Origin of the sequence: Nostoc sp. UIC 10607, assembly GCF_047228265.1 — a bacterium.
Lineage (GTDB): Bacteria > Cyanobacteriota > Cyanobacteriia > Cyanobacteriales > Nostocaceae > Nostoc > Nostoc foliaceum_A.
In genome coordinates this window covers 1-57,671 of the sequence record NZ_JBIQNW010000040.1, presented here as the reverse complement: position 1 = coordinate 57,671, position 57,671 = coordinate 1, and the positions used below count along the sequence as shown (strand labels likewise).

The window sequence follows — 57,671 nt, the reverse complement described above, 5'->3', positions numbered from 1 at the left end:
CTTTGGCAGATGTGTTAGAAAACGCCACTTTCCCTGCCGAACAGTTAGAACTGAGTCGCCAACGGGCGTTGACAAATCTTAAAGTCCAGCTAGATGACCCCAGAGGATTGGGACGACAAGTATTCCAGCAAGTAATTTACCCTGAGAATCATCCATTCCATAGCTTTCCCACGGCTGAGAGTTTAAAGAGTATTACTCGTGATGATTTGCTTGCTTTCTATCAGACACACTACCGACCAGATAGCACGACGATCGCAATAGTTGGAGACTTTGATCCAGTTAAGGTAAAAGATTTGCTGAATCAGGCGTTTGGCAAATGGGAAGCCACAGGTAAGCCACCTGTGCTTAAAATACCAACCGTGCCATTACCGCAAAATTTGACACGTGTAAACAAAGTAATTCCTGGTAAAGCAGAGGCTGTTACCTACATTGGCTACAACGGCATCTCTCGCAAAGACCCACGTTATTATGCAGCACTGGTACTGAATCAAATTTTGGGTGGTGATACCTTATCGAGTCGCTTGGGTACGGAAGTGCGCGATCGCCTTGGTCTAACCTACGGTATCTATAGTGCCTTTGCCGCCGGAATCAATCCCGGCCCGTTCTTGATTCAGATGCAGACTGCTCCTCTTGATACCCAAAAAGCGATCGCCAGTACTCTCGCTTTACTCAAACAGTTGCGCGAGCAAGGAGTGACTGAGGCTGAATTCAACACGGCAAAGCGCTCAATTACTAATAGCTACCCTGTGGATTTAGCTAATCCCAGTAATGTATCAAGCATCATTTTGAATAATGCTGTCTTAGGACTTTCACGATCAGAAATCCGAGAGTTTTCCCAGCGGATTCAAGCAGTCACTATGCCTCAGATGCAACAGGCAATTGAGGATTTAATTAAGCCAGAAAATATGGTAATTGTCACCGCTGGGCCTGGAGATACTGTACCCAAGGGAGGTTAATTACTAGTTGAGGCGGTAATTTTTCGATTACTAACGAAGATGCTTATTTCTTGCTTATGGTTTTAACAAAATCCGTTCCTTCTCGAATGAAATAGCCCTGTTTTAAAAAGGCTTACTCTAGTTCTCTCTTTTTTAAGGAGTGTTAGGAAGGATCAATTGTTAACCTAAGCTTATTGTCAGATATAGCGGTTTTCAGTTGCAAGAAATAACAGGTTTTTATTAGGGGTGTACACCTAGCTGTGCGCCCCTAATACATCTCTATTATTCTTAAAATTATCCTTATAGTGCTAAGAGATACATACCTGAACATATTAATAGAATATTTATCTATCTAGCGGAGGAATTGAGAAAGATGGTATCAAGACAAAATAAACAGATATTCCGATCACCTGACGAACTTTAACTCATATTTCCCCATTTCTAGATAGCAATGGGGATTTTTTTTAAGCTACCAACATATAATTCCAATGATATATTTATATGTCTTAAGGAGGAATCAGATAAAGTCCATAAATAATAAAAACATAAGTAGCCCGATTACCCTACCGGACTTTGGTTTTAGCTCTCCTCATGTTTTTATCTAACGGGGGAGAGTTTATTTAAAAATGTGATCGTTTCTATCTCCTAGCTATGCCTGCGGTGGGCTGCGCCAACGCAGATGAGAATGGTTTTAAATCAATACGTTTGGATTAATTCTTTATCCTCCCTAACCCATCCTTAAAAACGAGGTAACTAGAGCAAATTTTGCTCCAAACTCTAAACTCTTGCTATATATTGGTTTCTTGATTTTATTCTTCTTCTTTCTTTTCTTCCAAATTGGTTATCTTTGTATTTGGCATCAGAAAATAGTTTTCCTGACTCTGTTGTTCTTCTTTCTTTTCTTGTACAACTTGAGTGGCATATATTTCCACATCTCGTTGGATAATATCTTCTACATGACCTGCAAAAACATTAAACGCCTGTTCATGGGTTGTATAATTACGATAAGGCCCTGTCAATTGTGAGAATTGCCACCCTTGGGTTTTCAAAGATTCGACTGTCCGGCGATAGTGTCGCCAACGTTCTCCATAGTGAAAAAACTCTTCAATGGCAGCACTAATAGCAACTATTTGGCTTAGACCAAAAGTTGACCAGAGAATGAGATCCCTGGCTCTATTATTGTTAACTTGTAGAGTACTATTAATGTTTAAGCTTACTAACGCTGGGAGAATTACACCACCAATAATAGTTGTTATCCGCCAAAAATAATGGCGATCGCGTGAGAAATTTGCCTTACCTTCCATCCAGAGTACTTGGTCTAACCAGCGCGATCGCAGAAAATGTCTTTGCACATCGCCTAACTTCATACCTTCAAATAACTTGTTAAAATCTTCCTTTAAAAATTCCTGATAACTATCTTTTTTTGCCATTATTAACTCCTAATTAGAAAGCAAATTTTGAATTGTTTTGCTTAAGTTTTCAACTCCCTTCTCTATATCGATTAAGTCGATGTATTGTAATGTACCAGATTTCGCTAATTTTTTAGCTCGTTCATCGGTAGCCTGTCCACGCAAAGCATCTGCAAGTATATCTGCGGTTCTACCACTACCAGCAATCACAACAACTAACCTTCCAGTATTAACGCTAGAAAACGCATCCTCAAAGGTAATCTCACCACCGTTTAAAAGTACAGTTACCGAAGGTGCCTTATTGGCCAGTACAGTTGCAACGCCAGATATCCAAGGAGACTCATCGCCCCAATTATTGCCAGGAACTAGTACAAAATGAGTATGGTTTGGCTCTAACGGTGTCAAATCAGCAGCAGGTTCTTGTTGATTAGGTAAAACCACTTTGCTTTCGGGAGTCACACCAATCAAAGCAAACTTAGCACCTATGTGGGTACGAGCCTGACCCATCAATTGCATGACTCCCGCATCCGTACCTCCATCCACAACATAAGCCCCCAAACTTTCGGCGATGGGGGCTAAAACTTCCGTAAACAACCGTTGAATGCGGAGAAAGTCAGCTTCACTGATGTTACTTGCACCCCCCACCACTACTAAAACAGGACGCGAACCGCCAAGCCCTATTCGCTCAAGAGCATCTGGTAATTCAGTTTGTTGATCAACTCGAATAGCTAATGCTGTTTGTTCGTTGTTAAAGGTAAGTTTCAAAAAATTTTTCATTTGTCAAGAATCCCGACTGCTTAAGTTTTCCAGGGTAGAACTTCACAGTCATGTTCCGCAAGCGTCGTATTACGCACAGTCAATTGCCGAAACGTCCTACAGAGGAGCGATGTCTCCGACGGGCTACGCCTACGCAAGACGCTTTATTTAGCACAGCTTCAAAAACCAACGTTATGATAATTAATGCATTAATCGAGCTTGCGTCTAATAATAAATAAGTTGGCACAAATAAACTTCCAGAGTACGGAGACGATTAATCGCCTCTGTAGAGCAGTCAAAAATCATTGAACTATAGACTTTGGGCTATGGACTCTTGAAAGTGGACTGTTAAGTGCTGCACCCAACCAAAATCAGCCGTTGTACAAATTTCCACAAGGATAATTAAAGTGACTAAGACTAACTCAGACTTTCTTACCTCCACCGATCCAGCGATCGCGGAGTTAATCAACGACGAACTACAGCGTCAGCGAGACCACTTAGAGTTGATTGCTAGTGAAAACTTTACTTCCGCCGCTGTACTGGCGGCTCAAGGTTCGGTACTGACAAATAAATATGCTGAGGGATTACCTGGTAAACGCTATTATGGCGGTTGTGAGTTTATCGACAAAATCGAGCAACTAGCGATCAATCGCGCTAAACAGATATTTGGTGCTGCTCATGCGAATGTGCAACCCCATTCTGGCGCACAAGCCAATTTTGCAGTGTTCCTGTCGCTGTTAGAACCAGGAGACAAAATTATGGGGATGGATTTGTCTCATGGGGGACATCTCACCCACGGTTCACCTGTAAATGTCTCAGGTAAGTGGTTCCAAGTTAGCCACTACGGTGTCAGTCAACAAACAGAACAACTTGACTACGATCAAATTCGGGAGCTGGCGCTGAGGGAGCGTCCTAAGCTACTGATTTGTGGTTATTCGGCTTATCCCCGTATAATTGACTTTGAAAAGTTCCGTAGCATTGCTGATGAAATCGGCGCTTACTTACTTGCTGATATTGCTCATATTGCTGGTTTAGTTGCTACTGGTCTTCATCCCGATCCCATTCCTCATTGTCATGTAGTAACAACAACTACCCATAAGACTCTACGCGGCCCTAGAGGTGGTTTAATCTTGACTAGCGACGCAGAACTAGGTAAAAAGCTAGATAAATCTGTTTTTCCTGGCACCCAAGGCGGGCCATTGGAACACGTTATTGCTGGTAAAGCAGTAGCTTTTGGAGAAGCCCTAAAGCCTGAATTTAAAACCTATTCTGCCCAAGTGATTGACAATGCTCGTGCTTTGGCAGAACAACTACAAAATCGAGGTTTAAAGTTAGTGTCAAATGGCACTGACAATCATTTAATTCTCGTGGATTTACGCTCTGTCGGTCTAACTGGTAAGCAGGCAGATCAGCTAGTCAGTACTGTGAATATTACTGCTAACAAAAATACTATTCCCTTTGATCCGCAATCGCCATTTGTTACCAGTGGACTAAGGTTAGGTTCGCCTGCAATGACCACACGGGGCTTAGGAGTAGCAGAATTTACCGAGATTGGAAATATTATTAGCGATCGCCTGCTTTCTCCAGATTCCGACGTAGTAACCCAAGATTGTCGGCAACGAGTAGCAGCATTGTGCGATCGCTTCCCCTTATATCCTCACCTGGAAATTCCTGTACCAGCCCTAGCCTGAGATCATAGTTAAGAGTTAATAGTTAGGAGTGATGAGTTTTAAGTTTTGAACTCCTAACTTCTAACTTCTAACTCCTAACTTCTAACTCCTAACTCCTAACTCCTAACTCCTAACTATTCCTAATGAGTGCAGAAATTATTTGTGTTGGTACTGAACTGTTGCTAGGAGATATTCTCAACGGCAATGCTCAATTTTTGGCGCAACAATTAGCGCAGCTAGGTATCCCCCACTACTATCAAACAGTGGTTGGGGATAATCCAGAACGGTTGAAGCAAGTTATAGAAATTGCTATTTCTAGAGCGCAAATTCTCATTTTTACTGGTGGACTCGGCCCGACACCAGATGATCTCACCTGCGAAACAATCGCCGATTTTTTTAAAGTTCCGTTGGTAGAACACCCACAAATTATCGAAGACATAACCCAAAAATTCGCCCAACGAGGCCGGGTTATGTCACCAAGTAACCGCAAGCAAGCTTTGATTCCCCAAGGTGCAGAAATTCTACCCAACCCCAGTGGAACAGCACCCGGTATTATTTGGCAGCCTCGCCCTGAAATCACGATTTTTACCTTTCCCGGTGTTCCTAGTGAAATGCACCTGATGTGGGAAGAAACAGCTGTGCCATTTCTCAAAAGTCAAGGTTGGGGTAAGGAAACTATTTACAGCCGGAGTTTAAAGTTTTGGGGTATTGGTGAATCTGCTTTGGCAGAAAAAGTTGCTTCTTATTTGAAGTTACCAAATCCGACAGTAGCCCCTTATGCAGGTAAGGGGGAAGTAAGATTGCGAGTCTCAGCTAAAGCCACTTCAGAGGCAGCCGCAGAAGACCTAATTGCGCCCATTGAAAAACAACTTACAGAAATTGCCGGACTAGATTTCTACGGCGTTAATAATGATACTCTTGCTTCCGTGGTTGGCCAGTTATTGCGGGCATCAAAAGAAACGCTTTCGGTGGCAGAATCTTGCACTGGTGGCGGTTTAGGGCAAATGTTGACTGAGATTTCTGGGAGTTCTGATTACTTTTGGGGTGGAGTAATTTCTTATGACAATTCGGTGAAGGTTGGGCTGCTGGGGGTTAACCAGGAAGATTTAGATAAATTTGGGGCGGTAAGCGCGATCGTTGCAGAGCAAATGGCAGTTGGGGTAAAAACCCGCCTTGCAACCACTTGGGGATTGAGTATCACTGGTATTGCTGGCCCAACTGGAGGGACAGATACTAAGCCGGTGGGTTTAGTTTACATTGGTTTAGCTGGGCCAAAGGATGAAGTGACAAGTTTTGAGTATCAATTTGGTACAGTGCGAGGACGCGCTCTAATTCGTCATGTGAGTGCAAATGCAGCGTTGGATAATCTGCGACGAAAGTTGTTGACGAGGTAGGAAAGGGTGCGATGCCTACAGCGGGCTGCGTCTACGCACTTTGTGTAGAGGTTGCAATGTTTAACAACAAGTCACTCCACATCTACGTACTTCTAGTTTGACGAAGATAGGGTGTAAAAATGTCGAAAAAGCGTAAATTGCTAGAGAAAGTTCTTTCTGGTTCCAAGAATATTCAATTTAATGAACTGGTTACTCTGGTTGAGGCATTTGGATTTTCTCTATCACGCGTTAATGGCAGTCATCACATCTTTACTCACCAGGATATTCCTGAGCTTGTTAACTTGCAAAATCGAAAGGGCGAAGCTGTTCCGTATCAAATTCGTCAATTTCTGATTTTGATTGAAAAATATGCACTTACTTTGGAGGATGAAGGATGAAGCATTATCACATTAATATCTTCTACAGTGAAGAAGATGATGGCTACATTGCTGATATTCCTGATCTGAAATATTGTTCAGCATTTGGTCTAACTGAAGAAGAAGCACTTCGTGAAGTCTTGCAAGCAAAAGCAGCATGGTTAGATGCTGCCAAAGTTGAGGGTAAACCAACTCCTGAACCAAGATATCGACCTGCAATTTACCAAGTAGCCTCATGATTAATGGATGTGCTGCGATGGCGTACCCGCCCGCCGTAGGCGATCGCACTTTTATGTGGAGATTGCGATCGCCTTTGGTAAAAAATATTAACACCAATGTTCAGGTTATTTGATTGCAGTCAAATCAAAGTTTAACTTTTTCTTAATAGAATCTATTACCTTAGCTTCTGCCGGTGTAATTATCCCATCTAGATGATCAACTTTTTGACATTGAGCTAGTAAAGGTACGGCAAAATCACTATTAATTTGCTCAAGTAAAGTTTCTAAAGATGGTGGAGATTTGATATGAGAAGCGATCGCATCGATTGAGGCAGGGCTAAGGTTGGCAGCTTGTAATTCTGGTAAAATATCTTCCCAAGAGTTATCTGGATTACCTGCTAAAACAATATGAACCAAAATCTGATCCATAATTTTTTCTTGGGAAATAGCAGCTTCAATAAATTTTTCACTCTCTACCTGAGCATCTACTAATGTTGCCTCTAAAGTTAATGGATTCTGCTTTGCTTCATAAAACTGACAAGCCGCATAACCTAATGTGTAGATCATTACTGCATTTGAACTAGCACCAATGACGGCTCCCGCTACTGGCAAGTTTCGTAGTAAACCCAAACCTGCTTTGATTGCTGTTTTTCCACCCAGCCCTAAACCAAAAATTGCTACTGCCTCTCCTCTGCGCTCGGAATCATTTAAATTCATTCCATAGGCAGCAGCGATTTGATAGACTAACTCCACTGATAATGCAGATGTAGCAGCCCAATCCACCATAAACATTGCAGCCGCTTGTCCTGGTGCAAAACTACTAGCAAGCCCTGTTCCTCCTGCTAAAACAGCTTTTTCCAGCATAAGATGATGGGCAATTTGTGCTGGTTCTTCATTTGGGTGTTCTTGCTGTAGCTTTCTAACGGCAGCCTCGGCTTTAACTAAATCAACCTGTTGAATTAAAGGATTTAACCAATCTTGATTGAGAGATTTTATTGCTACTTGCAATTGAGGATTATTCCCAACAATTGCTAGTGCCTGTCCTACTATTTGCGTTGCTTGTAAAGCTGCACCCCCAACTGCACCGCCAATACCTACAGCCGCCCCTGCAACAGCTTGTCCAACTTGAACAGCAGCACTCCCTACTGCTCCTGCTGTTCCTGACACTGCTCCAAAAAATGACCCGAAAAAAGATGGTTTTTGTAGTGATGATTGACCATCTGTTGTTGTAATGACATTGGAGGATACAATGTCAACTTTTGCTTGAGCTATGGATGAAGGTGTAATTAGCTGTACTTTTAACTCAAACTCTTGTTGCCAATCTGGAAAATCCTCGCCTGTTACTCTACCGTATATTTTGACATTATTAAAAGATTGGATGCCTAAATTAATTAATCGATCACAAATAAGTGGAACTACTAACTGTTGTACTGGAACTTCAAATGATTCCAGCATTATCTGTAGACAATTTTGTTTGAAACTAGTTTTTGGCGTAATGCTGGGTAAATTTAACCACTGACTTACCAAAGTGTTAATCGCATTTATATCACCCTGCTTGGCAAGTTCTAGAATATTTAGCTGTATCATACTTAGTAGTGGTGAGAATCTTAGCAATAACTTAGTTCAATTATTCCCACTCACTAGATCAAAAGTAATATTTAACACATTTAACTTCTAACCATCAGCTATCCAACTCCTATCCATCAGCACAATTAATCACGGGATCGCTTGCTGTATTCTTCACGATTTGTTACAAAAGTATAAAGAACTTCTAGAGACCCAAAACCACATGTTCGGCGGACTTACTGGTTTAACAGATCCTAAAGGCACTGATTGGGGAGAGCGGATGCTCAATACGGTCGCCAGCCAAACGATTCGCCACCTGTTTACCCAAAGCGAGTCAGTAGAAGTCTTTGTGCGCTGCTATCCCTCCAGCAAACTGTTGCAAGGCAGCATTGATAGCTTCAAAATGAGCGGTCGTGGCTTGGTGATTCGGAGAGATTTTGCGGTTGAGGAGATGTCTTTTGAAACCGATGCAGTTGCTATTGACTTCGGCTCGGTTTTAAGTGGCAAACTCAGTCTTAAGCAACCCACTCAAGCGATCGCTCAAGTAATTTTATCAGAAGAGGGCATAAACCAAGCCTTTAATGCGGAACTGGTGAAAAAGCGCCTGCTTAACCTCACCGTACCATCACTGACGGCATTATCTGGCGGTGAACCAGTCTCCTTTACGGAAGTCCAGGTACAGCTATTGCCAGAAAATCGCTTACAGCTTGTAGCAAAAGCGGATTTAAATAATGGCGAACTTGTACCCCTGAGCATGATCCTAACTATAGGCATTGAAAGGCGGCGGCGGGTTTCTTTCAAAGATCCAAAAATCGAACTTGATCAAGTACCAGAAGCACAACGGGAAATCTCGCAAACCTTAAGCGTGGCACTGGTAGAAATTTTAGATAATATGGTCGATTTGGATCGTTTTGACCTTGATGGAGTGAAAATGCGGCTCAACCGATTAGAAACTGAAGGTCAAAAACTTATTTTCAGTGGATATGCTGAAATCGAACGTATTCCACATAGCGCTTGATATATTGTCACGCAAAAAAGCAAGGTAAAGTTAAAACAAATTAAATACCGCCTAGATCACTCTGGACGGTACTGTAAATCTTTAAGTTTTGAACGGAGTTAGGAGTTATTGATTATTCCTAACTCCTAACTCCTAACTCCTAAATATCTATCTTCCCACGCCTACATATTGGAATCCAGCCCGGATCATTGCTTCGGGATCGAGGAAGTTACGACCGTCAATGATAACGGGGTGGGCCATCAATTTTGCCATCTTCACATAGTCGAGAGTGCTGAACTGCTTCCATTCGGTCACGAGTACTAAAGCATCGCAGCCATCAGCTAGTCTTTCAGCATCGGTTTCTACTAACACTCCAGAAAGACCATGACGCATACCTGTTTGGGAAATAATGGGGTCGTAGGCTTTGACTTTGGCTCCCAGTCGGTTTAGTTGCTCAATTAGGATGAGTGCTGGGGCATCGCGCAAGTCGTCGGTATCTGGCTTGAAGGTCAGTCCGAGTAGTCCGACTGTTTTGCCTTTGAGAATTTTCAAAACTTGTTGGAGTTTCTCCAAAGCAATCAACCGCTGACGTTCGTTGACACTGACAGCAGCTTTCATTAGCTGGGCTTCATAGCCATAATCATCAGCAGTGTGAATCAGGGCGGAGACATCTTTGGGGAAGCAAGAACCACCCCAACCAATACCAGCTTGTAAAAACTTGTTACCAATGCGGGAGTCTAGACCAATACCTCTGGCTACTTGGGTGACATCAGCACCGACGCGATCGCAAATATTAGCAACTTCGTTAATAAAACTAATCTTAGTGGCTAAAAAGGCATTAGCGGCATATTTGATCATCTCCGCCGAACTCAGGTCTGTCGCCAGAATTGGCACAGGAGGTAAAGATTGATCATCAGCGTACTTGCGTTCCACAATTGGGGCATACAGTTGTTGCATTAAGGCTACTGCTTTTTGACTATTGCCTCCTAGTACAATGCGATCGGGGTTGAAGGTATCGTGAACTGCCGAACCTTCGCGCAAAAACTCTGGATTGCTCACCACATCAAACTCGGCTACAAACTCAGGTAATTTATCATCACTCGACACGCCACCTGCGGGTACCAATGTTTTCTGACGTTCAGCAACACCATCTAGAACAAGCATCCGCACCCAGTCACCTGAGCCAATGGGTACGGTAGATTTATTCACTATGACTTTATAACCACCGTTGAGATTTTCGCCAATCCCACGAGCTACAGCTTCAACATAACGAGTATCACTTTCACCAGTGGGTAAAGGTGGCGTTCCCACAGCAATAAACAGAATTTCTCCGTGGGAAACTCCAGCAGCGAGATCACTAGTAAAATGAATCTTCTCTGTTTGAATGGCAGACTGCATAATTTCTGAGAGTCCCGGTTCAAAAATTGGGGACTGCCCAGACTTCATTAACTTAACTTTTTCTTCGTTGTTGTCTACGCAAATGACATCATGCCCAATATGAGCCAAGCAAGCACCTGTAACTAAACCAACGTAACCAGTACCAATCACGCAAACACGCATTTTTTAACTCCTCACTTTTTTAGGGGTTAGTCTTCAAAAAGAAGTCTGAATATGACACTTAGACACTGACATAAAACTCAGCCACCAAGCATACTAGCTACCGATAGGGTAAAGCCTGCATGAAAATTCAGAGCGACGCTAGGTGCCACTCAGGTGGTTGAATTATTGACATCGCTTTGAATGCGATCGCGAAAATCTTCTATTGTTAGTTTTAACCCCTCTTGCAGAGGAATGGTTGGTTCCCAATTTAACCAAGTTTTTGCCTTTGTGATATCAGGCTGGCGACGCCGGGGGTCGTCCGAAGGTAGTGCCTCGAACTTAATCTGCGCGTCTGGGTTGATCATATTTTGCACAGCTTGTGCCAATTGTAAAATCGTGTATTCACCAGGATTGCCCAAATTTACTGGGCCAATGTAGTCGCCATTCATTAGACGGATGAATCCTTCTACCAAATCGGAAACGTAGCAGAAACTACGAGTTTGCGAACCATCCCCATACACAGTTAAAGGATTACCCCGTAAGGCTTGAACAATAAAGTTGCTCACCACCCGACCATCGTTTTCTAACATTCTTGGACCGTAGGTGTTAAATATCCGAACAACTCGAATATCAACTTTATTTTGCCTGTAATAATCGAATGCTAGAGTCTCAGCAATTCTTTTTCCTTCGTCGTAACATGAACGTATCCCAATGGGATTAACGCTACCCCTATACTCTTCAGTTTGGGGATGAACTTCTGGATCACCGTATACTTCACTAGTTGAAGCCAAGAAAAACCTAGCTTTTACCCGTTTAGCCAGCCCCAACATATTCAGTGTTCCCATCACGTTGGTTTTAACGGTTTTAACTGGGTTGTACTGGTAATGTACTGGTGAGGCAGGACAAGCTAAATGATAAATTTGATCAACTTCCAACCGAATTGGTTCGGTAATATCGTGGCGGATCAGTTCAAAGTACGGATTATCTAACCATTTAAGGATGTTCCGTTTGTGACCAGTGTAAAAATTATCCAAGCATATTACTTCATGCCCATCGGTCATTAGTCGGTCGATGAGATGGGAACCAATAAACCCAGCACCGCCCGTCACCAAAATTCTCATAGTTTCCCAGTTAGTTACAGATATTTTCAGTAGCTATTGCACTTATCTTTTAGATTACCCAGCTTGGGGACAAAAATACAGAACGAAAAACTAACAAGGCTTAATCAAAAAGTGTTCTTGAACTTACCTATTATTCTACGGTTGTACTTTTGTGATATTTTTACCTACTTTCCTTAACAATTTAACTAGCAAAGTAACAAACATTGTCTAAAAATTGTCAGTCTTCCATCTAAGTTCATCAAATCTTCAACAATATAAAGTGTTTTTACAGTTACGACTGTTTTCAGCACCTACGCTGATTCATTTGTTGCAAAGTTTATTGCCAGTGCTATGGCTACGCCAAGGCAGCCTAAGCTCAGGTGAGTGGACTAAAGTATGCCTCATATCATACAGCAGATGTAATGCCAGTAACCGTGTTAGACATAACTACATTTGTGGTTTGAGTCCGTTGCGGTTCTCCAAGCATGACAATAGAGCAGGTAAGTTGTCTGGCTAACTGGGTTGTGACATCGCTAATGGCTAACCCTCCAGGACTGGTACGATTACGTATAAAAGGTAAAACTACTAAATCATATAATCGTGCTGCTTGCAAAATTGCTTGAGCAACATTTTCATGAGCGATAATTTGAATTTCTGGGGCATTGTTCAAAGCTAATTTAGATACTAGTAGGGAAAGATGCGATCGCCTCCAAGCAATTTTACTGGAACTAGTGCGGCGATCGCATACATTCAGCACAGTAATGTGGCTCTGATTTGCCTCTGCCAACATCTGGGCAAATTGCACAGGCTGTAATGTAGGAGCTGTTAAATTTTCTATTGGTACTAAGATACGCTGAATTTTTTTCGGTGATTCTACTAGACGTGTCACCGCTACTGGACAATGGGATGCCCAAAGCACACCATCAATCACATTCCCAAATAAACGCGCTCGCAACCCAGTCCGTTTACCCCAACCCATAACAATTAAATTAGCCTTTTGTTCACGAGCGGCTCTGCTAATTCCTTGAGCAAAGGCATCATCAATTCGCAGCACTGGTTCTGCCGCTACGCCTAATACTCGACTTTGTGCTGTAGCTTTGGTTAATAACCGCTCACTCCGTTGTAGAGAGGCATCTAACTGGGGTGTATCCATCTGAGCAGCAGCATTAGCGATCGCAAGCGGTATAATTTTTCCCTTAGATTGACGCGCTAATAACGCCGCCATTTCAATCAAATACTGCTCGGTCTGAGGATTATAGACAGGTACGACTATAGTAAAAGCACTGTTTGTCTCTGGTGCGTTTTGATCGGGTAGGGGCGGTGCTGAATCTTCGGCTGGTGAGGAATTCAAACCAACAGCTATTCGACTAGTTATCAACGGCCCCAAGGTTGATGTGACAACCATTAAGACAATGACGCTGTGTAATACTTCTAGTGGCAGCAACCCTGCCCGATATCCCACTAACGTTGCTGCTAACGTTGTACCAACCTGGGGAAGTGATAGCGACCACATGGTTAGCATTTCTTGCCAGTTATAGCGGTAAACCAATTTTGTGAACAAAGCTGCAATTAATTTACTGACAATCAAACCGACTATCATTAACAGCGTTAACTTGAGTGTGTCCAGGTTGTTCACAAAAGCAGGTAAATTGATCAGCAAACCAAGATCAACAAAGAAAATGGGAATGAATAGCACACTGCCAATAAATACCACCTTTTCTTTGACTGGGCCTTCACCTACAGCTTCATTCACTGCCAAACCCGCTAAAAAGGCACCAACAATTTTTTCTACCCCAATCAATTGAGCGCCCACAGCTGCCAGAAAGACAGAAAGCAACACAAACAAAAACTTGTTTCCTTCGTCGTCTCCAGACCGTTTGAAAAATTCTTTGCCTGCCCAATCAAAGCCTGTGACAACGGCAACAGAGTAAATAGTTAACCAACCCGACAAGGTGAGTAGTTTAGCAAAGCTGAATGCTCCAGCATGAGTGACAGCTACACAGATGGCTAAAATTATTACTGCGCCAATATCTGTAAAAATGGTAGCTCCAATAGTGACAGTAACAGCTTCGTTGTTTACCACTCCCAAACGGCTGATTATGGGATATGCCAAAAGGGTATAGGAAGCGAATAAAGAGCCAATTAATATTGATGTATTCCAGCCATAGCCTAAAATCAGCCCTACTAAGGTTCCTACCACCAGGGGTACACTGAAAGTCAAGCTAGCAAAGCCAAAAGCACGACTTTTTTGCTGGCGAAACTTTTCTAGATCAACTTCTAGCCCGGCGACAAACAGCAAGTAAATTAACCCAATATCTGATAGCAGGTTAATCATCGGTGAGTCAGACTGAAATAGATTCCAGCCTGAGGGCCCAAGTACTAGCCCTGAGAAAACCAAACCCACTAATCCTGGTAATCTTAGCCGCTCAAATATGATGGGTATAACTAAGATGACCGCCAGCAAAATAGCAAAGGGAACAATTGGTTCCTTGCCAAGAACTTGGGAAGTTGGTTCCAGAGCAAGAACTTGTGATATGAGTTCCATAGGTAGGAATTGAAGGGGCTATGGTAAAACTGCGATTACCTTGGGGGCGATCGCTTGATCGATATAAATAAATGGAGAAGCCACCTGACGAGAAATCAAATATCTTAACTTACACTAACTAGGCAATTGTCTCAGAACTAACTACCTACGGATGGATTTGACTCAAAATGAACCGCAAGCGATCGTAGTCGTCTTTAAGTAGCACGCTCAGGCTACGTCCAGCTTTAATTAGCCATTCTCGGTCAGCTTTGCGTAACTGGTATACATCTCGAATGGCGGCTGCGGTCAAAGACTCTACTGGCGCACCATTAATACAAAGGAGTGTCCGCAAAAAATCTAGTTCTTCTGTAAATTTAATGATAGCTTCTGGTTCACACCGATAAACAGCTTGATGAATTTGCGGGGGACGGGGTGGTAGATACTGATATACTCTTTGGTTATAACTTTGATTTTGCGAAGATAGTTCAAATCCAACGATCGCAGCTCGGAATTCTGTTCTCAGCATGGCAAATATCTGAGGTTGTTCCTCGCGTAAGTCTTGTAATGACAACCCCAAAGCTCTGGCCCGGTGTACGGAATCTATTGGCATAGTTGTGGCATAATATACCACGGCATAAACTTGATTACCCGATTCTTCATCTACAGAACAGACCCAACTACCAAAGGGTGGCATGGAGGGAAAACTCAAATCTTCTGGTTCCAAACACTGAGCTAAAAATTCTGTACTTGTAGTCTCAATCACCTCCGCAATATGGTTGGGATGGCGATCACCAGTAGCAAACTGTGGTAGAGGGAGGCGCATGGGAGTGCTGAGTTTGGAGTTAAGAGTTAGGAATGATGAGTTAAGAGTTAAGAGTGAGGAGTGATGAGTTGAAGAATCATAATTCCTAACTCCTAACTTCTCACTCCTAACTAATCTCACTCCTAACTGCTAACTAAATATTATTTGGCTTTTTTACGTCCGGCTGTGGTCTCTACGAGTTCCAATTCGCTCAGACGGAAGGTAACTAATTTATCCCAGTTACCACCTTCAAATAATACGGCTACTTTGCCATCACTCACCCGTTGTACGAGTCCTTCGTAGCGATAATAGGTATCTGCGGGATTATTGACGCGAACAGTTGCTCCAGGCAGAATCATGTTTTTAGCCTCGCTTGTTTCCTTTTAATAGCTTAATACTTCTTATTAGTCATTAGTCCTTGGGGAAGTGCAAATGACAAATGACGAATCAATAATACTTCTGTCTTTGCCGAAAATTTGCTACCGATTCTACTATTCCCAAGGAAATGAAGTTAGTCAGCATAGCAGAACGCCCATAACTCATCCAAGGTAGGGGAATTCCTGCCACGGGCGCTAAACCAACAGTCATGCCAACGTTGACAATCAGCTGAAACACAATCATAGACAAAACGCCAATAGCCAACAAGGAACCAAAGTTATCTTTGGCGGTTTGGGCAACATGCAGTAGACGGAAGCAAATTAAGCAGAAGACAAACAGCACTACCAAACAACCGACAAAACCAAATTCTTCCCCCACTGCGGAGAAAATAAAATCTGTATGCTGTTCCGGTACGAAATTCAGTTGCGTCATTGGTCCCTTGAACAGACCCCATCCCCAAATTTCACCAGCACCAATGGCAATGCGAGATTGAATTAGGTGATACCCAGCACCGAGTGGATCGTGATCGGGATTCATGAATACAGTTAATCGGTCTTTTTGATACTCTTTCAAAATATGCTTCCAGGCGAAGACTCCTAATTCGCCACCCAGTATATTTAGAGTCCAGGCACCGATAGTGCCCAAACCAAATCGCCGCCAGGGAAGAGTTTTCCAGCCCACAATAGCCATCGCAACTGACCAAACTATCCCTAATGGGCCAAAAGATAGTTCTTTGAATAAAACTATCGGCTCGGATAAAGGCCAAGATATACTAAACAAAATGGCAGCAACCACAGGAGAAATCATCAGAATTAACCAGCCTGGGTTAGCATTTGCCCAGTAAAGCATTCCTAAAACGATCGCACAAAAAACCATTGATGTTGCTAAATCTGGCTGTAAAAATATTAATCCCCAAGGTATAGCGGTGATTGCTAGAACGCGGAAAACACCTTCGAGGGTAGAAGCAGTGCGCTTGTGTAGCAAAGCTGCTAAGGTAATGATCATGCCGACTTTGGCAAATTCTGAGGGTTGCACGTTAAAGCCGGCGATACTAATCCACCGCTGTGCCCCTTTGGCGCTACTACCAGCAATCATCACTATGATTAAGCTGAAGTTCGTTAGTGCATATGTTACCCAGTGCCACTGCATCAAAAGTTCGTAACGGATACGAGATAAAAACAGGGCTATAAGCACGCCAATACCCGCTACCATCCAGTGCCACCACCAGTCAGTTACTGGCTGCTTCAGTTCCGTACTGAGAATCATCAGGCCGCCAAAGATACTGACAGCAACCGGCAAACAAAAAAGTAGCCAATCTATATGCTGCCAGGGCTTAACCCAAGACTTCCAGCGAATTTTGGGGAGCGATCGTTTTAACAACATGGTGCCAGTTTAGACTTTAGCTTTTAGATTTTAAATGTAAGTGTTGGGGTATTAGGCATAGGGCATGGGGCATTGAACAATAATCAATTCCCATCTCCCTTGTCCCTAATCCCAGTCCCTAGTATTCCCAGGACATAGCCCAGGAAATAGATAGAAATTAAAATTAATTATGTCAGGGCAGCAACTGATACTTTACCAGCAATGGTAAGAGCGATCGCTGTTAATGCTTTTGCGGAAGCTGAATCTGGATCACCAACCACTATAGGCACACCACTGTCACCACCAACTCGTGTGGAAATCTCTAGCGGTACGCACCCCAACAGTGGCACTCCCAATTCAGCGGCTGTTTTGGAGCCACCACCGGAACCAAATATGTCATACTGCTTATCCGGTTGGTCAGGAGGTATAAAATAGCTCATATTTTCCACGATCCCTAATACCGGGACATTCATCTGCTGGAACATCCGCAATCCCTTGCGAGAATCTAACAGAGCTACGTTTTGCGGCGTGGTGACAATTACGGCCCCTGCCATCGGCACTGCTTGAGTTAAAGTTAACTGAGCATCTCCGGTTCCCGGTGGCATATCTACAATCAAATAATCCAGTTCTCCCCATTGCACTTGATAAAGAAATTGGCGAATTACACCATTGAGCATAGGCCCCCGCCAAATTACTGGCTGATCTCGGTCAATTAGAAAGCCCATTGAAACTAATTTGACACCGTGATTAAAAGCAGGTTCCAGGATGTCGCCTGTTTCAGTTGAGCGCACTACAATTTGGGCATCAGCTAAACCCAGCATGGTGGGATCATTGGGGCCATAAATATCAGCATCTAACAAGCCGACTTTCGCCCCAGTTTGGGCTAGAGCCACTGCTACATTCACCGCTACTGTACTTTTACCAACGCCACCTTTGCCGCTGGAAACAGCAATGATATTTTTCACCCCAGAAATGCCAGTGCGGTCGGGTAAACTTTTTTGTTGTGGTGTTTCTGCCGTCACTTCTATGCTTACATCTGTAACCCCTGGTAGCTTTTTGACAGCTCTCTGACAGTCTTCAACAATAAATTCACGTAAAGGACAGGCGGGAGTGGTTAACACCAAAGTGAAACTTACCTTACCATCATCAATTTTGACGTTGCGAATCATATTGAGTTCTACCAGACTTTTGCGGAGTTCTGGGTCTTCCACTGGTCGCAATACTTCTAAGACAGATCGGGAATCGAGGACATCGTACATAAAAATTCAAAATTCAAAATGAATAAATACAGTTGTGGAGAACGTCTTAGCTATTAACTGGATGCTTTCTTAAGCAAGGTCAGCTTAGTGTTTTCACTGTTACTGCCGTAATAAAACTTAGCAAATGGCATTATTACCTAATAGAATCTTAACTTTCTTTAGGGATGGGGAACATAAGAAAATAATAGGTAATAGGGAATAATCTCTCCCCTGTTACCTGTTACTTGTACCCTAGCCCTAATCCCCATCAGCTAAAAATCAAAACAACTGTTATTAAGGGATTTTTTCTTACCAGATACCGCTGGCAACGCCGTCTTTTCTACTGCCTCTACTAAAGACCGTGCTACGCGGTCTGCGTAAGGACGGGATAAAGACCAAATCAAGGGCGATAACCATCCGCGTAGTGTTACAGAATAAGACAAACAAGTACCACAAACCGTTGACTCTACTTGATAAGTTACCCGTTCCTCTATCCCAGGAATCGCCAGTACTCGGATACTCAGCATCTCTTTATGATTGACGCGCTCCACAAAAATGCGGATGGGAATCGGTGAAAAGCGTGTTACAGCATGAAAAATCAATCCTGGTTTTGGTACTAATCCATAGGGCACGTTAGTACTCTTAAGTAGTGGATGCCAGGAAACATCCGTTAAGTCAGCAACTTTTTGCCACAGTTCATCTACAGAAGCAGAACTAATCTCTCGATACGTCTGCACCAGAGAAGCGCAAAACCGACGACGTTTGCGGTGGATGAATTTGGATAACCAACCTTGCATTTTCCTAATCCTCCTCCTCGCTAGACACTTTCTGGTAACTCTGGTTTTGTGGACAACTACGCTCAGATGCTAAATTAAAACTTTCTCAAAAACGCCCCAAACATAGCAAGCCTAGATTCGGCGCAGACGCCAATAGCCAACATAATATTATGACAAAGAAGTTTTAATCAGGCCAGTCAAATCCTTGATACTTCCAGGTTATGACTAAAGTCTAGTGTTTATACCAGAATATTCCAAGTGACATGCTCCCCATGCTCATTTGGAGTAGCAAATGAGCATGGGGAACAAGGGCGCGAAATCATTAAAATTAACAAAAAAAACTCAGACAACATACAAGCCTATACGCATTTGAGGGAAAATAACTCTAATGATGCCCATCAATCGTATAAATGCTTAACCAGTAAGAAAAAGCGGGTTGGGCAAATAGAGCTTGATTGTTGGCGTGTGTTTCCCCCAAATTTTAAGATAAGAAATTTGTGGCTTTCTGGAAATTGTAATTTAGGTTCGGGAATCTATGTTGACCAACTCGCAAATACCAACTGTAGCAGCAGAATCATCCAAATCTTTGCCAGCAACTGACGCTCAGACTAGAGTCAGTCAGTTTATGAAACAGCTGCAAGACGAAATTACCGAATCATTGGCAAAACTAGATGGTGTGGGTAAGTTTCATGAAGATAGTTGGGAACGCCCAGAAGGGGGTGGAGGGCGATCGCGCGTGCTGCGCGAAGGTGCAATATTTGAACAAGCAGGTGTAAATTTTTCTGAAGTTTGGGGTTCCCATTTGCCAGCCTCAATTTTAACCCAACGCCCTGAAGCCGCAGGACATGGCTTTTATGCCACGGGAACTTCAATGGTATTACATCCTCATAATCCTTACGTGCCCACAGTTCATCTAAATTATCGCTACTTTGAAGCGGGACCAGTCTGGTGGTTTGGTGGTGGCCTTGACTTGACACCTTATTACCCTTTTGCTGAAGATGCGGCACATTTACACAAGACATTAAAACAGGCTTGTGACAAACACCACCCAGACTATTACCCGGTTTTTAAGCGGTGGTGTGATGAATATTTTTACCTCAAGCATCGTGATGAGACACGGGGTGTAGGTGGTCTGTTTTTTGATTACCAAGATGGTCAAGGTGCTTTATATCGCGGGCCAAATCCCAATGGGGAAGCGGCTATTCATAGCAATCAGGTGGGAACACCAGAAACCCGTAATTGGGAAGATTTGTTTGCCTTTGTGCAAGACTGTGGTAAAGCATTTTTACCAGCCTACGTACCAATTGTAGAACGGCGACATGGGATGGAGTATGGCGATCGCCAACGGAATTTTCAACTCTACCGCCGGGGACGGTATGTAGAATTTAACTTGGTTTATGACCGAGGCACTATTTTTGGTCTGCAAACTAACGGACGCACTGAATCAATTCTCATGTCTCTACCACCCTTAGTGCGCTGGGAATACGGCTATCAGCCAGAACCTAATTCCCCCGAAGCCGAGTTGTATGAAACCTTTCTTAAGCCTCAAGATTGGAGCAATTGGACACCACCTCAATAAAAACTGGGGATTGGGCATTGGGCATTGGGCATAGAGAATAGAAAAGGGAGACAAGGAAGAGACTTGTTCAATAATTCCCCTTGTTCCCCTTGTCCCCTGCTTCCCTGCTCCCCCTGCTTCTTCCCCACTCCCCACTCCCCCACTCCCTCTTTGAATTGCTACTCAGCACTATTTTGGTGAGTTAAACTACTAAAAGTAAGCACTTAGAAGAAAAAAGTGACAATTTTAGCTATAGCTTGTTAATCTCAAGTGACAGCATTAGACAATTCTGTAACTAGTTAATCTTAAAAGGAATGCCACGGGGAGGGCTTTAGTGATTCATATAGACCAAAAAAGTTATACAACCCAAGACGGAAACGCCGTTATTGTCCTGACACCAGCAGGTCGCTTAGACATTACCACTGCTTGGCAATTTCGCCTGAAGTTACAGGAGTGTATTTCCAAACTCAGTCGCCATGTAGTTGTAAATCTGGCTCAGGTAAATTTTATTGATAGTTCTGGTCTTACATCTTTGGTAGCTGGGATGCGTGATGCTGATAAAGTCAAGGGCAGTTTCCGCATCTGCAATGTACATCCAGAAGCCAAACTCGTGTTTGAAGTTACGATGATGGATACTGTCTTTGAAATCTTTGAAACAGAAGAGGAAGCTTTAGAAGGTGTACCTCGTAGCATCGCTAGCTAAAAAAGAATTAGGAGTTAATTCAGAACTCATAATTCATAATTCATGAATCATAAATTTATCTTATCAATATTGATTTCGCTTGGTGTAGCGATAAGGCCCCATAATCGCTCCCCAAGTTGCTTTTCCAGTTGCTGGATCAATTCCTTTGTCGTAGCTGTGAAATTCTGTCGCAGTGGTTTCAAACCCCAAGGAAACATAGATGCTACTGCCAAGATAAGTAAAGCTGCAACGAGCCTCTGGTAGCGGGGTAGCTGTAAACTTATAGCGATCGCAAGCTAGTGTTTCCTGAGCTACTGTTAGGATACAACCCGGTAGTAAATCTAATTGTTCGGGTGTCAGTGTGTCCAGTAGAGCAGGATTATGACCTGCACCTCTTAGTGAGCCTGGATCTTGCGGCATGTAGTATTGTACTTCCAGAGATGTGTCATTGCTACCCTGACGCAACCGCATAATTCGCTGGCGGTAAGATTGATCTGGAGTTATAACGTTAGCCTGTTCGGCAAACAGGGTAATGCTATCTTCTGTGAACAGATTAATTGGTCTTTGCCACAGACGGAGATGGACATACCAAATTGGTTCTCCTATGGCTTGTTCCTGATTATCAAATTCACCAGCTAAATACTCACCTAAAGCAATTAACTGTGGCGAAAAGTTCATAAATGCGATCAACAAATTATTAAGGATCAAATTTTCGGCTAGTTTTTTAGAGGAAAGGGTCTTAATCCCCTGTGGCTACTAGCTTATAAAATACTTCTGATTTCTCTCAATTGTAAATGAAACTGTCACCAGCCAAAAGCTCAACTTGGCAAAGTAGCCTTTAAGCGAGAAAATAAAGATACGTCGCCCTTAACATTTTCTTTGTGAATAACGTCCGTACTGTCTCTGATACAAAACGAACTTTTTACAATCTTCACACCCGTCCGATTAACACTATTTATCGTCGGGTAGTAGAAGAATTGATGGTGGAAATGCATCTGCTGTCAGTAAATATCGATTTTAGCTACAATCCAATTTATGCCTTGGGCGTCGTCACTACCTTTGACCGCTTCATGCAAGGCTATCAACCAGAACGGGATCAAGAATCAATTTTTAACGCCCTATGTCGGGCTATAGAACAAGATCCGCAACATTATCGACAGGATGCTCAAAGACTGCAAACTGTAGCTAAAGGTTTGCCAGTTAAAGATTTAATTGCGTGGCTGGGCCAAACCACTTACTTAGATCGAGATGCTGACTTGCAGGCACAACTGCAAGCGATCGCCAACAATCCTAACTTTAAATACAACCGTTTGTTCGCAATTGGTGTATTTTCGTTATTGGAACAGTCAGATCCTGAATTAGTCAAAGATGAAAAGCAACTCACGGAGGCGCTGAAAGCGATCGCTGCTGGCTTGCACTTATCTGATGACAAACTCAATAAGGATTTGGAGCTATACCGTTCTAACCTAGAAAAAATGGCGCAAGCACTGGTGGTGATGGCAGATATGCTCTCAGCCGATCGCAAAAAACGCGAACAACGTAAACAACAATCAACTACCCCCGTTGCTCCCCCAAGTTCCAACGAATAGTTAGGAGATAGTAGTTAGGAGTTAGGAGTTATTAACAACTCATCACTCCTAACTTCTCACTCCTCACTATTTATTTTAAACACCCAATAATTTGTAGATTATGCTGTTAATTATAGTCAGCGCAAATGCTCCAATAACAGCACTCCAAATCCCGTAACGTAAGCGAAAGCCTTCTACTAACCAAGCAGCAATACTAAAACAAACCACGGCTATCATAAATGTGAAAATGCCGGATAACAAGTCCAATGTGAGTAAATTCGGTACTGCAAAGACGAGGCTTAAAATCGGTCTGACTATTGCCGTCACGATACCAAGCACTGCGGCAGAAAGGAAGGCTTTACCAGGAGTATCAATTTCAACTCCTAAAGGTAATTTACTAATTATCAACAGGCTGATAGCTGTTACTACCCAAACAATTAAAAGCGTCACGATATTCATGCCACAACCCCTGAAACGTGAATGGCAATTGGTGATAAATTACTTCAGTTTATCGATGAAAAAATCTTTAAAGCTCAACCAATTATTTGTAAATTAGCAGAAATTTTGTCGCTAACTAGATTTTGTTTTAGATGTCTTTAGGATTGGGAAAAAGCTTTAGGGGAAGTGGGGAGTAGGGAATGAGGAAGCAGGGGAGGCAAGGGGAGAAATAACCAATACCCCATGCCCCATGCCCCTATCTCATCTTTGAAGAGGAGGTTGGGTTTGCTGAGGTGCTACAGGCGCTTGGGATGCTGGTGGGTTGGAAATACCAGGATTGATAGGACTGATGCCTTGTCCAGTTGGAGGCTGGCTGATGCCAGGAAGAGGTACGGAATTAGGTGCTAAGGGAAATTTAGGGGCAAGATTCCCTTCGGGATTGATGCCGGGAACTGGTGCGGTTGTGGGTAGAGGTGCTGCACCAGGATTGATTGGAAAAGAGGGGATATTTGGCTGGTTAAGTGGGTTTGTGGGTAGTTGAGATGGGCCAGGAATAATTCCTAAAGAAACGCGATCGCCTCCTACTTGCCGTAGCAAATCTAATGTCTCAATCACATCATTATAAGTTGCTGTCCGCGAAGCATTCAGCACCACAACAGCACTGGGATTTTGTTGGAGATACTGTTTTAACCTCACTCCCAAATCATCCCGTTTTACAGGCTGTTTTTCTATGTAAGTATTGCCAACGGCATCGATAGTTACAATCAAATTTCCACTTTGTGATGTTATTCCAGATACTGTACTGGGGCTGGCTTTGGGCAAATCAACATTTATTGCCTGTTGGCGCGTAAATTGTAATGCCGCTAACAAAAAAAACGTCAGGATACAAAAAACAACATCAATTAAAGGGATGATTTGAATTTGGACTTCTTCAATCGGGGTATGTAGATTAACTTTCATTTTCTCAATTTAAACGCCTGGATTTGGAGTTGAATTATTGACTAATTAGGTGCATTTGGGGGTTCAGGTGGTTCAGAAAACCTAGTCTTTCCTGGCTTGCGGGGTGGAGTGAAATTTTCCCGCACCATTGCTGATGCACTATTACTAAAATCAGGTGGGGACTGGCGGTAGAGCAATTCCATCTCATTCCCTGCCTTACGAAAAACTTTGACTTGGTTGACTACAAAACTTTGAAATAGGCGGTAAAATACCAAACTAATGATGGCAACTATTAGTCCCGCTGCCGTACTAATTAAGGATTCACCAATACCAGTAGTTACCCCAGCGGTAGATTCGGTTCCCAAATCGCCAATCCGAATTGAGCGCAGAGACTGAATTAGACCCAGAACTGTACCTAATAATCCCAGCAGGGGCGCGAGGGCAATCACAGCTTCTAAAAGCTTTTCGCCCCGCCGCATTCCAGCTAATTCATCTTCTGCTGTGGACTCCAATGCTAATCGAAAGGTTTCTGCATCAGTTTTGGGAAAACGTAAGGGGGCGTAGAGAAAACGCCCGACAGGCTGATGGCTTGCTTGTCTGGCAATATCCGCAGCTATTTGCCAATTATCCTGGGCAGCAACTAGGATGCGATCGACTATTTGCTTTTCCTGAGTCAAAATTCGCAGCCAGAACCACAAACGCTCAAAAATCACACTCAAAGACAGAATCGACAGAACAAGTAAAGGCCACATCGCTGGCCCGCCCTTATAAAACAAATCTAAAATATCCACTGTTTAAGTTTCCTCCCTCCATGACTAGAGCAAATCTGCTTAGGCATTTTAATTCTAGAGATTAATGCAAAATGAGGGACTTCCAAAATATAAATTTCCCGAAAGCCTAAAAATACAGTGCAAGCATGGCGTATTTGACTTAGACTGCTGGAAAAACTTGCTGCTGGGTAGGCAATTGAATGATAAACTCACTTCCTTCACCAAGAGTAGAAAAACATTCCAATTTGCCACCATGTTTTTCGGTGATAATTTGATAGCTGATTGCCATGCCCATGCCCGTTCCTTTGCCTACAGGTTTGGTGGTGAAGAAAGGATTGAAAATGCGGTTTTTAACCTGTTCTGGCATTCCCCCGGCATTATCAGCGATCGCAATTTCCACTGACTGCGAATTGCTTATTGAGGTGCGAATGATAATCTGACTGGGATTTGCCTCCATTTCCTGAACAGTGCGATTGGCGTTTACTTCGTCTAAGGCATCGATCGCATTCACCAGAATATTCATCAAAACTTGATTGAGTTGTCCGGGATAGCATTCTACTTGGGGTAACTTGCCATAATCTCGGATCAATACAATTGCTGGGCGTTCTGGTTTGTCTTTCAGACGGTATTGCAAAATCAATAGCGTACTTTCAATTCCTTCATGAAGGTCAACTGCTTTGAATTCTGCTTCATCTATCCGAGAAAAGTTCCGTAGTGATAACACAATGTTCCGAATCCGATCAGTACCCATTTTCATAGAAGTTAGCATCTTCTGTAAATCCTCGATCAAAAACTCCAGATCGATTTCTTCAGCTAACGCTTGCACCTCTGGATCGTTGCTGGGATGACGTTGTTGGTAAAGCTGGATCATCCTGAGCAAATCTTGAGTGTATTCGTTTAAATAAGTAATATTGCCGTGAATAAAGTTTACCGGGTTGTTGATTTCATGGGCTACACCTGCCACCAGTTGACCCAGGCTAGACATTTTTTCACTTTGAACCATTTGGGCTTGAGTGTGCTGCAATTCAGTCAAGGCGGTTTTAAGTTCGGTGGTGCGTTCTTCCACCCTGTCTTCTAACTCTGCCTTACCATTTTCTAGTGCTGTAAAAGATTCGCGCAATTGCCCTGCCATGTGATTAAAGGAATGAGAAAGTACATTGAGTTCTTGAATGTTTTTGATATCTAAGGTTTGGTCTAAATTGCCAGATGCCATTGCCTGACTGGCTCGGTTCATTTGCAGAATCGGCTGTGTAATCCAACGGGAGGTTAAATAGCCCATGCAGGTTGCTACAGCCAATGCTCCGAGACAGAGCAAAATGGTAGTGCGGGTGTTGGCATTGATTTGTGCCATAAAAACGTGTTCAGGCACACTCACTACTACTAGCCAATCCAATCCATATTGGTCACGCCAGGGGGTGACATTAACAAAAATTGGTTCTCCTTGCCAATTAAGTTGCAGTTTTTTGGATTCGGTGATGGATTCAAAGCCATTGAAGGTTTGTTGAATTTGTTTGGCAATGGACTGAACTGAAGGATCAGGACTGTCGGTGGCTTTTATTCGCCGAATATCTTCCTTGACCAGAGTAAAAGGCTGCTGCGTGCTAGAGTTCGCTATCAGCATCCCATTCCGCTCCAGAATGAAAACCTGTCCAGAGCGGCTAACATCTAAACGCCGTAAAAATTCGCTCAATTTTATTAAATGGATATCTGCTGCAACCATCCCCAGTAATCGATTCTGCGCGTCATAAATTGGATGACCTGCTGAAGCAGCGATGTATGGATGATTGGGATAATTCAAAATATAAATTCGTGACCAGATCGGTTTACCAGCTTTTACGGGTTCCGTATACCAAGTTTCCTTGAAGTTGTCCCAATCAAAAATAGTAGTGACATGGGTGCGATCGCCTTGGTCATCTGTGGCGTAGTTGTAGGCATTTTTCGGAGGCTTGGCGCTCCAATCATCAATCGTCACAGTTTTGCCATCGTAACGGGCGGCTCCTGTGCCTTCACCTGTGGTCAGTCCGATGCCGATGTAGGTAAGGTCATAAGCCTGCATTTGTTTGGAGAAATACTTTCCCACAGTTTTGCGATCGCGCACATTTAATAATCCCATCTGAATGGCATCAGCATTAATCTGGCTAACTTTATGGGGAATAGATAGATAAGAATTTAAATGTTGATCTACTATATTGCTAGTTCGCTCCATCAACTGGTCTGCCAAGTCGTTGACAGCTTTCTGTCCATTCTTAAATGACAAATAACCTACTAAACCCACTGCTCCAAATATTTGTAAGACAAAAGGAATAATTAGAACTATCTGTAGTGGGATTTTAGATATGCCAAAGTGATGCTTCTTCATCGGTAGGTTTCATCCTGCGTTAGTGCTTCGCCTTCTTAAAAGCAGTTAAATCTCCACTAAAGAGGCGAAACTTGAGATTTATATAGCTAGGATTCCCCTCTAAAATCCACAATCAACATCCATACAATTTATTTGTTGTCAGGGAATTACTAGACTCTTGTGCAGAATCGCAGATTACGAGTAGCGTCTTCCAGACTAACTAGGGCGGTTATTCCCACCGGGAGTTTTTAGGATAATTTGTCAAAATAAAAGATAACTGGAGGTTCAAAATATGAAATTTTCAATCCAATCACTTTACACTTGGTATCGCAATTTGCTTCGTAACCCCAAGTACCGTTGGTGGGTAATTTTAGGAACGTTAGTTTATTTGGTCAGTCCAATTGATATTGCCCCTGATTTTATACCCGTTGTGGGACAGATTGATGATGTTTTCCTTTTGACCCTGCTAGTTAGTGAAGTATCTGGACTGGTAATTGAAGGCTGGAAAGCTCGTAAGGGTGATGTGGGCACTGAAGCATCTAATAGTACTGAGGCTTCTACCTCCACTGCAAGCACCATTGATGTTGATGCTGTTTCTGTTAAGTAATAAATTTAACAAAACCCCTGCTTTTGGAATCTGAGGTGGGGGATATTTTTTTTAACGCAGAGGTTCGCAAAGGGGGAGTTAGAGGTTGTTGGCTACGCGTTTTATACCTTCTTTGAGGTGGAGGACGTTAAAGTTGAGGAGAAGACCTAGTTTGCAGTTTGCTAGTTTGAGATAGGTTAGGAGTTGGGCAGAGTGAATCGGGTGGAAGGATTCTACAGATTTAATCTCTACAATTACTTTGTTTTCGACTATCAAATCTAATCGATAAACGCATTCCAATTGCACATCTTGGTAAATTAAAGGCAATGGAATTTGCTTACCAACATCCAATCCGGCTTTCTTCAACTCATAATCCAAGCACTCCTCATAAGCCGACTCCAATAAACCAGGACCCAAAGCAGTATGCACCCTCATCGCACAACCAATAATCACCCCACTCAACTCATTCTCTCTCATCCTCTGCGTTCCTCTGCGCTTCCCTTTGCGATCCTTTGCGTTTAAAAATCTTTCACAAATTCCGTCAAGAACCTAAACGCCTTCAAAATATAAGTAGCGCAATCTCTAGGAGAGGTGTTGTAAAACGATCGCCACGCACTCGCTTTATCTTCATCATAGCGATCGCTGCGATGATTATGATTCTCTAACCACGCCAATCGCACTGCATGACCAATTAACACATCCAACACGATATATTCTTCAATTTGTAGCTTGGGATTATTGGCTGCGATCGCAGCTAATTCTATTAATGCTTCAATATTAACTTGGCGATATTCTGGAGCTTCGATTTTATTCAGCAAATGCTCAACTAACAGAGCAAAATTTCTTTCCCCGGCTGTCATTTCCGATAGCATTATCTCACTATCTAAACGATTGCGGCGCTCTAATTTATCGCCAATTACTAGACCCTTGCAATGTTGCATTAATAGCCAAACTTGTTTAAAAAACTCTTTTGGTACGCGCCCCGTTGCACCCTCGGCTTGGCGAAACCGCCGCCAACCGCCTGGGGGAACTTCTATTCCTTCTCCTATCGCTGGTGAGACTACCCAAGCAATATCACTTTCTTTTTGCTTGACGTGCAGTGATTCTTGCTGGCGTAACAGGTTACTCATGCCAGTATATCCAGTTAATACCTGACGCAAGCGCATTTTTACTTCAAAGGGTGAAAGTTGCATTAAGTAATCGTATGCTTCATCTTGAGTAACATGTAATTCCCGCGCTAGTTCGCTGGTGATCAATAAGATAAGATAGCCGACTCTCAGCGTTAGTAGTCCCTGAAATAGTTCGGGTTCTGAGCGAATTAAGATGCCAAGATAGATTAAAATCTCTTGAGTAAGGACGCGATCGCGTATATCTTCACGACAAAAATGATTAATTTTATCGGCTATTTCATCGTGGGACATGGGTACGGTAATCAAGGACGCTTCACTGTAAGCTTTACCCACAGCAATTTGCTTACCCCGTACCAAAATACTCGTGACTGCATCTGATAGGCTAATATCAACCATTTGCCGTAACCCCGCAGCTCGGCGTACCACTGCCCAAATACCTAAATCTCCAGCTTTGGTGTAAACTTCATCTAGTAAATCGCCTACGGTGACGCGATATCCTGGGCCACCGTACCCTGTATCAAATTCCATGCCCTGTAAGCGAGTTAAAGTTTGCAATAACTCAATTTGCTCGTAGATGTTCTCTGATGAGCGCAAATGATAAAGTAATAAACCAAAGTTGGTTTCACACTCCATTTGAAATTCTTGGGTATGTCCTAAGCGCCAGTTTTTCCCAGGATGATAAGCTAGATAATAGCAACGTGGGCTAGCATTTTTCACTGGCGATCGCGAGAATTCTGCATTGGGAAGAAAATCAATTCTTTGGATTCCAGCTGTTAGCATTAGCTGATTGAGCCGCCCTAATTTTACCCGCACACCGTTACAAACCCCATCTTTCAATTCTTGCATCAGTTCTAGTAATGCTTCAGAACCAATTTCTAACATGGTGTGCGTCAACATTAAAGTCAAAGTAGGACGCCCTAAATCGCTCCAATATTTTTGAATGTAGGCTAGTTCACTTCTAATTTGATCTAGTAGAAAATGGTAATCAAGAGTTAAGTAAAACTGCTGAGAGTCTGAGAATGAAGGCAAAAAGACAATTGTTTCACCACTAATCCGAAAGATTCTAGATGTTGTTAAACTCCGCAACCGCCGCACTGGCCGCCCAGTTAAACCCAGTTTATCGTTACGTCCAATTTGGGTATAAATAGCTGAAAATTCTCCAGCTTTTCTCACCTGAATCGGTTCTACTTGGGTAGGCGTTTGTGCTTCAATACCGTGAACTTCTAGTTTTTTCTGTAAATCTTCGTCTTCTGCTAATAAGGCAATTTGTACCAATGCCTCGCGCTGTTTTCCCACACATAAATGTCTTCCCAAAGGATCGATGTCACCCACCGCCAGTAAACCTTCACTCAACATTTGACTGAGAAAATATAAACTCTGCGCCCACACCAAGGGAATATTTTCATTAGGCAAACGTGGTTGCGTTTGGGGTGCTAACTTTTCTGCCTCTATGTTTTCTGCTGGAACATAATAAAGTTCTGGCAATAAACGCAAACTATCTTGTTCTATGAGTAATGATTCTAAAAGCTCTTGGTATTTTTTAACTTGTTCTTGTTCGCCACGAAATAATCCATCTAGAACTAAATAAGTGAAAAATAACGGCCATTCGCATTCAATATGTTCAAATTGCTTGAGTTCCCACGGTTCGTAGTGTAAGCGTTGATTATCTTCTAAAACGGTTTGGTGTCCATCACGCAAAAAGCGTTTGCAACCGTATTTGCCTGCGAGTTTATTGATAATATCGTTTAAAGTGCGATCGCGTAACTCCAAATCTTCCACTGCAAAGGCAGGATAACTAATAATACTTAACAGCGCTGCATCAATTTCTTTGGAACCAGATTCCCTCGGTAATAAGGATTCTAGAGTAATCCGGGCGCGGGCAATTTCATCTGGTAGCACATGAATTACCGATGCTTGACTACCACGCACACCAAATAAATCCAGTCCGTTGATAGCTTCTAAAGCAGCTTTTGCCATACCTACAGAACTGGCATTTAACTCAGCACTACCACGATTAATTTTATTACCACGTTCCCAAATGCCGTAATCTGGTGTGCGGTAAGCTCGTCCAATGTAATAAACTAAATTTTGGACGAAATTTACTTCATCAATCGTATAGATTATTTGCAATCCCGCAGCAGTCATTTGCCCCAACATCAGTAAAAATATAGATGTGGCATCCAGTTGCAAATGTCCCCATTCGTCATCACCAACAACAATGTCACCGGTTGCGGTATTGTATTTGGCGTGCAATCCATCTAGTAGCGACTGAGTATGTTTAAATGTCTCTACTTTATGAGCTTGTCGCATCATCGCAAACAACAAACCGCGCATCAGTTTGATCACACTGTGTTCTAATTCATAAGTGCGTCCCTGATCGTCATCAATCTTGCGGTATGCAAGTCCTAAACCCCAAACTGCCAAAATGCTGTAAACGTTGTCTCGCACCCAGGCATCTGTATAATCGCCGTGGGCTGTAATCGCTGTACTCGCAGGTAGTAAACCAGTAATTGGATTCTGCCGAGTCAGGATAATCGTTTTGATTTGCTGGTAGTAATAGTCCAGGCGAGCTAGCAATTTGGTAGATGTTTTCATGATTTGGTTCAGAACTACTTGCAAAATTTGACCCTGTGACTGTCAAGTGAATTACCTAAACCAAGCCAGAATAAGTTCTGTAATGGTTGATGGGACAACAGCTAAGAGTGGTGTGAGTTTATTATTATCTCCTGTTAATACGCCTCTGGGTACTTAATTTTAGCGATCGCAAATTAAAATATGATATTTGTTCAAACCTTCATTGCTACGTATAAGATTTTATACCTGTCTTTGCATAATTTCTGATAATTCTAAAGAAGGATCAAAAATCTTTCAAAAGAGGCAACATGAGCCAAAAAAATATTGACTAAATTATAGGTATAAAAGCCTTTTAACACAAAATAACTCTGTAGAAAAGGAGATTAATTATGTCTCTGCGTTACAACGAAAATCATGCTCTCTTGGTAAAAGTAGTTTATTCCCAAGTTAAAGTTAACGGCAAAATTGAGCTAGTACCATTGGAGCTATACGCTGATGGTTCGCTTAAGCGGTGTATTGGGTGAAAATTAGGAATTAAGCGTTAGGAACTGTCTATATATCAGTTCTTCTTGAGAGCTATTAAGCTGATGCGCCTCTAAAGTATATAAACACTCTTGATGGTCGTTAACAGTCATCAGTCATTAGGTAAATGTACAAATTAAATGCGTAACAGCTTATCTCTACTTTTCACTCTAGATAAGTGAAGTTAAGACTGGTAAATACCGAGTTATTGCCGATATGGGAACGATTGCTTTATACCTGCTTTCCTGCACGCGCCAACCAATGGCTGCTAGCAGTGGATTGCATCTGAAGCGATGCCTAGGTTGGGCTACGCCTACGCCAAAGCTCAAACACATTACCGCAACTATGAAGTCAAACCTGCTAAACCATTTCTGATTCTTAGTCGTCCAGGTGACTATGCATGAAGTAGCTTGATACGAATTACTACTTATTGATATTGTAAATATTTTAACTATGTAAGTTTTGCGAGTAAATTCGTTGATTGGCTTGACATAGCTTGTAGTAGTAGTAAAATCTACTTTAAGTGACACGAGAATTTCCTGAAACTCAGGGTAATTACATTACTTGCTAATGAGGAATATCACAGTTACTGAAGGCTAATATTCAGTATCTACCGGAGAGTGCTATTCCGGGTTAGGATGATGACTAGCGATGGCTTAATTTAAATATCGATATTGAATTGTTGAAATTTTATGGGCAATAGTCCACCAGATGGCAGTATCAACCTCCTCTGAGCTGGCGAGGAAGTCTCCCAGCGCGGGGGAGACCTAGGAGATATATCTCATGCTCACACAAGATATTCGTGATTTGCTAACTGATACTACCGATTTAAACCAATTGAAATGGGATTTAAATCGCTTGCAACCTGTGGATGTGGGAGAATACATTACACAATTGCCTGAGAAACAACGCGCGATCGCATTCCGTTTACTCAACAAAGCTCAGGCAATTGATGTATTTGAATATCTGCCAATAGAGGTTCAGGAAGAACTAATTAATTCTCTGCATGATGTCCAGGTAGTGCAACTTGTAGAAGCGATGAGTCCTGACGAACGGGCAGAATTGTTTGATGAACTACCTGCTGGGGTAATCAAACGGTTATTACAAGAACTTAGTCCAGAACAAAGGCAAGCAACAGCAACAATTCTCGGCTATCCAGAAGGCACCGCTGGGCGGGTGATGACAACAGAGTATGTCCGGTTGCGACAAGGATTGACTGTAGGTGAAGCCCTGAGCAAAATTCGCCGTCAAGACCAAGACAAGGAGTCGATTTACTACGCCTACGTCACAGACGACAACCGGACATTGGTGAGAGTAGTTTCACTGCGCCAATTGCTGTTTACCTTTCCCGATGTTTTCATCAAGGATATTGCTAGCGATCGCGTCATCAAAGTTAGAACTGAAACCCCTCAAGAAGAGGTGGCGCGAATCATGCAGCGCTACGACTTAATTGCTATCCCCGTGGTTGATCGGGAAGACCGATTGGTTGGCATCGTCACCATTGATGATGTGATGGATATTTTGCAAGAGGAAGCCACAGAAGATATTCAAAAACTGGCGGGTGTAAGTGGTGATGAAGCTGCTTTGTCCTCTCCCTTGCTCACTATCCGTAACCGCTTGCCTTGGCTGTTAGGCATCATGGCAATGTATATTGGTGCAGCCAGTGCGATCGCGCCTTTCCAATCTGTAATTGCCGCAGTGCCAGTTCTAGCAGTCATCATGCCAATTTTTTCTAACACAGGTGGTACTGTTGGAATTCAATCATTAACGGTGACAATCCGGGGTTTAGGGGTGGGTGAGGTAACACCCAAAGATACCTTGAAAATTCTCCGCAAAGAACTTCTAGCAGGATTAGGCACAGCCGTAGTTTTAGCCATGACGATGATGCTGCTTTCCTTAATTTGGGCACGACCCCAAGAGCGATGGGTGGCTTTAATTGCGGGAATGGTAATGGCAACTAATACAATTGTGGCTGTTACACTCGGCACTTTACTGCCAATGGGTTTGAAACGACTGAAGCTTGACCCTGCCTTGGTTAGTGGCCCTTTAGTAACTACAATGCTAGATACAATTGGGTTTTTAACATTCCTCACCCTGATTTCTGGTGCTTTGAATGTTTTTCATTTACCAACTTAATCGACGTATATATAGTAGGGGTATACAGCTGTGCACCCCTACCGAATATTCAATCAAACTATATAAATCCTTCATGCTGTAGAGAACAGATAGCTAATTTGATAGAAGACAGGTGATATCATTTCCTCTGCATATGTAAATTAAAAAGGTGTAGAGACGCGACCGCTCGGATCTCTATGCAGGAAACTGATTGCTATTTATGCCTACTACTACCTGGAATCGTCATCACATTCTTTCCTTAGCTGACTTCACTACCGCTGAATACGATACTGTTTTGCAAACTGCTGCTAGTTTTCAAGAGGTACTATCACGGCGGACGAAGAAAGTGCCAACTTTGCAGGGACAGGTGGTGGCGAATTTATTTTTTGAATCTTCTACGCGCACTCGCAGCAGTTTTGAACTCGCCGCGAAACGCTTAAGTGCAGATACACTGAACTTCGCCGCAGCCACTTCCTCTATGACTAAGGGAGAGACAATTCTCGACACGGCAAAGACCTATTTGGCCATGGGAACTGATATTATGGTAGTCCGCCATCGAGAGGCAGGAGTACCGAATGCGATCGCAGCTGAAATGGATCGTTTAGGTGTACGAGTTAGTGTTCTCAATGCTGGTGATGGTCAACATGAGCATCCTTCTCAAGCACTGCTAGACTTATTTACCATTTGTACTTTAATTGACCCAGCTAGTCCCCGACTGGAACTTTTAAAGGGAAAAAAGATTGCCATTGTTGGGGATATTCTCCATTCTCGTGTGGCGCGATCGAATATTTGGAGTTTAATTGCTAGTGGTGCCGAAGTGCATCTTGCAGCACCACCTACACTTTTACCCAAGTTATTTGCCGAGTATATCTCTGAGGAGTTAGGAGCTAGGAGTCAAGAATCAGAAGTCAGGAGTTATTCTCCCAATCCCCAACTTTTTCTCCACTGGCAGCTAGAACCAGCTTTGCAGAATGCTGATTTTGTCATGACTTTGCGCTTGCAAAAGGAACGTATGACGGCTCATTTGCTGCCAAGTTTGCGAGAATATCATCAACTGTTTGGCATTACACGCACAAAGCTGCAACTTTGTAAACCTAACGTCAAAGTTTTACATCCAGGCCCAGTTAACCGTGGTGTTGAAATTAGTTCTGAATTGATGGATGACCCAGAATTTAGTCTCATTCAATCGCAAGTTACTAGTGGTGTCGCCGTTCGTATGGCGCTGCTGTATTTGTTAGGTAGTGGCAAAGCTTAATATAATTTCCGTTTGCATACTTCTTCTAAGATACTGGGTTGGGTTGAGCGGAAGCGTTACCCAACAAAGGCTTGATAATGTTGTGTTCCTCTACGGGTCTACGTTTCTCAAACGCCACTTGCTACCCTGCGGGAACGCTAAAAGCGTAGCTTGCTTTTCCGTAGAGGTACAAGTCGGGAAACCCGCTGTTAGCGCTTGGCTCTCCAACCTACGCCAGTTTTAGTTTTTAACCTTAACCCAGGTGTATTGACTAATATTCTCGATTGAGGTTGGTAATCAGTAGTGGCAGTTGTGTATCATTTGCAATTCATAATATTATTCCCAGCTTATTCCCAGCGGACTAGCTTACGGAAGAATACTTAATCTTCAAGAAATTATGTATTCCTCCGATCGCATGAGGACAGAATTCTCAAATTTTGGGACACTGGGATCGTAGAAGTCAAGAATCTAATGACTTTTAGAAGTGTCGGAGGCAAATATGAAACCAATCTTTTTGACGGCAGCCGCCTTACTTAGTACGCTATCTTTAGCTGCTCCCTTTTCCGTCAAAGCAGAAAACTCCGCCCCTGTCCAGCGCTTGCTGGAAACTAGAGAATGTTTCGGATGTAATTTAACAGGAGCAAACCTTAAAGGCGCTCATCTGATAGGTGTTGACCTGAGAAATGCAAATCTAAAAGGAGCTAATCTCGAAGGTGCTAACTTAGAAGGTGCTGATTTGACTGGTGCAAATTTGAAATCTGCTAATCTCACAGATGCCTTTGTCAGTGGTACTAGCCTAAATAATGCTAATCTCACCAATGTTGATTTGAGTAATGCGCATTTATATAATACTGAAGTAGATGGCGCAATTTTGGCTAATATTGATTTAAGCGGCGCTGACGTATTTAATACTGCCATTAGCGTCGGTGGTGAATATTAATGATGATTCATAATGTAAAAGTCATGAGTTAAGAGTTAAATTAAACTCCTAACTCTGCACTTTCTAAGTTTTACTCACCAGTAATTGACAGTTCATTAACCCAGATTTTAGGACAAACTCCCCCTGGCGTTAACTCTGCTTCTTTTTCTACATAAATAATTGACTTTAAGAGTTCCAAGAAATCACCAGCAACAGTTGCTGACTCTATACTTGTCCTGACACCCTTGTTAACTAGCCAACCATCAAACGGCAAAGAAAACGAACCTTGTAAGGATTTAACTCCAGCATGGAGAGCCTGTAAATCATCAATAAAAATCACATTTTCAGCAGTTTCTAAACTCAACTCTTCTTCAGGAGTTGCTGTTGTAAAAACGTGATAAAAATTGGGGCTAACACTGACTTTTGCACCAATACTTGCATTACCTGTTGGCTGGGCATTGAACCTTTTGGCAGTGCCTGCACTGTGGAGAAAACCTGTTAAAACGCCATTTTCAATCAGCGAAACCTGACGAGTAGGAGTTCCTTCACCATCAAAACTTTCTGCGCCTACGTTAGCTGGGTGCAGTGCATCATCATAAACTGAAAGCAGAGGGGTAGCAATTTCCTTACCTAAATCATCAGGAGTAGATAAGCTTTGGTTGTCCAAAATACTTTGAGCATTAAATAAGTTAGAAAAACCACCTAACAGACTTAAGAAAGCTTCCGGTGAGAAAACAACTCGATATTTACCAGTCTGAATTTTTTCATAATTCAAGTGACTGATAGTTTTATCTGCGGTTTCTTTGATGCAACCATTGATGTCTAGATTATCTAAACTTTGGTTGATTCTAAAAGCGCCTGCACTACGAGGCTTTTTTCCTTCTTCCTCAGTTTTACTGTAAAGATAAACTGATGCTAAGGAGTGAGATTCAGTTCTCACAGCCCCGTCACTATTTAGATAAAACCTGTCAATATCCCTTTGCGATAACCCATTATAAGGCACACCTTTAATTGCTGGATGAGCTGCCAATAATTCTTTTTCAGCTACCAACAATCTTTCTATGAGTTCAGCAACAGGTGCTTGGGGTTTCTTATCCTGAGGTTTATTTGAAATAGGAACAGTAGCTTCTGGACTAAAATCAGGAACATTTTCCTTAACACCAAAGAAACTGGCTTCGTAGGCAGTTTTCAAAGCTAATTCCAGTCCTTTAGAATCTACATCTGTGGTGCTAGTGACACCCATTGTATTATCTTCATTCCAGACGCGAACAGTAACACCAGAGCGATTTGAGGCTTTGACTTGTTTTGGCTCACCTTGGTCTACTTGCACGCTAGTATCATCTACTGTTGAGCCATAAATGTCGAATTTCTTAATGCCAAGTTTATCAGCATTGTCCTTGGCAGAATTTGCAATTTCATTGATATTCGGCATAGTCAATTTTTAATTTGGGATTTTTTCGCTCCCTGCTTCAGCCTGGGAGTCTAATACTGGAAGGCTTCTGCCTCCTAGATAAATAAGTGGCAGAGGCACAAGGAAGGAATTTCCAGATATAACCTGGAAGTTGATGAGGTTATCGTCCACCTACGGTAATAGAATCAACCTTGATATGCGGTTGTCCTACTGTGGTGTAAATACTGCCACTAACAGAGCCACAAAAACCTGGTGCAATTTCCAAATCTTGGGAACACATGGAAATTTTATTCATAATTTCCTTGGCTTCACCAATCAAAATTGCTCCCTTTAAAGGTTTGGTGATTTTGCCATTTTCAATCAAATAAGCTTCATCGACACCAAAATTAAATTGACCTGTAGCACCAACACTTCCGCCACCCATCTTTTTACAGTAAATACCTTTATCAACAGAGGTAAATAAATCATCAATGCTATATTCGCCAGAATCAATATAAGTATTACGCATCCGGCTAGCAGCAGCAAAGGTATAATTTTGGCGGCGTCCACTTCCAGTTCTGGGGTGTCCGGTGCGTGCTGAACCTGTTCTATCTGCTAAAAAGTTTTTGAGAACGCCTTTTTCAATTAATAAGGTTCTTTGAGCAGGCATACCTTCGTCATCCATGTCAATTGTCCCGAAGGCATTTTCAGACCGCCCTTCATCCCAGGCTGTCAAACTTTCGTGGGCAATTTTTTCGCCTTTTTTGTCAGCAAAGGGAGTGGTATTACGTTCAATTTGAGTGGTTTCTAGCAGGTGTCCGCAGGCTTCGTGGAAGATTACGCCGCCAAAGTGATTGGCCATAATGATGGGGTAAGTACCAGATTCCACGTAATCTGCGTAGAGCATTTTTCCAGCAGATTCTGCTATTTTCTCAGCCGCTTGTTGAGAATCCCAAGTTCTCAAGAAGTTGGCATCACTAGTATTACCTGCGCGTTCACCAATGGAAGCACGATTAGCACCATCAGCACACAACAGGTTAAATCCTACTGACTGGGTGAGGCGAATATCACGGGCGAAAGTGCCGTCACTGGCGGCGATTAAAACTTCTTGCCAATCCCGGAAATAGGTAGCACGGCGCGATTGAACATGGCTAGCTTTTTGCTTCAGGTTGGCAGTACCATCAAGAAGGACTTCTCCCATTTCCCGAATGGAGCTACACACTGGTAGCCAGGCATCTTTGCCTCTTTTGGTGGCGTAATCTCTCAATAATTCCAGGTTTATTTCTGGGATGAAAGCTTTAGGAGCAGGTAGTTGCAATCCTAGAATAGAAAGACCTTTTTCTAAGGCTGCTTTCAAACCGGAAAAGGAAAGGTCATTGGTGCTGACGTAGCAATCGGCTTTGCCACGAAATACTCTGACTCCCGCACCTGTAGATAGACTGGGTGAAATACTAGTTATGGAGTCGTCTTCTGCAAGACAACTAATATAGTTGCGACGCTCTAAGAATAATTCGATGAAGTCGGCACCAGCGGCGCGTCCTAGTCCCAAGAGGGTAGCCAGAGGGGCTTCCCAGGTTTCATCGAAACGCTCTGGTGTGGAGGAATATTGGAGGGTGGGAAGTTGATTCGAGAGAAGTAGCGTACTTGTAAGCATGGGTAGCCTCGTCTGCTGGCGTAATTCAGAGATTTGACTGAAAAATCCTGATCTGTTCAGTCTAACAAATCAGTGAAAGGCACAGTTGCTAGAAAGGCAGTGTGGATTTCCCTCCTAATAAGGGGCAAAATACCTTTGCCTAGTTACATTGAGATGGTAGCTGGATTTACGCTGTGCTGTACTAGAAGTTTGGGACTATATAAACAAAAGCCCGCTTTTGCGGGCTGAGATTTTGATTGAGGGTGACTGTGTAAAAGGAAATACGCGTATATATGTATTTAACTGGCACTCTTCTTAAGAAAGAGGGTCATGAGCTAGAAGATGCTTTAACTGTGGTCAGAATATAGAAACTTGCTGACGGTTAACCCATATTAAATATGCAATCTGTTAGCTGCAAACGCTTAATTTTATCCAGGCTATCCATATCAGCTTTATTTACGATTTCCCATTTTCAGTGGAACTCTTGCTATTTTTTGCTGATTGAAAGTCTGACCTAGATTTGAAGTTTGTCCTGTCGATGATAGATTCTTAAACAGGAGCTTGAGGGTTCGAGTAATGGTTTTAATAATTTTCATTTTGCTGGCACTTGGCTTTTGATCATATCTCAAAACCATTGGAATTTCTACGATTTTTGGTTTGAGTACCTTGGCTTTCAGTAGTAAATCTATCATGCAAGCAAATCCACTTTCAGTGAATAAACTCTCCCCATAATACATATCCAGTTTACTAACGAAAGTACGGTTATACAGCCTATAACCACACGTATAGTCTCTTACACCTGGTACACGGGCTGCAATTCTAAAAAGCCAGCTTGCTCCGTAACTCATTATCTCTCTAAATTTTGATAAGCCTATGACTTTAGAGCCTTTTCGATATCTAGATGCGATCGCAATATCATAGCTACCAGCTATCATAGTGTCATACATCTTTATTAATAGTTCTGGTGGTTGAGTGTTGTCGCAATCCATTGCAGCTAAAAAATCGCCTTCTTGAGAAATTTCTAAGAAAGTCGTGAAACCTGTTTTAATTGCTTGACCTAAACCAGCATTTTTAGGATGTTGAACTAATTTCAGTAATATACCCAGTGATTGAGACTCTTTTAAAGCAGTTTGAGCAGTTGCATCACTACTGCCATCATCAACAAGAATCAGTTTTATCTCCATATTAGAGATTTGCTGTAATGTCTGAAATTTTTTGAACAAGGGGCGAATTGATTCTTGCTCGTTGTATGCAGGTAAAAGAATAAAAAGACTCATAAGTACCTCATGTGGTTTTTCAAATTAAATATCATTACGCAAATTTCAAGAATTCAGTAATGTTGATTTTTTAAGAAATTCATCGACCTGTCGCACAACTGCATTGTTGTTGACACTATCATTGACCAACTGTGAGGTATTGACGACGAAAAAATCATCGTTTTCAGTACTCACTTTTGGAACAAGGCTTGAATAATCTAAAACTTGTAATGGCTGTACTTTAATAGCTCGATTAATGTGTGCTGCGACAATATCATCTGCTTTAAGTTCTGGGAACATCAAACGTATACCCTGGAAAAATACTTGGCGCAATTCATCGTCTGGCTGTTTTAATAGCGGGTCAGTGGAAAGTATATATTTTGGTAGGAATGTCATGTGATATCCTTCTGTCTCTTGCAAAGAAACTAAGTTGCTCATACCGATGACTCCGGTAAAGGGAATATTTCTATCGGCAATATTTACTACGTAATAAGGGACTAGAGCCTTACGAGTAATAAGTACCATGCAGATGACACCCAGGTATTCTACTGTTTCACCAGTGTCTGAAACTTTCACCAATTCATTAGCAGCAACCTGTTGCAGAATATTAACTGGGCCAGTAAAGATGACTTTATCAAAATGTTCCTTTTTGCCCTGATATTCTACCCACATTCCACCCCCTGGATGAGGTGCGATATATTCTACCGCTACACCTGTATGAATATGTCCTCCAGCCGCGTAAATTAATTTTTCTATATGGTCAAAAACAGTTTTGTAACCACCTGAAACATAACCAAGTTGTTCTTTATTTAATGAAGAATCCCGTGCTGAAAATAGTCGTTTGATGTAAGCCCAGATAAAAACTGCTGAGATTCGCTTATAGTTCTCTCCTAATTTAGATAAAAGCAAAGGTTTCCAGAGTTTTTCGTATGTATTTTTCCCACCGAGTTTCAAGAGCCAATCTTCAACTAAAATCTTCTCTAATCGCCTCCAGTTATTAAGTCGTGAACCATACAGGAGAGTAAAAGCTAATCTGATTTTACCTATAAGGCCAAACAAGGGAAAGCGTAAAAATTCTATGCTGTTACTGATAGAATAAAATTTTTTACTGTCGTAGAAGCCTGTTAAACTTCGATGCCAACGCAGTTTATCTCCAAGACCAATATCTCTGAGAAAATTTATTAAATGAGTATCAGAAGGGAGGATAACGTGATAAAAGCGATCCCAGGTAAACAACCCATAATCATGGTAGGTGGTAAGACCACCAAGCTGCTTATTGCTATCAAATACAGTTACTTTATGTCCTTGATGTGAAAGACGTTGGGCTAATACTAGCCCAGTTATACCTCCGCCAATGATGCCTATATTCATAAGTTTAATTTAGATTTTTGTAGCGACACTTTTGAGATTTATATTCAGAGAAGTTTAATATTAATTAATAGCCTTGATCTCTGTTCATTTAGCTATTAGCTTACAACAAGAACTACACCAGTTATGATAATGGAAATCCCTACCCACTGGCTAAATATAACTTGCTCTTTTAGAAGATAATGAGAAGCAATTGGTATAAGTGCATACATTAATCCTAGAACTGGAAATGCTTGACTCAGAGGAATTGTCTGCAATACATAAAGCCACAATATAGTCATAAATGCATAGCAGACAAACCAAATCCAAAAATAACGAGACAATAACAGATTTCGGATAGATGTGCTTGCTCCCTTCGTAGGGCTAGAAATGTAAAGTCCATACTTTAGTGATAGGTTCGCAGTTGTTCCGAATAAAACTACAAGCATTAAAACTAGCCAAGTAATTATGTTCATTTATCAATCCTTATTATTATGAGATTTACTATAAATTTATGTAGATTTTTTTAATGGAATGACCACTAATAGAACACCCAAGAAAATCGTGATTACTCCTCCTATACGAGTTAGTGTAATCACTTCATTAAAAAAGTAGTATGAACCAAAAAGTATCCCGACATAATTTAAACTAGTCAGTGGATAAGCAATACTCAATTTTACAGACCGCAGAGCCAATATCCAATTTACTACTCCCAAGCAATAAACAGTAATAGCTAATGCTAATTTTTGAATAAATACCCAATTAAATAATCCCTCATTTATATTACTCATAGTATGCTTCATCAGCAATTGCCCAGAAATACTAAATAGAATACTGACAAATAAAATGATATAAGGAACTATTTTAAAGTTTGAAGTTTGCGACATAGATTTCATAGTACATTTGCCTAACTCGATATATAATGTATCAACCAGACAGGAAACATCTCATCGTTTTGAACCTTTCTGATCTCGGCCACACCTTCTGTGCAATTCGGCTTCCACTTCAATAAATAGACAACAAAATTAGGAAGGCTATGTTGAAGGTACTGTTATCAAAATGAGCATCGAAGCTAATGTCCAAGAGTTAGCAACTAAATACTATGCAGCTTGCAATATGGCTACTGTATTATGGCAGCGTCCGACATTATGGGAGTAAAGTACGCTCAATTGGTTTAATGCGTTATATTCCAAGACAAACCAGTCTTTTTTCTTGGTAATTGGCACAATCAATTTAGGCTTTGCCGAACTGTGAATAGCAGAAATCTTCTGTATCAGCCAGTTATGCTTCAATAATACTTTTAGTGCGATCGCAATATCTAGGTCATAGTCTATGCAGACATAGGCAAGGTTGAGGCCTTTGCCACAAATCTTCTCTGGAGAAAATTTAGCAGTGTGCGTAGGTGTAGCCCCTCGTAGACACCGCTTATGCTGAAGTCGGATTCCACCCACATATTCAACAGATGGAGCGAAACGAATAATAATGGATTGCCAGAATTTTTGATTAATCCATTCATTAACTTTCATCAGTTGTATCCTGCTGTAGAAATCTTGTTGAAGACACTACTGAACCTCTCAGTCCATTAACTTATACATCAAAACAAAGCTGGATTTAAAATGCCCTTAATTTACTCTAGAAAAATTTATTGTTTTACCGATATAGCATAGAATTTCTCCAAGCTCACAGACATATCTGCAACCTCGGCTGTGAATTAAGCCGATTAATAAAAATTTGTACTCAAATTAAATGTCTATATGTACTCTTTTTGGACATGGGAATACAATAAGTAATAGGAGTCTGCTTAGTTGCAGAAATCAATAGATAAATCCGTTCACGGGAATGCGCTTTACAGGTTTCTAGGAAATATTACTGCATGTCCAAATGGAGCCTTTGACCACACTAATGGCTAATATAAACTAGTGTTGGTTTATCAACTCAGAGTTGATGTTGATTGCATCAGATTTGAGAGATTTTCACATTATTTTAAGGTTAGGTTTGCTTGACTGTTTTTATTACATGTAATTTTAACTAGAGGCTTACTTTAAATTTATTCTTACATGTAATCACTTACTAGAATACCACGATAAAGGTATGTTGCAAATTTATCGCTATACTTCATCAAAAATTCATTTTCCGAAAATATACTTAAACAAAAACTTCATAAAATCGAAACTTTCTCTAAATGAATTTTTGTTTTGAGGATTTGTACATTTATGAAGCACTTTCTGGATAACAAACTTGCAGAAGTAGCGATTTAGTATAAAACTCCATAGCAGCCCGCTTTGATTTTTGAACTTATATTACTCCCTTAGGTAGGGAATAATATACAGAGAAGAAGTAACTTGAAGTTGCACGGAGTTTTTCAAAAATCAAATAGGATTTCTATAAAAGTGTAAAGCTAAGAGTTATCTAAATCAGAATTGCAGCTTGAACAGCAGCGCAAAAAAAGAAAATCTTTAGTATAAAGTTGCACTAAGTATAAAAATAATTACAAAAAAATTCTAGATGGCAACGGCAGTCTAAATCGTTTTTTATTTACCCACGAAAATCTTCAAATTCAGATATACAGAAGTTTGTAAGTAACTGAGGTACAAAATGCAAGACTCAAAATCAGATATTAAGAGTTTTTACCTCCTGCCTCAAAATCCGTAGCTTTGTACCTGCTTGACGCAAGAAAATTTAGTTGAAAGTTAATTCAGACATCAAGTAAGTAGAAAGACCCTATTTCTGAATTTTTTCATCAAGCTTTATTTGAGAATAGGGTTCATAAGCTGAATAGGAAATATCCTAGTTAAAAAGCAAGTTTAAAGCAGTCAATACCATACCCACAGGAAAGACGTTTCGATAAACAATAATTACCAAGTTCTATTTTTAAAGATATCACTGGGGTCGCTGTCTTCTAATTATCCACCAGTTTAAAGTTTAGAAAAATTAGTTCGTGGTAGTTGGGATTATTTAATTTCTCTAGATTGTTTTCCTGTAGCTTCAATCTGTTTGGATTCATTTTCCTGCAAAAGCTTATTGGTAATGATTAAGACAATGATTAACAATCCAAACTGAATCTGCCAGGGTGCTAATACTAAGGTTAAAATCAAGCTAATAGCTGCAAACACACCTGCAAGATATGCAATTTCATCAGTACTCTTTTTAAATAAGTAGCCAATAGCTAAGGCAGTACACAGTGGTATCAAGAAAAACAAAGGCATCTTCCTAACTTCTGAACTAAAAGTTGTTGTGCGTATAAAACAACTTGAAATTGTTTTTGTAATTGTGGTTAATTTTACATCCAATCAGGTTTTAGCTACAACAGCCCATAGAAATAAATATTATAGAAAGTCAAGATTACGCAACGTTGGATCTTGTACTAATTGGAATATTGCGCTTCCTATGCTGGTGAGGTATTGCTAGACCTCAGATATCAAGCATTTTAGCTTTGAAAATCTACATAATCTAATTTAGAACTGCTGTAATAATTCCGACAGATGAAGCACTCAAAAGCTTGGCAAATAACTCCTTTCTCTGTGGTCGATGCTGTGCGTAGTAAGCTTTAAGAATAGGGGTACGAGATGCTACATCTATAGAAAGGAGTACACAATCCCTTCCAGTGACGCTCATTTCGCCGCTATCCCGACTCAGCATAGCTGCGCTATGCTATACAAACTCTCTTTTACCAATGCTTTACCCATGCGGATTGAAAGGGTTTAAAACTTGCGTAGGTGGGTTTTTTCTATATTTGCCAATTGCACTCTTGTGAGCAATCATCTGGTAAATTAGCTTAAAACTTTGGACTTGCGCCAGGATCAGGATCTAGCATATTACCTTTAGAAGTAGCATTTTCATTTTTTCATTTTAGACACCTAATGCTGAACATTCCTCAATTACTGGCAACTGAAATAAACCTCAAACCCCATCAGGTGCAAAATGCGCTGGAACTTTTGGCGGAGGGTGCAACAATTCCCTTTATTGCACGTTACCGCAAAGAGCGCACTGATGAGATGAATGAAGTGCAACTACGTGAACTGGCTGATCGATATACTTATTTAACAGAACTGGAAGAACGAAAATCGGTGATTTTAAGTGCGATCGCTGATCAAGGTAAACTTACAGATGAACTCAAAGCCAAAATCTCATCCTGCTTACAAAAAACCGAACTTGAGGATTTATACTTACCCTATCGACCAAAGCGGCGCACTCGCGCCACTATCGCCAGAGAAAAGGGACTCGAAGCACTGGCGGAATTCATCAAATCACTAAATGTCAAAAATGCTGTTACAGCTTCCCTGGAAGAAGCAGCTGCTAAGTATATTTCTGAAACCAAGGGAGTAAAAACAGCAGAAGAAGCGCTCAAAGGTGCTGCTGATATTTTGGCAGAAGAAGTAGCTGAAAAAGCTGAATTACGCGCATATATCCGTGACTATCTTTTAGAAGAAGGAGTATTCATCTCCCGCATCAAAGATGATTATCCCGAAGGTACAACCAAATTTGAGATGTATCGTAACTATCAAATTAGGGTAAAAAATATTGCACCACACAATATGCTGGCGTTGTGTCGGGGTGAAACTGAAAAAGTATTAAGCTTTGAAATCGCTTTCGATGAGGATACGGTACTTTACTATCTTGAGTCTAAAGAAATTAAAACCAAAGTTCGGACAATTCGGGATTTTTATCAGGCGATGCTGAAGGATGCATTTAACCGTTTGATGAAAATCTCTCTAATGGGAGAGGTGATTTCTGAGAAGAAAATTTATGCAGATATAGAATCGATCAAGACATTTGAAACTAATCTGCGGGAGTTGCTGCTGTCTGCACCAGCAGGTATGAAACCAACGCTGGCGATAGACCCTGGATTTAGAACTGGATGTAAAGTTGCTGTCCTCGACCAAACGGGGAAATTTTTGGAATATCAAGCAGTATTTCCCCACCAAGCGGCTGAACAACGACTCAAAGCTGCACAAATTGTCAAAAATCTGATTGAAAAGTACAAAATTGAGTTAATCGCTATCGGTAACGGTACAGCCTCACGCGAGACAGAGGAATTTGTCACACAAGTATTACAAAATATAGAACGCAAACCAGTGAAGGTGATGGTGAATGAGTCTGGCGCATCTATATATTCTGCTAGTAAAGTGGCGCTGGAAGAGTTTCCTGATTTAGATATTACCGTGCGCGGTGCGATTAGCATCGGTCGCCGTTTACAAGACCCTTTGGCGGAACTGGTGAAAATTGATCCCAAATCCATTGGTGTGGGACAATATCAGCACGATGTCGATCAGAAGTTGTTGAAAAAGAAATTAGATGACACCGTGGAAAGCTGTGTTAACTACGTCGGTGTAGACTTAAACACCGCATCCAAAGAACTTCTGACTTCCGTCTCTGGGATTACGGCAAGTGTTGCCAATAATATTGTCGCCTATCGTAACCAGAATGGAGCCTTTAAAAATCGCAGACAACTGTTGAAAGTTCCAAAGCTGGGGCCGAAAGCCTTTGAACAAGCGGCGGGTTTTCTGCGGATTCGCGGCGGTGAAAACCCATTGGATAATACAGCAGTGCATCCAGAGAGTTATTCTGTAGTAGAAGCGATCGCATCTGATTTAAATGTGCCATTAAATCAGGTGACACAAATTGCCGAAAAACTTAAAAAGACCAACCTGAAGAAATACGTTACCGATAGCGTCGGCGAACCTACACTGCGCGACATCCTTAGCGAACTGGAAAAACCAGGTAGAGATCCTCGCGCTGAGTTTAAGTATGCCACCTTCAAAGAAGGAATTAAGGAAATCAGGGACTTAAAGGTGGGAATGGAACTAGAGGGAATGATTACAAATGTCGCTAACTTCGGCGCGTTTGTCGATATCGGCGTACATCAAGATGGCTTGGTGCATATATCTCAACTTGCTGATAGATTTGTAGACGATCCGAAAAAAGTTGTCAAAGTTGGACAAGTAGTCAAAGTGCAGGTGTTAGAAATCAATGAGAAACTGAAGCGGATTAGTTTGTCTATGAAAACAGTTAAGCAATAATTAGAAACAGCAGATGGCAGTTTATCAAGTTCGATTTATCAATCCTACACTTGGGTTAGATCGCACCATTCAAGTACCTGATGATCAATATATTCTAGATATGGCGGAAGATACTGGTATCCGTCTACCATCTGGGTGTAAACAAGGCGAATGTTCTGCTTGTATAGCCAAACTCATTAGCGGTGAAGTTGATCAAAGTGAGCAAAAATTTCTGCGTCCAAGTGAAATACAAGCTGGTTACGTCGTGACTTGTGTAACTTACCCCTTATCTAATTGCACTTTAGAAACCCATCAAGAACAAGTTTTATATAAATCAGCACTTTACTATCAGCCTGAGTCTGGAAAATCTGACTGATTTTTGCCCGATCACATTAAATTAATCTTAAATTCGTAGGGTGCGTTAAATTTGTTTAACGCACCCTTAAATATAAAGCATCACAGCACTTGTAAGTTTTGCAATTGGTCGAACAGAGTAAGGAAGAATAGTTTTGCGACTTTACAATGTATTGCATGTATATAATATATGTATAAGAATCGTATATTTTTCTAAATGATCGGCCTAACGATAGAAGGTAATTCTATCTTGCAAGAGAGGCTAAAACCTAGCACATAGTTGAAGATGAGATAAGAAGTTACAAAAAATCTCTAGTGATCAGGTAAGAAAAATGTTAACACCATTATTAACCGCCCTAGCTACAGCTTTGAGCCTGTTGATTGTTGATTTGGTTGTTCCAGGCGTTAATATTGCTAATTTTCCCGCAGCGATGATTGCCGCTTTAGCAATTGGTCTAATTAACGGTTCAGTTAAACCAGTTCTCTCTACTCTTTCTCTACCACTTAACTTTCTATCATTTGGAGCATTTTCGCTCGTCGTCAACGGTTTGTGTTTCTGGTTAGCATCAGCGTTTGTTCCAGGCTTCTCAGTTCGCGGAATTATTGGTTTCCTTCTTGGGCCAGTTATTCTAACTTTTGCTAACACCTTCATTAACAACTACTTTGTTGAAAGAAACCTTTTAACTGGCAGTGGTGATATTAAAAGCCAAGATCAATTACCCTCTAGATAAGTATCAATAGGAGTAGAAACATTAGTTATATCCTGTTTCTACTCCATATAAAATCTCCGAATTAGGATAACTCATGAGGTAGATTTTCTGATTCGGTATCTTCAAGAGAACGTAGTTAAACAAAATCACAAAGTTGTAAAATCATGAAATTAGTTCGTTATCTTCTAGGTTTGTTAGTGCCTCCTTTAGGCGTTTTCTTGACAGTTGGTGTTGGCCCTACTTTGTTTATTAACATTTTGCTCACAGTTCTAGGTTGGCTTCCCGGTAGTATTCATGCAATTTGGGTTATTGCCAAGCATGATGAACAGCTGAATCGCGAAGGACGTATTTACTAATACGCAAGATGAATTTTCAGGGTTTCTAATTAACAGTATCTCCCATTAATTACGGTGTGTTAGGTGTTCAACCTAACGCACCAATTTTTATCTTACAGCAGATTGTAACTTGCTGAGGTACAGATAATCGTAGGGGCACAACATGTTGTGCCCCTACCCGTGTACTTCATTGTATGTATGGAATAGAACCAGCTGTTGATTTTGTTAGGCGCAAATTTCAAGATGATTTGTAAAGAAAAATATTTATCAAAAACGCCTAATGTATCCCTATATCAGAAGGTGCGTTAAGCTTTAGCCTAACGCACCCTATTATTTATTGAGCTAACTCAACATCAAAGTAATCTATTTATGAATAGTTTCCCGCCCTTTATCAGCTGGTTCTTTATCTTTGAATAAGTCAGCCGCCGTTAAGAGTAACTCCCTCAAGGTTTGTTTGATTTGGTGTTCTTTTCTTGCTAGAGATGTACCAGCTTCACCCAGTTTATCTTCTAGCTGCGATCGCTTTTGTTCTACCTGTACAGCCATAGATTCTGCTTGAGGACGAGCTTTGTCGTACCAGTGTTTCGCCTCGTCTAGATAATCTTGAACTTCCATATTACGTCCGCCATAGCGTGCAGCTAAGTTAGCTCGGACAATGGCTAGCTGCGCTTGCAGTTGCGCGTAACGTTTCTTTAACAATCCTACTTCTTCACTATCTTTAATAGCATTGACAGCAGAATCTATTGCAGTTTTGGTACTAGCTGGTTTTTCCTTACCCGTTTCTTCAATCTCTGCCAAAATTACATCAACCTCTTGCTGGAGTTGTTCTTCTTCACCATCCAGTTGAGCCTGTAGCCTCTTTATATCTGTCTGAGTTTGAGCAATGCTTTCGTGCCTTTTGCTATTAATCCCTTCTAGTGCTCCTTCAATGGAAGCTGTCACTTCATCTTTGAGTTCGCTACCTTTTTCTTGGAAGTTTTCAATTACAGCAGAAACGGCATCTTTAACAAGGTTACGAACTTCACTAGATCCTTGTTTAAACTCAGACGCAACTTGAGAAACTGCGGATTTCACAATTTCTCGAATCCGCTCAGTTCTTAATTGCCCAGTTTCTTTAGCTTGTTGCAGGTCTGCTTGAATTTGTTGTTTGATATTGTTAGGCATTTTCAACTCTTGGGATTTAACTAATTTGGATAAAATTTTCTAGACATGTTCTCATACACATAGTATGGCGTAGTCTGATAAGGCTTGGCACTTCCTTTAGATAGAAAATAATAACCCTAAAGAGGTGATATGTAGCATGTTGCCCATTTGTGAGATGATTAATATTTGTTGGTAGTAATTGAGATGAAAATATGTGGCAAGTAAATATTACTTGTTCAGGTGATGCCTGGAAGCTTTATGGTACTGAATTTAAAGCGATCGCAGATAAATATCAAGGTGAATTAATTGGTTCCAAAAAAATGCCAGATGGTACGCGCATCATGTCCTATAAAATTGAGGATGTTAGTGATGCAGAAGCCTTTCAAGAAGATTGTGCAAATTTTGCTGGATTTACAACAGACTTTGAATCCCTTTAGTATTGCTTCTTACATTTATACCTGCAAATAGTATGTCAAAATCGGGAGAAGTTAATTGAAAAATTTACTCGCATTAGTATTAGTAACATTTTTGTTATTAATCAGTACTTTTACTTTGCCTGCTAGTGCAGTAGATACAGCTAACGGGGAACAACTATTTAGTGTTCATTGTGCTGGTTGTCATATCAACGGCAGCAACATAGTTAGGCGTGGTAAAAATCTCAAAAAGCAAGCGCTGAAAAAGTACGGGATGGATTCAATAGAGGCAGTTACATCTATAGTTACCAATGGTAAAAATAATATGTCAGCTTACAAAGAGCGCCTCAACGAACAGCAAATTAAAGATGTTGCTGCTTACGTTCTCGAACAAGCTGAAAAAGGTTGGCATTAGAAAGTTAGGAGTTAGGAGTTAGGAGTTAGAGACGCGATTAATCGCGTCTGTACAGGAGTTAGAAGTTAGGAATTAATAATGATCAGCTATGATTTATATATCATTAAAATCTTAATTCTTTCGTTTTCAACACCACTTGCGACAACTCGATTGACCAGAGTAACGCAGTGGTTACTCCTAACTCCCAAACTTGAAAATGAACTTACCCGCAGCTAGCCGTCTCCAATTCACTCCCGATTTAAACATCTGCCGCATATTAAATGGTATGTGGCAAGTCTCCGGCGCACACGGACAGATAAATCCCAATGCCGCCATTGAGACTATGTTCAAGTATTTAGATGCAGGCTTTACCACTTGGGATTTAGCAGACCATTATGGGCCCGCAGAAGACTTTATTGGTGAGTTTCGCTGTCAACTAATTGATACTCGTGGGAAAGATGCTTTATCCAAGGTACAAGCATTTACAAAATGGGTGCCTCGTCCAGGCAAAATGACGAAGAAACTGGTCGAGGAAAATATTGATATTTCTCTGAGAAGAATGAATGTGGAATCGTTAGATTTGATGCAATTTCACTGGTGGGAATATCAGGATAAAAATTACCTGGATGCCCTCAAGTATATGGCAGAACTTCAGACTGAGGGTAAAATTAAGCATCTAGGTTTAACTAATTTTGACACGGAAAACTTGAAGATTATTACCGAAGCAGGTATCAAAATTGTTTCTAACCAAGTGCAATTTTCCCTTGTTGACCGCCGTCCTGAAGTTAATATGGTGGAGTTTTGTCAACAGCATGACATAAAGCTTTTTACTTACGGTACATTGTGCGGCGGTTTGTTATCAGAAAACTATCTGGGTAAACCGGAACCACAAGGATTTGATTTATCCACTGCTAGTTTAAAAAAATATAAAAATATGATCGATGCTTGGGGTGGTTGGCGATTATTTCAAGAGTTGCTGGCTATTCTAAAGGAAATTGCTAATAAGCATGGGGTAAGCATCTCCAACGTGGCAGTACATTACATTTTAGATCAGCCAACTGTGGGAGGTGTGATAGTTGGTGCCAGACTCGGTGTATCTGAACATATAGAAGATAACGCCAAAGTATTTAGTTTTAGTTTAGATGCTGACGATCGCGATCGCATCAATGCTGTATCTCGGCAGTCACGCGATTTGTACCAGCTTATCGGCGATTGTGGCGACGAATATCGCCGATAATTATCGGGAAAGGGATGACATCCGGTGAAGGTTACTGTGGAAACTACTGTTGCTAGACATGCCCCTAAACTTCACCAGATGCTTATATTGACGCTGAGGAAATTTCCTTAGCAGCTAATGCTATTGTAGAAACATCAAAAAAACACGCCCCAACACAAAAAAGCCCCCGGTATTTCTACCAGGGGTGAAAGATATAATACCATTTCACTTTATGTTTGTCGGAGATGCCCCTGTTGGTGCCTCTACTTAGACGAGAGGCTTGAGTGCTTCTCAAATATTACACCAAAAAGTGATTAGGTATAAATATTAGCCAACATATCAGCTAACATTTGCCAAGAGCAATTCTCGTTTTTCTGATTTTTGTACTCTCACCTGAGAGTCATCATCAACATCGATAATTGCTGTGTCTCCATCTGTAATTTCACCAGACAGCATTGCTTCGGCCAGAGAATCTTCTAGGAGGCGCATAATTGCCCGGCGTAATGGTCTAGCACCATAGCTGGGGTTATAGCCTTCTTGTACCACACGTTCCTTGAAGCGATCGCTAACTTCTAGGATAATTCCCTTTTCCGTCAAGCGGCTAGCAACATCGCGGAGCATAATTTCAGCGATTTGCTTAACTTCATCCTTGGAAAGCTGGGTGAAGACGATAATCTCATCGAGACGGTTGAGGAACTCAGGACGGAAGTAAGCTTTCAATTCCTCATTTACTAAAGTGCGGATGCGGTTATAACTAGCATCAGCTTGAGTGTCGAAATCAAAGCCTAAGCCACTACCACCTTTTTCAATCACCTTGGAACCGATGTTGGAAGTCAAAATGATCAGCGTGTTCTTGAAGTCCACTTTCCGACCTTTGGCATCAGTAAGGTGACCGTCATCCAAGAGTTGCAACAGCATATTGAATACATCGGGGTGTGCTTTTTCGATTTCGTCGAATAGCAACACTGTGTAAGGTTTCCGTCGCACAGCTTCTGTAAGCTGTCCGCCTTCGTCGTATCCGACGTAACCAGGAGGCGAACCAATTAGCTTGGCGACGGTGTGGCTTTCCATGTATTCGGACATATCTAGCCGAATCATTGAGTCTTCCGCACCGAAGAAGTAGGAAGCTAATGCCTTGGCCAATTCTGTTTTACCGACTCCAGTGGGGCCAGAGAAGATAAAGCTAGCAATAGGACGATTGGGATTTTTTAATCCAACGCGGGCGCGACGGATACCGCGAGATACAGCCGAGACTGCTTGCTCTTGACCGATGAGCCGTTGGTGTAGAGTGTCTTCTAGGTGCAGAAGCAACTCTGACTCAGATTCAGTTAGCTTGTTGACTGGTACGCCAGTCCAAGAGGCAACAATTTGGGCGATGTCTTCTTCATCAACTACAGTAGAGTTGACAGGTTGATCGTTTGGTGTAAACGTTGCTTGCAGTTGTTCTGCAAGTTTTAACTCTTGGTCACGCAGTTGTGTCGCTTTGTCAAAATCTTGGACTCTGACTGCTGCTTCTTTTTCTTTGGTAACGCCAGCGAGTTCACGCTTGAGTTCTTTATTAGGAGAACTCTGAGAGTTCCGCAGACGAACGCGAGAACCAGCTTCATCAATCAAGTCTATTGCCTTGTCGGGCAAGAAGCGATCGCTAATATAGCGGTCTGATAATTCTGCTGCTGCTACAAGTGCTGCATCCAAAATTGTGACTTTGTGGTGCTGTTCGTAAGCGCCGCGCAAGCCGTAAAGAATTTGTACGGTTTCCTCTACTGAGGGTTCCCCAACCATAATTGGTTGGAAACGACGCTCTAGGGCAGCATCGCGCTCAATGTGCTTCCGATACTCATCCAGGGTAGTTGCGCCGATGCACTGGAGTTCACCCCGTGCTAAGGCAGGTTTGAGGATGTTGGCTGCATCCAAACCACCTTCTGTACCACCAGCGCCAACCAAGGTGTGAATTTCGTCAATTACCAGAATGATATTGCCCACAGTGCGGACTTCTTCCACGACTTTTTTGATGCGTTCTTCAAAATCGCCACGGAAGCGAGTTCCAGCTACCAATGACCCCATATCGAGGCTGATGACTTGCTTGCCCTGTAAGGTTTCAGGAACATCTTGGTTGATAATCCGTTGAGCTAGACCTTCTGCGATCGCAGTTTTACCAACTCCTGGTTCTCCAATCAACACTGGGTTATTCTTAGTGCGGCGACCGAGAATTTGGATCGCACGCTCAATTTCCTTCTGGCGACCTACTACAGGGTCGAGTCTGCCTTCTTGTGCTAATTTGGTCAAATTCCTGCCAAACTCTTCCATCGTTAGCGGTTGGGTGCGCTTTTGACTACCACTACCAGCTAAAGCTGGGGCATTTTCACCCAAACGCCGAACTATGGCGCTGCGGACACTCTTGAAGTCTACCCCTAGATTTTGCAGGACTTTGGCGGCGACACCTTCACCAGCCTCGGTCAATCCTAAGAGTAAGTGTTCAGTGTTAATGTAATTCTGTCCCAGACTATGAGCTTCTTTAAAAGATTGCTCAAAGAGGCTTTTCACCTTGGGGGTAAAAGGAATTTCCGGTGGTACAAAGCCAGAACCTCTACCAATAATTTTTTCTACCTCGCGGCGTGCGTCTTTGAGGGTAACGCCTAATTCGGCCAGCACTTTAGCAGCAACCCCAGTTCCTTCTCCCATCAAACCCAGGAGAATTTGTTCAGTTCCTACGAAGTTGTGTCCCAGGCGACGTGCTTCCTCCTGAGCTAGCATAATTACTCTTATGGCTTCGGAAGTGAAGTGTTCAAACATAGCGGGTTCTTGCTCCCTTGCTGCTTGGACTTTGGGTGAGATAAATTCACCCTCATCTAAAGTTTTTTGTATTTTCTTAAGGACTAATGTAACTTTATTTAAACTTAAGTGGCAGTGGTGAGAGCCGTAAGACCTCAGGTGTAGTTGCCGTCTAAGAGGAGTTAGGAGTGATGAGTTAGGAGTGATAAGCAAGTAAGGAGTTATAAAGTTTACAATTATTTTGTCAGTACAAAAGATGATTTTCTTTTGCCTTTTCTGCTCCTCTGCTCTCAGCTAAACTTAAAAACTAAGACTTAGCACTCTTAACTCTTAACTCTTAACTTTTCATTCAGGACTGACGATGACTGAAGCAACGGCCGGCAAAGACCAACAACACCCTCTTTATAACCGTGATCGTCCTCTTATTGATATCTTACTCGCTCAAGAGGCGACAGACTATAACTTAGCAGAATTGGCTAGACTGCGAATGCGTTATCAAGGGTTTCCAGGGGCAAGAGACATCCAAAAAGACCTAGATAAAGTCTTGCAGCAGTGGAGTTTGACTGAAGCGGAACTTTATGAGAGAACTCGCCAAATTCACAACTTGGGAGGTATTTACAAAAGTCGTGGGAAGAAAGACGAACAGGATTGGAATTAAATAAGCACTAAAGTGCTTAGAGAATAAGGACTTTGGTCTTCACTCGGATATTCTCTGCCCATCAATTTAAACTTGACAGACTACTAGTGATCCGAAAGATTAATTTTGATGAGCAAGAAAACGAACCGCATCCGCGCAACGTCGGTATAGAAGAACACAAAGTAAGATGGAAAACCTATACAGCGATTCAAGTTAGCAATATTCTATAACTCGTCAGTGTGAGTAGTTCAAAGAGTCCAAATATTTTTTAAGAGGGCGAGTAAGATACCCACCCCAGGAAAATAAATATTTTTTGTAAGTCGATGTGTAGTGCCTACAAGACCTTACACTGCCCATGATGCCGTAACAAATGGTCACACAGAACCAACGCCACCATAGCCTCAACCATTGGAACTGCACGCGGTAATACACAAGGATCATGGCGTCCTTTCGCTGCTAATAGCGTTTCTTCGCCCTCACGAGTTACAGTCTTCTGCTCTTTTCTAATTGTTGCTGTCGGCTTAAATGCAACTCGCAAAATAATATTTTCTCCGTTGGAAATCCCCCCTTGAATACCACCAGAACGGTTTGTTAGTGTGCGGATTTCATCATTTTGATCAATATAAAATTCGTCGTTATGCTCAATTCCCGTTAGCAGCGTTCCCCCAAAACCGGAACCTATTTCAAAGCCTTTGCTAGCAGGGAGAGACATGACACCCTTAGCGATATCAGCTTCTAATTTATCAAATACTGGTTCGCCTAAACCTTTCGGCACATTTCGCGCCACACATTCTACTACACCGCCGATAGAATCACCTTGTCTACCTGTTTGCTCAATTAATTCAATCATGCGATCGCAACATTCAGTATCGGGACAGCGGACGATGTTGCTTTCCACTTGTTCTAAGGTGACAGTATTTGGATCAACTACACCTTCTAAGTCTTTGATGCGCTTAACGTAAGCGATAATTTCGACATTGGCGACTTGACGGAGAATTTTTTTAGCGATCGCACCTGCTGCTACTCTTCCGATTGTCTCACGGGCTGACGACCTACCCCCACCTTGCCAATTGCGAATACCATATTTTGCATCATAAGTTGCATCCGCATGAGAAGGTCGATACTTCTGTGCCATCTCGTCATAATCTTGAGGACGAGTATCTTGATTACGTACCAAGATTGTTATAGGCGTTCCCAGCGTTTTGCCTTCAAATACCCCTGATAAAATCTCGCAGGTATCCGCTTCTTTGCGGGGGGTCGTAATTTTACTTTGTCCTGGACGCCTTCTATCTAGTTCTACTTGAATTTCTTCTGCCGAAATTTCTAGTTGTGGAGGACAACCATCAATCACAACCCCCACACCGCCGCCGTGAGACTCGCCAAAAGTACTAATGCGAAATAGATGACCAAAAATATTGCCCATGATTTTGAGGAAAAAGGTGAGGCTTATGTATTCTATCTAGAGTTCTTGCAAAAGTTGATTTTTACTCTTATTTTTGTAGAACTTTCCGCTATTTTTCTGAGTTTTTATCCAACTCTATAACAGTAAATATTTCATCCGTTGCTAAGTTGCTAACTTAAATTAAAAGCGCCCTCCCAGTTAGGGAGAGCGCTTTTTGATTTAGCTAAACTTCAGAATTAACCGTTGATAGCAGGAGCAGTCAGAGCGACAGGAGCAA

Annotated in this window: 52 protein-coding genes (1 of these 52 running past the window's edge); 22 read left to right on the top strand and 30 right to left on the bottom strand. The window is 41.8% G+C overall.

What is annotated here, in order from left to right; genetic code table 11:
• Positions 1-956: the 3' end of a M16 family metallopeptidase gene (locus ACEYW6_RS25630; protein WP_412981969.1), read on the top strand. It extends 1,828 nt beyond the left edge of the window; 956 of the gene's 2,784 nt are visible here — the last part of the coding sequence; its start codon lies off the left edge, out of view; it ends in the stop codon at positions 954-956.
• A gap of 788 nt (positions 957-1,744) precedes the next feature.
• Here the strand turns inward: ACEYW6_RS25630 and ACEYW6_RS25625 are convergent.
• Both ACEYW6_RS25625 and ACEYW6_RS25620 read right to left on the bottom strand, forming a co-directional pair.
• Positions 1,745-2,365: a DUF4231 domain-containing protein gene (locus ACEYW6_RS25625; RefSeq protein ID WP_412981968.1), complete on the bottom strand. Its 621-nt coding sequence runs from the start codon at positions 2,363-2,365 to the stop codon at positions 1,745-1,747.
• Positions 2,366-2,374: 9 nt separating this feature from the next.
• Positions 2,375-3,121, bottom strand: coding sequence for a hypothetical protein (locus ACEYW6_RS25620; RefSeq protein ID WP_412981967.1), 747 nt, complete (start codon positions 3,119-3,121; stop codon positions 2,375-2,377).
• Between the two features lie 386 nt (positions 3,122-3,507).
• Between ACEYW6_RS25620 and glyA the strand changes: the two genes are divergently transcribed.
• The 4 genes from glyA (at position 3,508) to ACEYW6_RS25600 (ending at position 6,759) form a co-directional block, all read left to right on the top strand.
• A complete protein-coding gene (gene glyA / locus ACEYW6_RS25615) occupies positions 3,508-4,791 on the top strand; it encodes a serine hydroxymethyltransferase (RefSeq protein ID WP_412981966.1) in 1,284 nt (427 codons plus the stop codon).
• Between the two features lie 122 nt (positions 4,792-4,913).
• Positions 4,914-6,164 carry a competence/damage-inducible protein A gene (locus ACEYW6_RS25610; RefSeq protein WP_412981965.1) on the top strand — a complete coding sequence of 417 codons (1,251 nt, stop codon included), beginning with the start codon at positions 4,914-4,916 and terminating at the stop codon, positions 6,162-6,164.
• A gap of 119 nt (positions 6,165-6,283) precedes the next feature.
• Positions 6,284-6,541, top strand: a complete 258-nt coding sequence (locus ACEYW6_RS25605; protein ID WP_412981964.1) for a type II toxin-antitoxin system HicA family toxin — start codon at positions 6,284-6,286, stop codon at positions 6,539-6,541.
• Positions 6,538-6,759 carry a type II toxin-antitoxin system HicB family antitoxin gene (locus ACEYW6_RS25600; RefSeq protein WP_412981963.1) on the top strand — a complete coding sequence of 74 codons (222 nt, stop codon included), beginning with the start codon at positions 6,538-6,540 and terminating at the stop codon, positions 6,757-6,759. The genes ACEYW6_RS25605 and ACEYW6_RS25600 overlap by 4 nt, the downstream gene beginning before the upstream one ends.
• A gap of 105 nt (positions 6,760-6,864) precedes the next feature.
• On the opposite strand, the gene ACEYW6_RS25595 is transcribed toward ACEYW6_RS25600, so the two are convergent.
• The gene (locus ACEYW6_RS25595) at positions 6,865-8,325 is read right to left on the bottom strand and encodes a hypothetical protein (RefSeq protein WP_412981962.1); all 1,461 of its coding nucleotides are present in this window, start codon (positions 8,323-8,325) and stop codon (positions 6,865-6,867) included.
• Positions 8,326-8,527: 202 nt separating this feature from the next.
• On the opposite strand from ACEYW6_RS25595, the gene ACEYW6_RS25590 reads away from it, so the two are divergent.
• Positions 8,528-9,322, top strand: a complete 795-nt coding sequence (locus ACEYW6_RS25590; protein ID WP_412981961.1) for a DUF2993 domain-containing protein — start codon at positions 8,528-8,530, stop codon at positions 9,320-9,322.
• Positions 9,323-9,469: 147 nt separating this feature from the next.
• Here the strand turns inward: ACEYW6_RS25590 and ACEYW6_RS25585 are convergent, their stop codons facing one another.
• The 8 genes from ACEYW6_RS25585 to ACEYW6_RS25550 form a co-directional block, all read right to left on the bottom strand.
• Positions 9,470-10,861: a UDP-glucose dehydrogenase family protein gene (locus ACEYW6_RS25585; RefSeq protein WP_190899078.1), complete on the bottom strand. Its 1,392-nt coding sequence runs from the start codon at positions 10,859-10,861 to the stop codon at positions 9,470-9,472.
• 149 nt (positions 10,862-11,010) lie between these two features.
• Complete coding sequence (locus ACEYW6_RS25580) at positions 11,011-11,961, bottom strand: UDP-glucuronic acid decarboxylase family protein (RefSeq protein WP_190899076.1); 951 nt, start codon at positions 11,959-11,961, stop codon at positions 11,011-11,013.
• Positions 11,962-12,346: 385 nt separating this feature from the next.
• Entirely contained in the window at positions 12,347-14,485 is a 2,139-nt protein-coding gene (locus tag ACEYW6_RS25575) for a cation:proton antiporter (RefSeq protein ID WP_412981960.1), read from the bottom strand.
• A 145-nt stretch (positions 14,486-14,630) separates the two neighbouring features.
• A complete protein-coding gene (locus ACEYW6_RS25570; RefSeq protein ID WP_190899133.1) occupies positions 14,631-15,287 on the bottom strand; it encodes an HAS-barrel domain-containing protein in 657 nt (218 codons plus the stop codon).
• Between the two features lie 140 nt (positions 15,288-15,427).
• Positions 15,428-15,625, bottom strand: coding sequence for an NAD(P)H dehydrogenase subunit NdhS (locus ACEYW6_RS25565; RefSeq protein WP_190899062.1), 198 nt, complete (start codon positions 15,623-15,625; stop codon positions 15,428-15,430).
• Positions 15,626-15,713: 88 nt separating this feature from the next.
• On the bottom strand, positions 15,714-17,027 hold the full coding sequence (gene rodA, locus ACEYW6_RS25560; RefSeq protein WP_412981959.1) for a rod shape-determining protein RodA: 1,314 nt from the start codon (positions 17,025-17,027) through the stop codon (positions 15,714-15,716).
• 167 nt (positions 17,028-17,194) lie between these two features.
• Positions 17,195-18,265 carry an Mrp/NBP35 family ATP-binding protein gene (locus ACEYW6_RS25555; protein WP_412981958.1) on the bottom strand — a complete coding sequence of 357 codons (1,071 nt, stop codon included), beginning with the start codon at positions 18,263-18,265 and terminating at the stop codon, positions 17,195-17,197.
• Positions 18,266-18,516: 251 nt separating this feature from the next.
• The gene (locus ACEYW6_RS25550) at positions 18,517-19,041 is read right to left on the bottom strand and encodes an SRPBCC family protein (protein ID WP_412981957.1); all 525 of its coding nucleotides are present in this window, start codon (positions 19,039-19,041) and stop codon (positions 18,517-18,519) included.
• Between the two features lie 514 nt (positions 19,042-19,555).
• Here ACEYW6_RS25550 and hemF point away from each other — a divergent pair.
• The gene (gene hemF / locus ACEYW6_RS25545; RefSeq protein ID WP_412981956.1) at positions 19,556-20,599 is read left to right on the top strand and encodes an oxygen-dependent coproporphyrinogen oxidase; all 1,044 of its coding nucleotides are present in this window, start codon (positions 19,556-19,558) and stop codon (positions 20,597-20,599) included.
• A 313-nt stretch (positions 20,600-20,912) separates the two neighbouring features.
• Entirely contained in the window at positions 20,913-21,281 is a 369-nt protein-coding gene (locus ACEYW6_RS25540) for an STAS domain-containing protein (RefSeq protein WP_190899047.1), read from the top strand.
• 63 nt (positions 21,282-21,344) lie between these two features.
• Here ACEYW6_RS25540 and ACEYW6_RS25535 read toward each other — a convergent pair whose 3' ends face one another.
• A complete protein-coding gene (locus ACEYW6_RS25535; protein ID WP_412981955.1) occupies positions 21,345-21,938 on the bottom strand; it encodes a chromophore lyase CpcT/CpeT in 594 nt (197 codons plus the stop codon).
• 203 nt (positions 21,939-22,141) lie between these two features.
• Here ACEYW6_RS25535 and psb29 point away from each other — a divergent pair, with 203 nt between their 5' ends.
• Positions 22,142-22,849 (top strand): photosystem II biogenesis protein Psp29, encoded by a 708-nt coding sequence (gene psb29, locus ACEYW6_RS25530; RefSeq protein ID WP_190899045.1) that lies wholly within the window; start codon positions 22,142-22,144, stop codon positions 22,847-22,849.
• Positions 22,850-22,924: 75 nt separating this feature from the next.
• On the opposite strand, the gene ACEYW6_RS25525 is transcribed toward psb29, so the two are convergent.
• The 4 genes from ACEYW6_RS25525 to ACEYW6_RS25510 all read right to left on the bottom strand — a co-directional run bounded on the left by ACEYW6_RS25525 (position 22,925) and on the right by ACEYW6_RS25510 (position 27,334).
• The gene (locus tag ACEYW6_RS25525) at positions 22,925-23,287 is read right to left on the bottom strand and encodes a phage holin family protein (protein ID WP_190899043.1); all 363 of its coding nucleotides are present in this window, start codon (positions 23,285-23,287) and stop codon (positions 22,925-22,927) included.
• A gap of 240 nt (positions 23,288-23,527) precedes the next feature.
• Entirely contained in the window at positions 23,528-24,226 is a 699-nt protein-coding gene (locus tag ACEYW6_RS25520; RefSeq protein WP_412981954.1) for a biopolymer transporter ExbD, read from the bottom strand.
• 41 nt (positions 24,227-24,267) lie between these two features.
• On the bottom strand, positions 24,268-24,996 hold the full coding sequence (locus ACEYW6_RS25515; protein ID WP_196512459.1) for a MotA/TolQ/ExbB proton channel family protein: 729 nt from the start codon (positions 24,994-24,996) through the stop codon (positions 24,268-24,270).
• A gap of 139 nt (positions 24,997-25,135) precedes the next feature.
• Positions 25,136-27,334 carry an ATP-binding protein gene (locus ACEYW6_RS25510; RefSeq protein WP_412981953.1) on the bottom strand — a complete coding sequence of 733 codons (2,199 nt, stop codon included), beginning with the start codon at positions 27,332-27,334 and terminating at the stop codon, positions 25,136-25,138.
• Positions 27,335-27,605: 271 nt separating this feature from the next.
• Between ACEYW6_RS25510 and ACEYW6_RS25505 the strand changes: the two genes are divergently transcribed.
• The gene (locus tag ACEYW6_RS25505; RefSeq protein WP_196512461.1) at positions 27,606-27,920 is read left to right on the top strand and encodes a YkvA family protein; all 315 of its coding nucleotides are present in this window, start codon (positions 27,606-27,608) and stop codon (positions 27,918-27,920) included.
• A gap of 78 nt (positions 27,921-27,998) precedes the next feature.
• Here the strand turns inward: ACEYW6_RS25505 and ACEYW6_RS25500 are convergent, their stop codons facing one another.
• Together ACEYW6_RS25500 and ACEYW6_RS25495 are read right to left on the bottom strand one after the other, a co-directional pair.
• A complete protein-coding gene (locus tag ACEYW6_RS25500) occupies positions 27,999-28,376 on the bottom strand; it encodes a GxxExxY protein (RefSeq protein ID WP_412981952.1) in 378 nt (125 codons plus the stop codon).
• 41 nt (positions 28,377-28,417) lie between these two features.
• Entirely contained in the window at positions 28,418-31,624 is a 3,207-nt protein-coding gene (locus tag ACEYW6_RS25495) for a glycoside hydrolase family 15 protein (protein ID WP_412981951.1), read from the bottom strand.
• 368 nt (positions 31,625-31,992) lie between these two features.
• On the opposite strand from ACEYW6_RS25495, the gene ACEYW6_RS25490 reads away from it, so the two are divergent.
• The 4 genes from ACEYW6_RS25490 to ACEYW6_RS25475 all read left to right on the top strand — a co-directional run bounded on the left by ACEYW6_RS25490 (position 31,993) and on the right by ACEYW6_RS25475 (position 36,414).
• Complete coding sequence (locus tag ACEYW6_RS25490; RefSeq protein ID WP_269141785.1) at positions 31,993-32,127, top strand: hypothetical protein; 135 nt, start codon at positions 31,993-31,995, stop codon at positions 32,125-32,127.
• Positions 32,128-32,908: 781 nt separating this feature from the next.
• The gene (mgtE, locus tag ACEYW6_RS25485; RefSeq protein WP_412981950.1) at positions 32,909-34,261 is read left to right on the top strand and encodes a magnesium transporter; all 1,353 of its coding nucleotides are present in this window, start codon (positions 32,909-32,911) and stop codon (positions 34,259-34,261) included.
• 199 nt (positions 34,262-34,460) lie between these two features.
• Positions 34,461-35,495 (top strand): aspartate carbamoyltransferase catalytic subunit, encoded by a 1,035-nt coding sequence (locus tag ACEYW6_RS25480; RefSeq protein WP_412981949.1) that lies wholly within the window; start codon positions 34,461-34,463, stop codon positions 35,493-35,495.
• Between the two features lie 478 nt (positions 35,496-35,973).
• The gene (locus tag ACEYW6_RS25475) at positions 35,974-36,414 is read left to right on the top strand and encodes a pentapeptide repeat-containing protein (protein WP_412981948.1); all 441 of its coding nucleotides are present in this window, start codon (positions 35,974-35,976) and stop codon (positions 36,412-36,414) included.
• Between the two features lie 70 nt (positions 36,415-36,484).
• Here the strand turns inward: ACEYW6_RS25475 and ACEYW6_RS25470 are convergent, their stop codons facing one another.
• From ACEYW6_RS25470 to ACEYW6_RS25430, 9 genes are all read right to left on the bottom strand, one after another.
• On the bottom strand, positions 36,485-37,825 hold the full coding sequence (locus ACEYW6_RS25470) for a TldD/PmbA family protein (protein WP_412981947.1): 1,341 nt from the start codon (positions 37,823-37,825) through the stop codon (positions 36,485-36,487).
• A gap of 139 nt (positions 37,826-37,964) precedes the next feature.
• Complete coding sequence (locus tag ACEYW6_RS25465; RefSeq protein ID WP_190900225.1) at positions 37,965-39,437, bottom strand: TldD/PmbA family protein; 1,473 nt, start codon at positions 39,435-39,437, stop codon at positions 37,965-37,967.
• A 431-nt stretch (positions 39,438-39,868) separates the two neighbouring features.
• Positions 39,869-40,693, bottom strand: a complete 825-nt coding sequence (locus ACEYW6_RS25460; RefSeq protein WP_412981946.1) for a glycosyltransferase family 2 protein — start codon at positions 40,691-40,693, stop codon at positions 39,869-39,871.
• A gap of 45 nt (positions 40,694-40,738) precedes the next feature.
• Positions 40,739-42,043 carry an NAD(P)/FAD-dependent oxidoreductase gene (locus tag ACEYW6_RS25455; RefSeq protein WP_190900229.1) on the bottom strand — a complete coding sequence of 435 codons (1,305 nt, stop codon included), beginning with the start codon at positions 42,041-42,043 and terminating at the stop codon, positions 40,739-40,741.
• Positions 42,044-42,138: 95 nt separating this feature from the next.
• Positions 42,139-42,495, bottom strand: a complete 357-nt coding sequence (locus ACEYW6_RS25450) for an EamA family transporter (RefSeq protein WP_190900231.1) — start codon at positions 42,493-42,495, stop codon at positions 42,139-42,141.
• Between the two features lie 36 nt (positions 42,496-42,531).
• Positions 42,532-42,915 (bottom strand): EamA family transporter, encoded by a 384-nt coding sequence (locus ACEYW6_RS25445; protein ID WP_412981945.1) that lies wholly within the window; start codon positions 42,913-42,915, stop codon positions 42,532-42,534.
• 204 nt (positions 42,916-43,119) lie between these two features.
• The gene (locus ACEYW6_RS25440) at positions 43,120-43,545 is read right to left on the bottom strand and encodes a hypothetical protein (RefSeq protein ID WP_412981944.1); all 426 of its coding nucleotides are present in this window, start codon (positions 43,543-43,545) and stop codon (positions 43,120-43,122) included.
• A 1,425-nt stretch (positions 43,546-44,970) separates the two neighbouring features.
• Positions 44,971-45,309 (bottom strand): hypothetical protein, encoded by a 339-nt coding sequence (locus ACEYW6_RS25435; protein ID WP_412981943.1) that lies wholly within the window; start codon positions 45,307-45,309, stop codon positions 44,971-44,973.
• Between the two features lie 160 nt (positions 45,310-45,469).
• The gene (locus tag ACEYW6_RS25430) at positions 45,470-45,658 is read right to left on the bottom strand and encodes a hypothetical protein (protein WP_412981942.1); all 189 of its coding nucleotides are present in this window, start codon (positions 45,656-45,658) and stop codon (positions 45,470-45,472) included.
• Positions 45,659-45,879: 221 nt separating this feature from the next.
• Between ACEYW6_RS25430 and ACEYW6_RS25425 the strand changes: the two genes are divergently transcribed.
• The 4 genes from ACEYW6_RS25425 (at position 45,880) to ACEYW6_RS25410 (ending at position 49,438) form a co-directional block, all read left to right on the top strand.
• Positions 45,880-48,039, top strand: coding sequence for a Tex family protein (locus ACEYW6_RS25425; RefSeq protein WP_412981941.1), 2,160 nt, complete (start codon positions 45,880-45,882; stop codon positions 48,037-48,039).
• A gap of 13 nt (positions 48,040-48,052) precedes the next feature.
• Complete coding sequence (locus ACEYW6_RS25420) at positions 48,053-48,394, top strand: 2Fe-2S iron-sulfur cluster-binding protein (RefSeq protein ID WP_412981940.1); 342 nt, start codon at positions 48,053-48,055, stop codon at positions 48,392-48,394.
• Between the two features lie 310 nt (positions 48,395-48,704).
• Positions 48,705-49,103: a phage holin family protein gene (locus ACEYW6_RS25415; protein ID WP_412981939.1), complete on the top strand. Its 399-nt coding sequence runs from the start codon at positions 48,705-48,707 to the stop codon at positions 49,101-49,103.
• A gap of 143 nt (positions 49,104-49,246) precedes the next feature.
• Positions 49,247-49,438: a YqaE/Pmp3 family membrane protein gene (locus ACEYW6_RS25410; protein WP_322721031.1), complete on the top strand. Its 192-nt coding sequence runs from the start codon at positions 49,247-49,249 to the stop codon at positions 49,436-49,438.
• Between the two features lie 342 nt (positions 49,439-49,780).
• Here ACEYW6_RS25410 and ACEYW6_RS25405 read toward each other — a convergent pair whose 3' ends face one another.
• On the bottom strand, positions 49,781-50,581 hold the full coding sequence (locus tag ACEYW6_RS25405) for a histidine kinase (RefSeq protein ID WP_412981938.1): 801 nt from the start codon (positions 50,579-50,581) through the stop codon (positions 49,781-49,783).
• 191 nt (positions 50,582-50,772) lie between these two features.
• Here ACEYW6_RS25405 and ACEYW6_RS25400 point away from each other — a divergent pair, with 191 nt between their 5' ends.
• The 3 genes from ACEYW6_RS25400 (at position 50,773) to ACEYW6_RS25390 (ending at position 52,604) form a co-directional block, all read left to right on the top strand.
• The gene (locus ACEYW6_RS25400; protein ID WP_412981937.1) at positions 50,773-50,997 is read left to right on the top strand and encodes a hypothetical protein; all 225 of its coding nucleotides are present in this window, start codon (positions 50,773-50,775) and stop codon (positions 50,995-50,997) included.
• Positions 50,998-51,052: 55 nt separating this feature from the next.
• Positions 51,053-51,388, top strand: coding sequence for a cytochrome c6 PetJ (gene petJ / locus ACEYW6_RS25395; protein ID WP_412981936.1), 336 nt, complete (start codon positions 51,053-51,055; stop codon positions 51,386-51,388).
• Positions 51,389-51,584: 196 nt separating this feature from the next.
• The gene (locus ACEYW6_RS25390; RefSeq protein ID WP_412981935.1) at positions 51,585-52,604 is read left to right on the top strand and encodes an aldo/keto reductase; all 1,020 of its coding nucleotides are present in this window, start codon (positions 51,585-51,587) and stop codon (positions 52,602-52,604) included.
• A gap of 318 nt (positions 52,605-52,922) precedes the next feature.
• On the opposite strand, the gene ACEYW6_RS25385 is transcribed toward ACEYW6_RS25390, so the two are convergent.
• Entirely contained in the window at positions 52,923-55,376 is a 2,454-nt protein-coding gene (locus tag ACEYW6_RS25385) for an ATP-dependent Clp protease ATP-binding subunit (RefSeq protein WP_412981934.1), read from the bottom strand.
• 340 nt (positions 55,377-55,716) lie between these two features.
• Here ACEYW6_RS25385 and ACEYW6_RS25380 point away from each other — a divergent pair, with 340 nt between their 5' ends.
• Complete coding sequence (locus ACEYW6_RS25380; protein ID WP_190900256.1) at positions 55,717-56,013, top strand: DUF3288 family protein; 297 nt, start codon at positions 55,717-55,719, stop codon at positions 56,011-56,013.
• 313 nt (positions 56,014-56,326) lie between these two features.
• On the opposite strand, the gene aroC is transcribed toward ACEYW6_RS25380, so the two are convergent.
• Entirely contained in the window at positions 56,327-57,415 is a 1,089-nt protein-coding gene (gene aroC, locus ACEYW6_RS25375) for a chorismate synthase (protein WP_190900260.1), read from the bottom strand.
• Positions 57,416-57,671 lie beyond the last annotated feature (256 nt).

Bases quoted from the DNA above. Each gene is read 5' to 3' on its own strand.
- ACEYW6_RS25625 (WP_412981968.1), bottom strand. From the start codon at position 2,365: ATGGCAAAAAAAGATAGTTATCAGGAATTTTTAAAGGAAGATTTTAAC.
- ACEYW6_RS25620 (WP_412981967.1), bottom strand. From the start codon at position 3,121: ATGAAAAATTTTTTGAAACTTACCTTTAACAACGAACAAACAGCATTA.
- ACEYW6_RS25610 (WP_412981965.1), top strand. From the start codon at position 4,914: ATGAGTGCAGAAATTATTTGTGTTGGTACTGAACTGTTGCTAGGAGAT.
- ACEYW6_RS25605 (WP_412981964.1), top strand. From the start codon at position 6,284: ATGTCGAAAAAGCGTAAATTGCTAGAGAAAGTTCTTTCTGGTTCCAAG.
- ACEYW6_RS25600 (WP_412981963.1), top strand. From the start codon at position 6,538: ATGAAGCATTATCACATTAATATCTTCTACAGTGAAGAAGATGATGGC.
- ACEYW6_RS25595 (WP_412981962.1), bottom strand. From the start codon at position 8,325: ATGATACAGCTAAATATTCTAGAACTTGCCAAGCAGGGTGATATAAAT.
- ACEYW6_RS25590 (WP_412981961.1), top strand. From the start codon at position 8,528: ATGTTCGGCGGACTTACTGGTTTAACAGATCCTAAAGGCACTGATTGG.
- ACEYW6_RS25585 (WP_190899078.1), bottom strand. From the start codon at position 10,861: ATGCGTGTTTGCGTGATTGGTACTGGTTACGTTGGTTTAGTTACAGGT.
- ACEYW6_RS25580 (WP_190899076.1), bottom strand. From the start codon at position 11,961: ATGAGAATTTTGGTGACGGGCGGTGCTGGGTTTATTGGTTCCCATCTC.
- ACEYW6_RS25575 (WP_412981960.1), bottom strand. From the start codon at position 14,485: ATGGAACTCATATCACAAGTTCTTGCTCTGGAACCAACTTCCCAAGTT.
- ACEYW6_RS25570 (WP_190899133.1), bottom strand. From the start codon at position 15,287: ATGCGCCTCCCTCTACCACAGTTTGCTACTGGTGATCGCCATCCCAAC.
- ACEYW6_RS25565 (WP_190899062.1), bottom strand. From the start codon at position 15,625: ATGATTCTGCCTGGAGCAACTGTTCGCGTCAATAATCCCGCAGATACC.
- rodA (WP_412981959.1), bottom strand. From the start codon at position 17,027: ATGTTGTTAAAACGATCGCTCCCCAAAATTCGCTGGAAGTCTTGGGTT.
- ACEYW6_RS25555 (WP_412981958.1), bottom strand. From the start codon at position 18,265: ATGTACGATGTCCTCGATTCCCGATCTGTCTTAGAAGTATTGCGACCA.
- ACEYW6_RS25550 (WP_412981957.1), bottom strand. From the start codon at position 19,041: ATGCAAGGTTGGTTATCCAAATTCATCCACCGCAAACGTCGTCGGTTT.
- hemF (WP_412981956.1), top strand. From the start codon at position 19,556: ATGTTGACCAACTCGCAAATACCAACTGTAGCAGCAGAATCATCCAAA.
- ACEYW6_RS25535 (WP_412981955.1), bottom strand. From the start codon at position 21,938: ATGAACTTTTCGCCACAGTTAATTGCTTTAGGTGAGTATTTAGCTGGT.
- ACEYW6_RS25525 (WP_190899043.1), bottom strand. From the start codon at position 23,287: ATGAATATCGTGACGCTTTTAATTGTTTGGGTAGTAACAGCTATCAGC.
- ACEYW6_RS25520 (WP_412981954.1), bottom strand. From the start codon at position 24,226: ATGAAAGTTAATCTACATACCCCGATTGAAGAAGTCCAAATTCAAATC.
- ACEYW6_RS25510 (WP_412981953.1), bottom strand. From the start codon at position 27,334: ATGAAGAAGCATCACTTTGGCATATCTAAAATCCCACTACAGATAGTT.
- ACEYW6_RS25505 (WP_196512461.1), top strand. From the start codon at position 27,606: ATGAAATTTTCAATCCAATCACTTTACACTTGGTATCGCAATTTGCTT.
- ACEYW6_RS25500 (WP_412981952.1), bottom strand. From the start codon at position 28,376: ATGAGAGAGAATGAGTTGAGTGGGGTGATTATTGGTTGTGCGATGAGG.
- ACEYW6_RS25495 (WP_412981951.1), bottom strand. From the start codon at position 31,624: ATGAAAACATCTACCAAATTGCTAGCTCGCCTGGACTATTACTACCAG.
- ACEYW6_RS25490 (WP_269141785.1), top strand. From the start codon at position 31,993: ATGTCTCTGCGTTACAACGAAAATCATGCTCTCTTGGTAAAAGTAGTT.
- mgtE (WP_412981950.1), top strand. From the start codon at position 32,909: ATGCTCACACAAGATATTCGTGATTTGCTAACTGATACTACCGATTTA.
- ACEYW6_RS25480 (WP_412981949.1), top strand. From the start codon at position 34,461: ATGCCTACTACTACCTGGAATCGTCATCACATTCTTTCCTTAGCTGAC.
- ACEYW6_RS25475 (WP_412981948.1), top strand. From the start codon at position 35,974: ATGAAACCAATCTTTTTGACGGCAGCCGCCTTACTTAGTACGCTATCT.
- ACEYW6_RS25470 (WP_412981947.1), bottom strand. From the start codon at position 37,825: ATGCCGAATATCAATGAAATTGCAAATTCTGCCAAGGACAATGCTGAT.
- ACEYW6_RS25465 (WP_190900225.1), bottom strand. From the start codon at position 39,437: ATGCTTACAAGTACGCTACTTCTCTCGAATCAACTTCCCACCCTCCAA.
- ACEYW6_RS25460 (WP_412981946.1), bottom strand. From the start codon at position 40,693: ATGAGTCTTTTTATTCTTTTACCTGCATACAACGAGCAAGAATCAATT.
- ACEYW6_RS25455 (WP_190900229.1), bottom strand. From the start codon at position 42,043: ATGAATATAGGCATCATTGGCGGAGGTATAACTGGGCTAGTATTAGCC.
- ACEYW6_RS25450 (WP_190900231.1), bottom strand. From the start codon at position 42,495: ATGAACATAATTACTTGGCTAGTTTTAATGCTTGTAGTTTTATTCGGA.
- ACEYW6_RS25445 (WP_412981945.1), bottom strand. From the start codon at position 42,915: ATGAAATCTATGTCGCAAACTTCAAACTTTAAAATAGTTCCTTATATC.
- ACEYW6_RS25440 (WP_412981944.1), bottom strand. From the start codon at position 43,545: ATGAAAGTTAATGAATGGATTAATCAAAAATTCTGGCAATCCATTATT.
- ACEYW6_RS25430 (WP_412981942.1), bottom strand. From the start codon at position 45,658: ATGCTGAGTCGGGATAGCGGCGAAATGAGCGTCACTGGAAGGGATTGT.
- ACEYW6_RS25425 (WP_412981941.1), top strand. From the start codon at position 45,880: ATGCTGAACATTCCTCAATTACTGGCAACTGAAATAAACCTCAAACCC.
- ACEYW6_RS25420 (WP_412981940.1), top strand. From the start codon at position 48,053: ATGGCAGTTTATCAAGTTCGATTTATCAATCCTACACTTGGGTTAGAT.
- ACEYW6_RS25415 (WP_412981939.1), top strand. From the start codon at position 48,705: ATGTTAACACCATTATTAACCGCCCTAGCTACAGCTTTGAGCCTGTTG.
- ACEYW6_RS25410 (WP_322721031.1), top strand. From the start codon at position 49,247: ATGAAATTAGTTCGTTATCTTCTAGGTTTGTTAGTGCCTCCTTTAGGC.
- ACEYW6_RS25405 (WP_412981938.1), bottom strand. From the start codon at position 50,581: ATGCCTAACAATATCAAACAACAAATTCAAGCAGACCTGCAACAAGCT.
- ACEYW6_RS25400 (WP_412981937.1), top strand. From the start codon at position 50,773: ATGTGGCAAGTAAATATTACTTGTTCAGGTGATGCCTGGAAGCTTTAT.
- ACEYW6_RS25390 (WP_412981935.1), top strand. From the start codon at position 51,585: ATGAACTTACCCGCAGCTAGCCGTCTCCAATTCACTCCCGATTTAAAC.
- ACEYW6_RS25385 (WP_412981934.1), bottom strand. From the start codon at position 55,376: ATGTTTGAACACTTCACTTCCGAAGCCATAAGAGTAATTATGCTAGCT.
- ACEYW6_RS25380 (WP_190900256.1), top strand. From the start codon at position 55,717: ATGACTGAAGCAACGGCCGGCAAAGACCAACAACACCCTCTTTATAAC.
- aroC (WP_190900260.1), bottom strand. From the start codon at position 57,415: ATGGGCAATATTTTTGGTCATCTATTTCGCATTAGTACTTTTGGCGAG.